Genomic DNA, 57,671 nt, shown 5'->3' with positions numbered 1-57,671 from the left:
CACCTCGTCCCCGGCCTGCAGGAAGCTCCACAGCACCGCGGTGATCGCCCCCATGCCCGAGGCGGTGGCGACGGCGGCCTCCGCCCCTTCCAGGCTGGCCATGCGGCGCTCCAGCAGATCGGTCGTCGGGTTGGAGATCCGCGAATAGAAGTGACCGGCCCGCTGCCCGGCGAACATCTCGCCGCCGGCCTCGGCGCTCTCGAACGCGAAGGTCGAGGTCAGGTGCACCGGCGGCGTCAGCGCGCCCTGCTCGTCGGCCGGATCGTAGCCCGCGTGAATCGCCCGCGTGGAAAAGCCGCCGTTGTCGCTACGCATGTGTCACTCCCTATTTGAGATGACAGTGGCGCAGGCCCGGACGTGATAGATTGCGAAGTCTGCTACACAGGGCTCCAGTTTTGGCAGATTCTGCTCAAGGAGCGCCCGTGGACGCTAAAGACCGCCAGATCATCCGCGAGCTGCAGAGGGACGGCCGGCTGACCAACCAGGAGCTGGCCGAGCGGGTGAACCTGTCGCCCTCGCCCTGCCTGCGCCGGGTGCGCAATCTGGAAACCGCCGGCGTGATCACTGGCTACACCGCGCTCGTCGACCAGAAGGCCTATGGCCTGCCGATCACCGTCTTCGTGCGGGTGCGCCTGAACAGCCCCAGCCAGGACCTGATCACCGGCTTCGAGGCGGCGGTGGCGCGTATCGACCAGATCCAGGACTGCTTCCTGCTGGCGGGGAGCGACGACTACCTGCTGCGCGTTATCGTCGACAGTCTGGAAGGCTACGAGGACTTCATGCGGCGCAGGCTGCACGCTATCCCCGGCATCGCCTCGATCGACACCAGTTTTGCCTATGGCGTGGTCAAGCAGACCCGAGTTTTTCCGGTCGCGGGCTGACCGTGACGTCACTGGGGTATTGCTCACGCGAAATTCAATCGAAGCCTGACCGTCTCGCCGAGTACAAACGCGACCGATGATCGATGAAGCGCCGCCCCAGTCCGTAGCGCCCATGGCTGCTTCGCCCAGCGTGACCACCGCGCTGAAGCACGCCCCCTTGGGCATCGCCATCTTCGACAGCCAGATGCGCTATCTGGCCGCCTCGCGCCAATACCTGACCGACCAGCGCCTGCCGGCCGACATGCCGCTGATCGGCCGCCTGCACTATGAGGCCTTTCCCGAGGTGCCGCAGAAGTGGCGCGACCTGCATACGCGGGTGCTGACCGAAGGTGTCGAGCTGCGCCACGAGGGCGACCCCTATATCGACCGCGACGGCCGCACCGAATGGATCCGCTGGTCCATGGCTCCCTGGCGCGATGATGGCGGCGAGATCGGCGGTCTGGTGCTCTACACCGAGGTCGTCACCGCCAATATCGAGGCCCGCCAGAAGCTGGAGGCCGCCGAGGCCCGCTATCGCGCCGTCTTCGACCAGGCCGCCATGGGCGTGGCCCGCCTGACCCCCACCGGCGAGATCCTGGAGGCCAATGACGCCTTCTGCACCCTGCTGGGCCGCGACCGCGACGCCCTGCTGGGCGTGTCGCTGCCCAACCTGGTCCACCCCGACTTTCTGGACCGCACCCTGCTGTCCAGCGAGGCGCTGCTGGCGGGCGAGGTCGAGACCTGCGCGGCCGAGCGTCGCTTCGTCATCCCGGGCGGCGACCTGTGGATCCACCTGACCGCCTCGATGGTGCGGGTCGACGACGAGCCGGCCTATATCCTGGCGATCATCTCCGACATCAGCGCCCGCAAGCAGGCCGAGACCGCCCAGGAGCAGCACCAGAGCCAGCTGCGCCTGCTGATCAACGAGCTGAACCACCGGGTGAAGAACACCCTGGCCACCGTCCAGTCGATGGCGGCCCAGACCCTGCGCAACGAGCCCGACCCGGTGGTGGCCTTCGAGAAGTTCGAGGCCCGCCTGATGGGCCTGTCGCGCGTGCACGACATTCTCACGCGTGAAAGCTGGCACGGCGCGCAACTGCACGAGGTGGTCGAGCGCGCCCTGCGGCCCTTCGACGAGGCCGGCACGCGCGTCAGCATCCAGGGCCCGCCGGTGCGCCTGCAGCCGGGCGGCGCCCTGACCATGGCGCTGATCCTGCACGAGCTGGCCACCAACGCTCTGAAGTACGGCGCCCTGTCCAATCCCGACGGCCATGTGGACCTATCCTGGACCTACGATCCGGCCACGCGGATGCTGGAAGGGCGCTGGGTCGAGAGCAACGGTCCGACGGTGTCCGAACCCACCCGCAAGGGCTTTGGCTCGCGCCTGATCGAGCGCAGCCTGCGCGGCGAGTTGAAGGGCGCGGCGGTGATGGACTATCGCCCGGAGGGCCTATGCTGCACGCTCAGCGCGCGTTTGCCCGAGGCTCCACCGGAAAACTCTGACGGGAACCCGACACTTCCACCCACTTAAGGTCCCTAATAGGAAACTTAGTCGACCACCGTATGGCGGGCCGGCTCCGCTTGTGTCGTCCTAGGAAGGCAGATCCTTCGGCTCATCCCACCAGCCGAAGCGCCTTTGCCGGCCGGGGTGTCGTGAATCCCGGCCGGCCACTTTCCTCTCCTGTTCGCTCCCCGGTAGGCTGGCGCCATGACGCTCGCCCGACTCACGCGCCGCTCCGCCCTGACCGCCCTCGCCGCCGCCGGCCTCGCGCCGAGCCTGGCCGCCGCCCAATCAAAAGGAGGGAGGGCCGAGGACTGGAAGGCCCTCGCCGCCGACGTCCGGTCCGAGTTCCAGTGGGCCTGGCAGGGCTATGTCGCCAAGGCCTGGGGCAAGGACGAGATCAATCCGGTCAGCGGCACCTCGCGCTCGTTCTTCATCGAGGGCCATGACCTGGGACTGTCGCTGGTCGAGGCGCTGGATACGCTGTGGATCATGGGGCTGGACGCCGAGTTCCAGGCCGGGGTCGACTGGGTGAAGTCCAGCCTCAGCTTCGACGTCGACGGCGAAGCCCAGGTCTTCGAGACCAATATCCGTCTGGTCGGCGGCCTGATCTCGGCGCACCTGGCCTGCGGCGATCCCGTACTGCTGGCGAAAGCCAAGGACCTGGCCGACCGCCTGATGAAGGCCTTCGACGCCTCGCCGCACGGCCTGCCCTGGCGCTATGTGAACCTGAAGACCGGCGCGGTTCGTGATCCCGAAACCAATCTGGCCGAGATCGGCACCTACATCACCGAATTCGGGGTGCTGAGCCAGCTGACGGGCGATGACCGCTACTTCAAGGCCGCCAAGCGGGCCATGAAACACGCCCTGGACCGCCGCTCGAAGATCGGTCTGATGGCCGCCAATATCGATGCGCGCATCGGCGAGTACATCAGCCGCAACGCCAGCATCGACGTCTATGCCGACAGTTTCTACGAGTACCTGTGGGACGCTTGGGAGCTGTTCGGCGACCAGGACTGCAAACGCTGGGCGCAGGAATGCATCGCCGCTCAGCTGACCCACCAGGCCAAGCGTTATGACGATCGCCTGTGGTTCCCGATGGTCGATTTCGAGACCGGCGCAGTGACCTCCACGGCCCAGAGCGAACTGGCCGCCTACTATGCCGGCCTGCTGGGCCAGATCGGCGCCAAGGCTCAGGGCGACGACTACCTGGCCACCTTCACCTACATGCAGGCGACGTTCGGGATCATTCCGGAGTCGATCGACGTCACGACCGCCCAGCCGCGCCGCAAGCACACCGGCCTGCGCCCGGAATATCCCGACGCCTGCCTGAACCTGTGGCTGGTCGACCGCGACGAGCGCTACCGCGCCCTGGCCGCCATCCACTATCGCCAGATGAAGGCCACCAGCCGCGCGCCCTACGGCTACACGGCGCTGAAGGACATCACGACCAGGCCGATGACCCAGGGCGACAACTGCCCGGGCTATTGGTGGTCCGAACAGATGAAGTACTACTACCTGCTGTTCTCCGACACGCCGCGCATCGACTACGCTAAGCTGCAGCTCAGCACCGAGGCCAATGTGCTGCGGGGTTTCCGGAAGGTTTAAAACCGCGCCGCCGGACATCTTGTCGCACCCGAGGGCTTGGGGCGGTCGCCTCCCCGCGACGTCATCTCACTGAGTCCGAACTGCCGCACGCCTGTTGCGTGAATCTGCGATGCAGCACTCGGCTCGGGGGATTGGATCATGCGACTTCCCACGTTCGCGACTGCGCTGGCGCTGACGGCCTTGACCGGCTCGGCCCACGCCGCCGACCTTCGGGATCGCCTCTATGATCCGGCCGGCGGCGTCATGGTGGTGGCCCACCGCGCCTGCCACGCCGCGGCTCCCTCGCGCGGTCTGATGACCGCCGTCCCCGAAAACTCCCTGGCCGCGCTGGAGCGCTGCATCGCCCTGGGCGTCGACGTCGTCGAGATCGACGTACGCCGCACCCAGGACGGCGCCCTCGTGCTGATGCACGACGCCAAGGTCGACCGCACCACCACCGGCAAGGGCAAGGTCTCGGACCTGACCCTGGGCGAACTGCAGGACCTGCGCCTCGAGGTCGACGGCGCCGCGACGGGGGCCTCGCCCCCGACCCTGAGCGCTTTCCTGCGCATGGCGCGCGGCCGCATCCTGGTCAATCTCGACATCAAGGAAGACGGCGCGACGGTCGCCCAGGTCGCCCGCCTGGTGCACGATGTCGGGGCCGACGACTGGGTGCTGTTCAAGGCCCGCGCCGATCTGGGCGCCACGCCGATCGCCGACCAGCCGCTGTACAGGAACCTGGCCTTCATGCCGATCGTCGGCGGCAAGGGCGCCCCGCGCGCCGAGCAGCTGGGCGCGATCACCACCGCCCAGGCCTCAGGCCTCCAGGCGATCCCGGCCGTCGAGCTGGACGCGCTGAAGAAGGACGGCTTCGCCGCCGTACGCGACGCCGCCCACGCCGCCCACGTCCGGGTCTGGACAAACAGCCTGGCCGGCAAGGGTGTCAGAGGGGTCCCCGACACCGCAGGCGACAGCCACGCCCTGACCGATCCCGACAAGGCCTGGGGCGGCCTGATCGCCGAGGGCGTCAATGTCGTCCAGACCGACCATCCTGCGGCGCTGCTCGACTACCTGAACCAGCACGACCTGCGCGGCCGGGCGTCGACCTCTATCGCGGTCGCAAACGCTGGATCGCCTGCTCCAGTCTTGATCGGCGCTTCGTCCAGGTCTCGCTGAGGACGGTCGTCTCGGCCTCGAGGTCGCGGCGGCGACGTTCCAGGTCCGCTTCGGCGTCGCGCTGCTCGGCCTCGGCGGCTTCGAGGGCTTGCTCAGCCTCGGCGAGCTTGCGCTTGCGCTCGGCCTCGGCCTCGGCCTTGTCGGCTTTCCTGGGATTGGTCTTGGGCAGCTTGGGCAGCTTGGCCACCTCCGCCGGCAGCCCGCCTTCCGCCCGGCGGATCACCGCTCCGGGCGCGGCCAGGGCCGCCTTGGCGTCCGGCGTGTCGAACACCTCCTCGGCGACGCCTTCCTTGAAGAGATCGCGATCCGTCTCCCAGGCCGCCAGCGCCTTGGCGCGCGACGTTGCCGCCACGGTGTAGCGGTGAAAGCCGTCCGACCACGTGAAGATCTTGGGTGCGCGCGCCATGACGCGACAACGGCCACCGCCGCAGCGCTGTTCCAAGCTGTTAAAATCTAAGGAGAAGTAGTCCGTCCTGGTGGCGGGGGGCGGGATCGAACCGCCGACCTGTGGGTTATGAATCCACCGCTCTAACCATCTGAGCTACCCAGCCATCGCCAGGACGGACGGGGGTCATACCTCCGAGTGCGCTTCGCATCAAGGCCTTAGTCGGCGCGCGTTTGGCGGCGAAACCGCACACACTTTCGCCTAACGCGCTTTGGATGTCATTCCGTCCAGGGCGGCTTCCAGACGCCGCGCCAGCTCGCCAGGGCCGTATTCGTCCAGCACCAGCTGGCGCGCGGCCTCGCCGTAGCGCTTGGCCGCCTCGCGGTCGCTGATCAGCTCGCCCAGGGCCTCGGCCAGGCGGTCGGGATCATCGTCCGGGACCAGGCGGCCGTTGGCGCCGTCCTTGAGGATCTCGTTGGGGCCGTCGATCTCGGTGGCGACCACGGGCAAGCCGACCGACATGGCCTCCAGCAGGGTCAGCGGGAACCCCTCCTGGTGCGACGGGAAGGCGAACAGGTCACCGGTGGCCAGGAAGCCGGCGACGTCGTCGGTCCAGCCCTTCAGCTGCACGCAGGGGTCCAGGTCCAGCTCGCGGATCAGGGCCTCCAGGTCGCCGCGCTCCTCGCCCTCGCCGGCGATCTCGCAGGTGACGTCGAAGTCCCAGGCGCGCAGCTTGCCGATCGCGCGGATCAGGACGTCGAAGCCCTTCTTCTGGTGCAAGCGGCCGGCGGCGACGATCTTGACCGGGACGCTTTCGCCCTTCGAGAACGGCTTGGCGCGAGCGGTGGGCGTCTTGACCGAATTGGGGATGAACCAGACGTGGTCCTCGGGCGCGCCGCGTTCCATGGCCAGACGCGCCAGGTGCCGGCCCACGCACAGATAGTGGACGCCGGGCGCGACCTCGAACGAGGGTTTGTGCAGGCAGACGGCCTGGATGGCGCTGGCGGGCGCGACCTTGCCGAACACCCGCGCCGGGCGCTGGCCATGGCTGAGGATCAGGTCGGGCGCCGCTGCACGCACCACGCCCTTGGCGGCGGCCAGGGTCAGCGGATCCCAGTCGGTGAAGGCGTCCATCGCGACGAAGGCCGGCTTACGCGACGCCCCGCGCCGCGCCACCGCCCCGCCCTTGCGGACCACGCCCGCGCAGCGGCCGCCGTGCTTGGCCGCCCACGCCTCCAGGATCGGCTGATAGTCCAGAAACACCTGCTCCAGACCGCCCAAGCCCTTGCCCAGCATGGCGTGCAGGATGTTGGTCAAGGCGGGCTCCGGGGAGGCGTTCACGGGCCGGGACCATCGTGGGGTCCGGCCGTGGTGTCAACGCGGGAGCGGGGCGGGTAGATGCTCCCCCGCGATGCGGGGGAGCTGTCGCGGAGCGACTGAGGGGGCGAGTGCTGCTCAGGCCGAGCTAGCCCCCTCCGGCCCTCTGGGGCCACCTCCCCCGCATCGCGGGGGAGGATCACTTCCCCAGCAGCACCTTCACCGCCGCGTCCAGCTGCGCGTCGCCCGCCTCGCCGAGCGGCCGGTCGACATCCACGTCCACGGGGCGCGGGTTCAGCTCCATGTTCTGCCCGCGCAGGTCCTCGATGCGGATGAACGGCAGGCGCACGGTCGAGCCGTCGATCAGCTGGCGGCCGCCAGTGAAGATGATCCAGCCGGCGGTCGGCTTGCCCACCACCTTGCCCAGGCCCAGCGCGCGGTAGCCCTCGGTGAAGTCCTCGGCGTCCGACAGCGACGACTCGTTGGTCACCAGCACCGTCGGCAGGCCGAGCGCCCGCTGGCCAAGGTTCTGGCGGCTAGGCACCGGGAAGCGGTCACGGGCGGTCATCATCAGGTAGTTGCGGCGGGCGAACACATCCAGCGCGTGGCCGTTAACGTAGCCGCCGTTGTTGTTGCGCACGTCGATGACCACGCCCTGCTTGCCCTGGTTCTGGGCGTCCAGGTCGATATAGAGCTGCGCCAGCGAGGCGTCGGACATGTCGGCGATGTGGACATAGCCCAGCTGGCCGCCGCTGACCTTGTCGACATAGGCCCGGCGATCATTGACCCACTGGCGATAGAGCAGGCCCGTCGCCGTCGTGGTCGAGACCGGCCGCACCACCGCGTCGCGGCGGCTCTTGCCGGCGGTGTCGAGCACCGTCAGCACGGTGCGCTTGCCCGCCGCGCCGCGCAGCAGCTTGTCCAGATTGACGCCGGTCGACAGCTGCTCGCCATTGACCGCCAGCAGCGTCTCGCCCGGCCGGATCGAGCCTTCCAGCGCCGCCGGACCCAAGGCGATCACCTCGCTGACGACCAGGCCCTTGCCGGCCTCATAGGCCACGCGATCGAAGCGCAGGCCCAGATTGGCGGCGCGCACCACCGGTGCGGCCGGATCGGCGGCCTTGTTGATGCCCGAGTGCGAGGCGTTCAGCTCGCCGATCATCAGGTTGATGTTGCGGCGCAGCTCGTCGCCCGTGCGCGAGCCGGCGATGTAAGGCGCCCACTGCTGGCGTAGCGCTTCCCAGTTCGCGCCATGGAACTTCGGATCATAGAAGCCGCGGTTCAGCACGCCCCAGGCCTGCTCGAACACCACGGTCTTCTCGACGTCGAAGTCGACATCCAGCTCGGCATTGGCCGCCAGGGGCTTGGGCTTGGGCGTATCGACCGGGGTCGAGACGATCGAACCGCCCTCCAGGAACCAGACCTCCTTGCTGTCGGGCGAGAAGGCGATCTCGCCCTTGGGCTTGCGGGTCGAGGTCAGCTGCACCGGGACCGCCGGCTCCTTCGCCAGTTCATCCAGATTGTAGGTGTAGAAGTTGGTCTGGCCGGCCTGGCGGGCGCGGAAGACCAGGGTCTTGCCGTCGGGGCTGATCAGCGGATCGCCGACGTCCATGCCCAGCGGCAGGTAGGCGGCGCGCTCGCGGATGCCCTCGAAGACGATACGGGTCGGCTCGACCTTCTTCTTCGGCGCGGCTGGCTTGGCGTCCGTGACCGGTTTCGCCGGCGTGTCGGTCTTGGCCGGTTCGGCCTTGGGCTCGGCCGGCTTGTCGGGCGCATCGGCCGGCTTGAAGAGGTCGCGGAAGGCGTCCTCCTTGAACTTCGGCACATTGGGCAGCAGGTCGACGCGCAGGATCTTGGCGTCCTCGCTGCGCTGGCCCATGTCGACCAGCAGGTACTTGCCGTCCGGCGACCAGGCGACCTTGCCGACATTGCCGTTGGCCAGGAAGGTCACCGGCCGCGCCGCGCCGCCGTCCAGCGACACGACATTAACGTTGTCGAACGCCTTGCGGTCGCTGACCGTGAAGGCGATCCAGCGGCTGTCGGGCGACCAGGTCAGCGGCGTGTCGTCGAAGCCACCCAGCGGTCCCTGGAAAAGCACCCGGTCGGTGGCGACCTTGCCGGCCGGGTCGAAGGTCATCACCCGGACCTCCTTGCCGTCGCGCACATAGGCCAGGACCTTGCCGTCCGGCGACCAGGTCGGGACGGTGTTGCGCGCCGCCCCGGTGGTCAGGGCCGTCTCCTGGTTCGTCGCGAAGTCCCAGGCATAGATGTTGGCCGCCCGGTCGCGCTCGGAGACATAGACCAGACGCTTGCTGTCGGGCGACCAGGTCGGGTCGCGCTCCAGGATCGGGGTGCGGGTCACGCGCTGGGCCGCGCCGCCCTCCTTGGTCGAGACCGCGAAGACCTCGCCATGGGCGATGATCGCGGCCTTCTTGCCGTCCGGCGACAGGGCCAGGCTGTCGAAGCTGGTCTCGTTCTTGTGGACCTCGCCGGCCGCGGCGGGCGCGCCGCGCAGGGCGATCGCGACCTTGGTCGCCTGGCCGGTCGTGGTGTCCAGCCTCCAGATGGCGAAGTCGCGTTCGAAGACGATGGTCTTGCCGTCATAGCCGATGGTCGGAAACAGCACACGGCCGTCGGTGAAGCGGGTCACCTGCTGCGGGGCCCCGCCGATCGGGAGACGCCACAGGTTCTCGGTCCCGCTCTGGTCGCTCATGTACCAGAGCGCCTGGCCGTCCGGAGTCCACATCGGCCAGTTGTGCTTGGACGCGGCGGGGAGAAGCTTCTGATAGCCTGCGCCGTCAACATTGCCTTCGAGGGTCTTGAGCCACAGCTCGCTCTCGTCGATGTGCGAGTGGCCGTTGCGCCAGAACTGGGCGCTGGACATGCCCTTGGCGGCCAGGGCGACCGAGCGGCCGTCCGGCGACGGGGCGCTCTGGAACTCGTTGAGGTAGCGCTCGCGGCTGACTTCCAGCGGCGTGCCGCCGCTGGCGGCCACGCGATAGACGTCGCCCAGCCGCGCCACATCGTTCACGCCCGAGGTGAAGTAGATCCACTGACCGTCCCGCGACCAGCCGTCCAGCGCCTCGGCGCTGTCGCCGAACGTCAGGCGGCGCAGCTCGCCGGTCGCCAAGGTCAGGACATAGATGTTGGCCACGCCCGAGCGGGTCGAGACGAAGGCCAGCGACTTGCCGTCGGGCGAATACAGCGGCCGGGACTCGGTGGCCTCGTCGGTGACCAGCAGCCGTGCCTGACCGCCGGCGGCGGGCACGGTCCAAAGGTCGCCGCCCGAGGCGAAGGCGATCTCGGCGCCGTCCGGCGACAGCGCCGGCTCGGCGAAGGACGGCAAGGCGTCGGCGGCCATGGCGGAAGACGCGCTCAATGCGAGCGCCGACACAGCGCCCAGCAGCGCCTTCAGTTTGAAATCCATGGGACGCCCCTCGCCCTAGAAACTCCGGAAGCTTAAATTGCTAGCACGCGCGGGAGCGCGGCCAAGGCTTAGCCACATGAACGATTTGTCATGCGGCCATCCCCCAATCCGATCTTCCCGGCGAAAACCGGGACCCAGGTTCATCCTGAGAGGTTTGGGTGTCCGCACCACACCGCGGCGCCAGACTTTCAAGCGCTCGGGTTCGATCTGGACCCCGGCTTTCGCCGGGGAGACGGGATGAGGGCTAGCCCAGCAGGCGGCTCGCGACCTCCTCGCCAATCGCAAGGCTGCTGGTCAGGCCTGGGCTCTCGATGCCGAACAGCGCCATCAGCCCTTCGAAGCCGTGGTCCTCGACGCCGCGCAGCTGGAAGTCGGGCTGGGGCTCGTCGGGGCCATGGAGCTTGGGCCGCACGCCGGCATAGTCCGGGACCAGCTTGTCGTCGGGCAGGTCCGGCCAGAACTTGCGGATATAGGCGGCGAAGGCCTCGGCGCGGGCCGGGTCGACCGAATAGTCGGGCGCCGGCACATATTCCAGGTCCGGTCCGAACACCGCCTGGCCGCCCAGGTCGTTGCGGTAGTGGGTGCCCAGGGCCCCGTGGATCGGCGGCGGATAGATCAGCCGCTGGAACGGCGCCTTGCCGGCCAGGCGGAAATAGACGCCCTTGCCATAGTGGGCCTTGGGGATGTGATCGGTCGGATAGCCCTCGATCCGCCCCGCGACGTCCTGGGACGAGAGACCCGGCGCGGTGACCAGCAGGCGGCAGGTCAGGCTGGTCGGATCCGCGCCGCCCGCCCGCACGGTGAAGCCGCCGCCCGGCAGGGCTTCTGCGCCCTCGAACGGCGTCGACAGCACCACCGCCCCGCCGGCCGCCTCGATCTCGCCCTGCAGGGCCAGCATGTAGTCGTGGCTGGCGAAGACGCCGCTCTGCGGCGACAGCAGGGCCGCGTGGGCGTTCAGGCCGGGCTCCATCGCTCGGGCCTGCGCGCCGGTCAGCTTCTCCATGCCCTCGACGTCGTTGGCCAGGGCCTGGTCCCAGATGGCGTCCAGGCGCGGGATCTCGTCGTCGGACGTGGCCACCACCAGCTTGCCGCAGCGCTTGTAGGCGATGCCGTGCAGGTCGAGGAACGTGTAGAGCCGCCGCCGCCCCTGCACGCACAGCTTGGCCTTCAGCGACCCGGTCGGATAGTAGAGCCCGCCGTGGATCACCTCGGAATTGCGCGACGACACGCCCTGGCCGATGTGCCCCTCGGCCTCCAGCACAGCGACGATCAGGCCGCGCTGAGACAGGGCGTAGCCGCAAGCGAGGCCGACAGCCCCGGCGCCGACGACGACGGCGTCGAAATCGAATTCAGTGGTCATGTGATGTTCTTCGGCAGGCGCGCGCCATGGATGACGCGCTCGATGAAAACGTCGTCGCCTGAAACGCGATAGAGAATGACATAGGGCCTGAAAGAAAGTCCCCGTACGCCCTCGCCATAGACAGGGTAGAGCGGCCCCATATCCGACGCCTCGCGCAGGCTCTGAACGCGATCGACGATCCCATCGACGAACCGACGGGCGGCGCGAGGACGATCCTTAGCGATCCAGTCGCCGATATCGATGAGATCAAGCTCCGCGCGACGCGAAAAGCGAAGTCGCTTCAATCCCTGATCTCGCCGTAGCGCTGGCGCAGGCGAGCGAACACGACCTCGGCGTCTTCGTAGTCATTCTCGGCGACTGATTTCTCGATGGATTGCCGGATTTCCACGACGTCGTCCGACCGATCATACTCGGCCTCCAGGTCATCCAGCAGCGCCTCGAGCTTGTCCGCCCCGCCGACTATCTCCGCCGCCCGCCGATAGTTCAGTTCGGCCAGCTCCGCCGCGATCCCCTCGTCCAGAGACGCGAACTCGCCGCGTTCGACCCGCGCCTGCAGGTCGGCGGCGTCTTCAGCGGTGAGGCGGACCGTGACGGTGACCGGCTTGTTCATGCCGCGAAGCCTATCACGAACCACCCGCCACGCTAGCGCGTTGGCTTCTCATGACCAGGCCCGCCCGCCCCGAGAAGGAGGAACTCCTGCGCGCCATCGGACCGATGCAGCTGACGCTGTACGCGGCCGGCAGCATGATGGGCGCGGGCATCTATGGCTTGATCGGCAAAGCGGCCGGACAGGTGGGGTCGGCGGTCTGGGCCTCGTTCCTGGTGGCGCTGGTCGCGGCGTTGCTGACGGGACTGTCCTACGCTTCGCTGGCCTCGCGGTATCCCAAGGCGGGCGGCGCGGCCTATGTCACCCAGAGGGCGTTTCGCAAGGGCCTGCTGACCCACGTCATCGGCCTGGCCACGGCCTGTTCGGGCCTGACCTCGATTGCCGCCGGAGCCTGGGTGATCGGCGAGAACCTCTCGACTTTCAAGGCGCTGGCGGCCGTGCCGCCGGTGGTCATCGCCTTGGCCTATGTGCTGCTGATGGCCGGCATCGTGTTCCGGGGTATCCGCGAGTCGATCTGGGCCAACCTGGTCTGCACCTTCATCGAGGCCGGCGGCCTGTTGCTGGTGATCCTGGTCGGCGCGCGGTTCTGGGGCCAGGCCGACCTGTTCGACATCCCCGCCCCAACCGATGGCGCGGCGACCGGCCTCGTGCCCCTGCTGATCGTGCAGGGCGCGGCCCTGACCTTCTTCGCCTTCGTCGGCTTCGAGGACACCATCAATGTCGGCGAGGAAGTCAAGAATCCGCGCGCCACCCTGCCGGTCGGGATCATTGTCGCCATGGGCCTGACCGCCCTGCTGTATGTCGGGGTGGCGATCACCGCCGTCTCGGTCATCCCCTGGCGCGAGCTCGCCGACGCCAAGGCCCCGCTGGCGACCGTCATGAACCAGGCCGCGCCGTGGCTGCCGGGCTGGACCTTCGTGATCATCACCGTCTTCGCCGTCGCCAATAGCGCGCTGGTGAACTACGTCACCGCCTCGCGCCTGCTGTACGGCATGGCCCGCGACGGCCGCCTGCCCAGCCCGTTATCCAAGGTCCACGCCGCCCGCCGCACCCCGCACGTGGCCATCGGCGTCCTGCTGGCCATCGTCGCGGCCCTGGTGCTGATGGGCAATGTCACCCAGCTGGGCGAGGCCACGGCCCTGCTGCTGCTGGCCGTGTTCAGCGTGGTCAACATCGCCTTGCTGGTGCTGCGCAAACGCCCCGGCGAGCCACGCGGCGCCTTCGAGCCGCCGGCCGTGGTTCCGATCCTGGGCGCGGCGGTATGCGTAAGCCTGATCGCCGTGCGCGTGGCCACCGGCGACCTGGCCGCGCCGCTGACGGCGGGCGGACTGATCGCGGTGACGCTGGTGCTCTACGCGGTCATGCACCGCCCAAGCCCCCTTGCCAAACTGGGCCACCACCGCTCACCCTGAGATTGAAGCTCTCGAGGAATGACATGAAGTTGTGGATCGGACCCGCGTTGGCCATCGTGCTGACGGCGACGGCAGCGAGCGCCCAGACGCCGCCGGCGGAGGGCGCCGTCACGAGACCGGAATGGGTACGCAAGCCGAGCGCACAGGATATCGCCGACGTCGTCGGCCGCACGGTCAACAGCTATGACAGGATCCCCGTCGGTTGGGCGGTGATGAGCTGCCAAGTCACCGCCGCTGGAAAACTCGACGCCTGTCGCGTGATTGTCGAGGCGCCCGACCCAGGCAAGATCGGCAAGGCCGCTCTGCAGCTCTCGAGTTTCTTTTTGCTAAAACCCGCCATGAAGGACGGCCAGCCGATCGACGGCGGCGACATCGTGGTTCCGATCGTTGTGGCCGCGCCAGGCTTCATGCCGCGCCCCACCTATGCGCCTGGTCGGCCCAGCTTCATCCTGACGCCGCTGACCAGCCAGAAGCCTGTGAGCATCCGCATGCCCTGCCCATTCGACCCCGACAAGGCTGCCGTCTGCGAGGCGCGAGACATCTCCTGGACGGATGAGCCCAATCTACACGAGACCGCCCCACTGATCCTGGCAGCCCAGCAGGAGACTGGCTCCTCGACCGCATTCTGCGAATTCACCGCCGCCGGCCTGCTCGAGAAATGCCGGATCGAAGGCAAGACCAGCCCGGCCGCCGTCAAGGTCATCAACCAGACCCTGGCCCAGTTCAAGGGGCCCACCTTGGCGGGCGGCGGGCCGTTGGCGGCGCCCGCCGTCGTGGCCCTGGTCTATGACTGGAAGGCCATGACCAAGACCGCGCGCGCGCTCGTGGCGAACGACAAGCGCGCGCCCTAGCTACCGCACCACTGCTCCCACAGCTTGGCCTCGGCCGCCTTGGCGGTGACCACCGAGGCGTCCTTGACGTGGCCGTAGCCGCGGATCTGCTGCGGGATCTCGGCGATCTTGACCGCCAGCGGCAGGCTCTCGGCCGAGAGGCCGGCGGCCAGGCGATCAAGGGTGACTTCGTAGCTGGCCATCAGACCGCGCTCCATCTTGCGCTCCTCGGTATGGCCGAAGATGTCCAAGGCGCCGCCGCGCAGGCCCTTCATCTTCGCCATCATCGGGAAGGCGACATCGAGCATCCAGCCGCCGAAGGCGATCTTCTTGGGCTTGCCGTCCGGGCCCTTGGGCGCCAGCAGCGGCGGCGACAGCCAGACCTTGGCCTGGCCGCCCTTGAAGGTCCCGGCCAGCTCGGCCGCGAACCGGCCGTCGGTATAGAGCCGCGCGACCTCGTACTCGTCCTTGTAGGCCATCAGCTTGTAGAGGTTGACGGCCGCCGCGCGGGTCAGGGCCTCACCGCCAAGAGCGGCTTCGGCCGCGCGGACCTTGGCCACCTTGTCGGCATAGCGCTGGGCGTAGGCGGCGTTCTGGTAGGCCGTCAGCTCGCGGATGCGGTGGGCGATCAGCTCGTCCAGCGGCATGACCTCGGGCGTGGCGACCTTGTCCTCTTTCACTTCGATCGCGGTCGGGTCGTGCGCCACGCGGCGGCCCAGCTCGAAGGCCTGCAGGTTGGCCTCGGCGTCGACGCCGTTCAGCTTGATGGCGCGATAGAGCGCGCGGCTCGACAGCGGGATCACCCCGCGCTGCCAGGCGAAGCCGACCATGATCATGTTGGCGTAGATGGCGTCGCCGAACTCGGTTTCCGCCAGGCGCTGCGCCGGGCAGGCGTCGAAGGTCTGGGTCGCGCCCTTCACGCGACGCGCCATGGCCCCGCTGTCGAAACGCACGTCGCGGCTGGTGACGAACTCGGCGGTGGGGGCAAAGTCGCTGTTGCCGAAGGCCCGCGTGCGGTCCTTGGCGTACAGCGACAGGCCTTCCGGCGAAGCGGCCACCAGCAGGTCGCAGGCGATCAGCACGTCGGTGCTGGCCGCGGCGACGCGGCCGCCGACGATGCTGTCCTCGGTTTCGCCGATCTTGACGTGGCTGAACACCGAGCCGCCCTTTTGGGCCAAGCCAGTCATGTCCACGACGCTGCCGGCGCGGCCGTCGATATGGGCGGCCATGGCCAGGATCGAGGCCACGGTGGTGACGCCGGTACCGCCCACGCCCGTGAACAGGATCTTGCGCACGCCGGTCAGCGGCTCGAACTCGGGCAGCGGCGTCGACTCGGCGGTCAGGGCCGCCGGCAGCTTCTTGACTTGCGCGTTCTCGGCCCCCTCCAGGGTGATGAACGACGGGCAGAAGCCTTCGACGCAAGAATAGTCCTGGTTACAGGACGACTGGTTGATCTTGCGCTTGCGGCCAAACTCGGTGGCCAGGGGCTCGACCGAGACGCAGTTGGACTTCACCGAGCAGTCGCCGCAGCCTTCGCAGACCAGCGGGTTGATGAAGACGCGCTTGGTCGCCTTAGGCATGCTGCCGCGCTTGCGGCGGCGGCGCTTTTCGGTGGCGCAGGTCTGGTCGTACAGCAGCACCGTGGTCCCGGGCGTGTCGCGCAGCATCTCCTGCACGCGCATCAGGTCCGAGCGCGGGAAGATCTCGACGCCGGGGGCCAGGTCGGTGACGCCCTGATAGCGCTCCAGCTCGTCGACGACGATGACCGTCTTGGCCACGCCCTCGGCCGCCAGCTGGCGGGTGATCTGGGCGGGGGTGAAGCCGCTCTCGGCGCGCTGGCCGCCGGTCATGGCGACGGCGTCATTATAGAGCAGCTTGTAGGTGATGTTGGTCTTGGCCGCGACCGCGCCCCGGATGGCCAGCGAACCGGAGTGGTTGTAGGTGCCGTCGCCCAGGTTCTGGAAGACGTGCTTTTCGCTGGTGAACGGCGCCGCGCCCACCCAGGTCAGGCCCTCGCCGCCCATGTGGGTGTTGAGGTCGGTCATCGGGTCGTTGAACCCGGCCATATAGTGGCAGCCGATGCCGGCCAGGGCGCGCGAGCCCTCGGGCAGCTTGGTCGAGCTGTTGTGCGGGCAGCCCGAGCAGAAGAACGGCTTGCGGGCCTGGTCGGCGGCCAGGCTGACGGCGGCGACGCCGGCGGCCGAGACACGGTTCAGATAGGCGCGGGCCCGCTCCATGTGCGGGCCGTCCGGCAGGCGGTCGTAGATGGCGAGGGCGATTTCGGCCACCGACAGCGAGCCCAGCTCCGACAGCAGCGGCCCGCCCTTCTCGTCGGTCTTGCCGATGACGCGCGGACGCGCCTGGGCGGGCAGATCATAAAGCGCGGCCCGAGCCTGGGGCTCGATCAGGGCGCGCTTGTGCTCGATGACCATCAGGGTCTCGAGACCGGCGGCGAAGGCGCGCAGGCCCAGCGGCTCCAGCGGCCACGGCATGCCCACCTTATAGATGGAGACGCCCAGGTCGGCGGCTTCCTGCAGGGTCATGCCCATGGCCGTGAAGGCCTCCAGCACATCCTTGTAGGCCTGGCCCTGGCAGACGATGCCCAAGCGGGCCTTGCCGACACGCACGTGCGAGGCGCCCAGCACCACGCGGTCGATGTTGTTGGCGCGGGCGAAAGCGAGGGCGGCCGGGATCTTGTGGAGCCGCATGCGCCGCTCCTTCTCCATCGGCTGGTCCTTCAGGCGGATGCCCAGGCCGCCCGGCGGGAAGGCAAAGTCGGGGATCACCACCTTGTGGCGGTCCAGCGAGACGTCGATGGTGACGCCGCTATCCATGGTGTCGGCCAGGGCGATCATGCCCGTCCACAGGCCCGAGAAGCGCGACATGGAAATGCCCAGCAGGCCGTAGTCGAGAACCTCCTGCACGTCGGCCGGCGACAGCACCGGCATCTCGAAGTCCTGGAAGGCGAATTCCGATTGCGACGGCAGGGTCGAGCTCTTGCAGCCGTGGTCATCGCCGGCCACCGCCAGCACGCCGCCGGTCGGGAAGACGCCGGCGAAATTGGCATGCTTGAAGACGTCGCCGGTGCGGTCGACGCCGGGCGCCTTGCCGTACCACATGCCGAACACGCCATCATAAAGCGCGCCGGGGAAGAGATTGGCCTGCTGGCTGCCCCAAACGGCGGTGGCGGCCAGGTCCTCGTTGAGGCCTTCCTGGAAGACCACGTCGTGGCCAGTCAGCAGCGTCTTGATGCGCGCGGCCTGCTGGTCGAGGCCGCCCAGGGGCGAGCCGCGGTAGCCCGAGAGGTAGCCGCCGGTGTTCAGCCCCGCGAGGCGATCCAGGCGCTTTCGATCGAGCAGGACCCGCAGGAGCGCCTGCACGCCGGTGATGAACGCGCGACCATCTTCGAGCAGATATTTGTCGTCGAGCGTGACTTCCGAGTGCCGCATAGCAAAAATTTTCCTCCTGGGTCTTCCCGCCCGTTACGCAATATCTTATAGAAGCGCGGAAATTGTTTGCCCAAGGCGTGCCCGACTCGCGGTCGTTTTGCGCAAGAAGTGAGCGTCAACGCCCGCTGGGGGGAGGAATTTCTTGTCCGAACAACTCGACGCCGTGGATGCCAAGATCCTCGATCTGATCCAACACGACGCCGGACTGTCCGTCGCGGAGATCGCCGAACGAGTCGGTTTGTCGTCCAGCCCGTGCTGGCGCCGGATCAAAAGGCTGGAAGACGCCGGCGTCATCCAGCGCCGCGTCACGATCCTGGACCGCGAAAAGCTGGGTCTGGGCTTCGAAGTCTATTGCACCGTGAAGCTGTCCCTTCCGACCAAGGAAAATCTGGACACGTTCGAACAGGCGGTCGGCAAGTGGGCCGAGGTCGTGCAGTGCGCCACCGTGACCGGCGCCGCCGACTACGAGATGCGCATCGTCACCCGCGACATGCGCGCCTTCGACGAATTCCTGCGCGACAAACTGCTGTCGCTGGGCCTGGTGTCGAACATCGAGAGCCGCATCGTGATCCGCGGCGTCAAGAACTCGACGGCCGTGCCGCTGGGCCTGATCAGCCCGTATGTGAGCCCGCTGGGGTAACACCCACACACCGAGCATCCCCGCGAAAGCGGGGATCCAAGCTGACGTTCAAGGCTTGGCGGGGCAGCGCATTATCGTCCGGCTCGGCTTGGGTCCCCGCTTTCGCGGGGATGAACGGATTTAGGATTTCCGACATCGAGGGGAGGCCGTCATGGCCACATCGAGCACTGGGAGTGCGTCGACGCGACGCGTGCTGGCCGCCAGCCTGATCGGCACGGCGGTCGAGTTCTACGACTTCTATATCTATGCGACCGCCGCTTCGCTGGTGTTCGGGCCGCTGTTCTTCCCGGCCTCCTCGCCGTCCGTGCAGCTCTTGGCCTCGTATGCCAGCCTCAGCGTCGCCTTCATCGCCCGGCCGCTGGGCTCGATCGTGTTCGGCCACTTCGGCGATCGCATCGGCCGCAAGTCGACCCTGGTCGCCTCGCTGATCATCATGGGCGGCTCGACCCTGCTGGTGGCCTTCCTGCCGACCTACCACCAGGCCGGGTGGATCGCGCCGTTCATGCTGTGCCTGCTGCGCTTTGGTCAAGGCTTCGGCCTGGGCGGCGAGTGGGGCGGGGCTGCGCTGCTGGCCGTCGAGAACGCCCCGCCCGGCTGGCGCGCGCGGTTCGGCATGTTTCCCCAGCTGGGCGCCCCGGTCGGCTTCATCGCCGCCAATGGCCTGTTCCTGATCCTCGGCGCCGTGCTAACGCCCGAGCAGTTCCAGGCCTGGGGCTGGCGCCTGCCGTTCCTGGGCAGCATCCTGCTGGTCGGGGTCGGCCTGTGGATCCGCCTGAAGCTGACCGAGACCCCCGCCTTCCAGGCCGCCGCGCACGAGGCCCCGCCGGCCCACGTGCCGGTCGCCGAGCTGTTTCGCACCCATCCGCGCGAAGTCATCGGCGGCACCTTCGCCGTCGTCGCATGCTTCGCCCTCTTCTACCTGACCACCGCCTTCTCGCTGGGTTATGGCGTCACGGCGCTGGGCTATGGCCGCCAGGTGTTCCTGAGCGTGCTGCTGGTGACGATCCTGTTCATGGCCGCCGGCATCGTCTGGGCCGGCTACTGGTCGGACGCGACCAGCCCCCGCCGCGTGCTGATGGCAGGCTCGGCCCTGACCCTGGTCGCCGGCGCGGCTCTGGCTCCCATGATGGGTTCGGGCTCGCTATGGGTGATCGGCGCCTTTCTGTCGCTGGCCCTGGTGGTCATGGGCCTGGTCTACGGACCGCTGGGCGCCTGGCTGCCCAGCCTGTTCCCGGCGAGGGTGCGCTACACCGGCTCGTCGATCGCCTTCAATGTCGGCGGCGTCATCGGCGGCGGCATGACCCCGGCCATCGCCCAGTTCCTGGCCGGCCATGGAGGCCTCAAGCTGGTCGGCGTCTATCTGGGCGCCGCCGGCCTGATCAGCCTTCTGGCCCTGCTGCCCCTGAAGCGCACTGACGCGCTATAGAGGTCAAAAACGCGAACCTTGCATTGAAGGCTTTGCACAAGACGACGCGGGTCGGTCCCGGCTAAGTTCCGCTCATCTCTTCCCGGAGCCGCCCCATGATCGACCTCGTCATCGAAGCCCGCCGCCACGATATTGGAAACTTCGAGGTCGGCCGCGTGCTGCCCTTCCACGCCCGGCGGATGGTCGGCCCGTTCACCTTCCTGGACCACATGGGGCCGGCCGAGTTCGCGCCGGGCTTCCCCAAGAGCGCCGACGTCCGCCCGCACCCGCATATCGGCCTGTCCACCCTGTCGTACCTGTTCCAGGGCGAGATCACCCACCGCGACAGCGTCGGCTCGCTGGCCGTGATCAAGCCGGGCGAAGTCAACTGGATGACCGCCGGCTCGGGCATCACCCACTCCGAGCGCTTCGAGACCCTGCGCCGCCAGGGCGGCCGCATGGACGGCATGCAGGCCTGGATCGCCCTGCCCAAAGAATATGAAGAGACCGCCCCCAGCTTCAGCCACCACGAAGGCTCGGCCGAGTTGCCGTCCTACGAGAGCGGCGGACTGAAGGCACGGCTGATCGCCGGCGAGGCGTTCGGCGCCAAGGCCAGCGTGCCGGTGTTCTCGCCGCTGTTCTATGTCCACTGGGAGCTGGAGCCGGGCACGACCGCGGCCCTGCCGGCTGAATATTCCGAGCGCGCGGCCTATGTCGCCGACGGCCGGGTCGAGGTCGACGGCCGCGAACTCTCGGCCTTGCAGATGGCCGTCTTCGCGCCGGGCGAGACCGTGGTGTTCAAGGCCCTGGAGCGCTCGACTGTCATGCTGCTGGGCGGCGAACCGATCGGCCCGCGCTTCATGGAGTGGAACTTCGTCTCCTCGTCCAAGGACCGCATCGAGCAGGCCAAGGCCGACTGGAAGGCCGGCCGCATGAAGCTGCCCGACCTGGACCACGACGAGTTCATCCCCCTGCCGGAAGCCAAGCCGGCGCCTCCGCCGCAGCCGCTCTAAGGCAACCGAACCTCCGCATTGGGATTATCTCCCCTACCCGGCGCCAAGGCCGGATATGGGAGAAGACGCTCATGCGTATCGTGACGATCGCGGCCGTGGCCGCCCTGGGCCTGACGGTGATGGCCTGCGAGAACAAGGCCGAGAAGGCTCAGGAGGCGGCGACCCAGAGCAGCGCCGCCGCCGCCGACGCCCAGAACGCGGCCGCCGCCGCGACGGACGCGGCCAATGCCAGCGCCGACGCCGCGACCACGGCGACGACCGAGCAGGCCAAGGAAGCCGCCGGCGACGCGGCCGCTGCTGCTGGCGATGCGGCCGAAAAGGCCGGCGACGCCGCGCAGAAGGCTGGCGACAAGGCCAAGGACGCCGCGCACTAGTTTTCTAAGCCCCCTCTCCCCTTGCGGGAGAGGGTGGCCCGCGCAGCGGGTCGGGTGAGGGGTCTCGCAGGCATTTCCGATAGGCCTTTCAACCCCTCATCCGTCAGCTCCGCTGACACCTTCTCCCGCAAGGGGAGAAGGATTCTCCTACCCATCAATATCCCACCCTAGCGCCACGCGGCCGCTCAGCACGGTCTGCGGCTTTTCCTGCAGCGGGTGGTAACGCGCGCCCTGCACGTCGCGGAAGGCGCGCTCCAGGCCGGCCTGGCGATAGAAGGCCTGACCGCCCGCCGCCTCCATGGCCAACTCGACCGTCTCGATCGCCGAGCGGCCCACCAGGGTTCGCAGGGTCATGGCCAGGCTGGTGGCCTCAGCGCCGGGTTTGCCGGTTTCGGCCAGGTCGATCATCCGCGTCATCGCCAGGTCCAGCGCCGCGTGGGCGTTCTCCATCTCGCCGACCAGGCTGGCGGTCAGGACGTCGGGCGTCTTCTTCTTCACCAGTTCCAGGGTCCGGGCCCGCGCGCCGTCGGCGACGCCGGCATAGGCCGAGTAGATCAGCGGGAACGCGATCATGCTGATGATATGGAACAGCATATGCCACGGGCCGGCCGGGCGCCGACCTGAGATCGCCGTATCAGGCACGAAGACCTCGGTCAGCTCCACGTCGTTCGAGCCGGTGCCGCGCATGCCGAGCACCCGCCAGGTGTCGCGGATCGCCACGCCCGGCGCCTTCAGCGACACACCGAAGTGCAACACGGTCGGCCCTGCCTCCGGGTCGTCATAGACGGCGCTGGTCATCAAGAGGTCGCCGGCCGGCGAGCCGCTGGAGAACGCCTTGCGGGCGGTGATGGCGAAGCCGCCCTCGACCTTGACCGCCGTCCCGCCACTGGCCAGCCAGTCCGAGCCGCCGCTGGAGACCAGCACCAGATCCTCGGCGACCAAGCGCTTGAGCAGGCCTTCGGTCGGCGCGCCCTGATGCTTCCAGCGCCAGGCGGCGACGGCCACCAAGTGGCTGTGCATGGCGAAGGCCAGGGCCGTGGAGCCACACGAGGCGCCCAGCCGGCGGATGACCTGGCCGATCTCGGTGAACGTAGCCCCGCCGCCGCCGAACTCAACGGGGACCAGCGCTTTGAAGAAACCTTCAGCCTTTAGAAGCGCGTATGCCTCGACGACGAAGCTGTCCTCGGCGTCGTGTTCGGCCGCGCGCTGGGCGATCTGGGCGCCGATCTTGTCGGCGCGGGCCAGCCAATCGGCGGCCGGCGGCGCGGTAGTGTTTTCGGGTGCGAGCAACATGTCGTAACTTCCGTCTGGGGCGGACGATCAACAAAGGTCCGCGTGATGCGAAACCTTGTGTCGCGATCACGCTGTACCTGCCTAGTTCAGCAACTGAACCGACCCGGTACAGGAACTGAACTAGCGACCTACTCAGACGACAGTCTACACGCCGCCGGGCTTTGATGGGGAGAGGGAATGGCGCAAGGCAGCTACAGGCAGTTCTGCCCGGTCGCGATGGCGGCCGAGATCCTGTGCACGCGCTGGACCGTGGTCCTGCTGCGCGAGATGGTCGCCGGCTCGACGCGCTTCAACGAGCTGCGGCGCGGCGTGCCGCGGATGTCGCCGGCCCTGCTATCGCAACGGCTCAAGGACCTTGAGGCCTCGGGCATCGTTCGCCGTGACGCCCTGCCCGGCGAGCCGGACGTGTTCGAGTACCGACTGACCCAGGCCGGCAAGGACCTGGAGAGCCTGATCGACGCCTTCGGCCGCTGGGGCCAGCGCTGGGTCAGCACGGACCTCTCCCTGCAGCAGCTGGATGCCTCGCTGCTGATGTGGGACATGCGCCGCAACCTGGACCCGCGCCCGATGTCGCGGCCCAAGAGCGTGATCCACTTCCGCTATCCCGAGCAGGCCCCGGCCGACCGCTCGTGGTGGCTGCTGGTCGAGCCCGAAACGCCGGTCGACCTGTGCTCGGTCGATCCGGGCTTCGACGTCGACCTTTATGTCTCGACCGACCTGCGGACGATGACCGCCATCTGGATGGGCCACGACACAGTGCGCCAGGCGCTGGGCGAGGAGCGCATGCTTCTGACGGGCGACAAGGTCCTGGCCTCCGACATGCAGGCTTGGCTGGGCCTCAGCCCCTTCGCCAAGACCGCCAGCATGGTCGGCGCCTGACAGCTACTTGTAACGCCGCTGCTCCCTGGCCCCGTGGCGGACGTAGTGCTTGCGCGGGTCGATGCCGGAGGCGGCGACGTCGGGGTTCAGGTCCAGATAGCGCTGCGGATCGAAGTCCTTCGGCGCCTTGGCCGGGAACAGGCTCGACCAGCGATCCGCCGTCACCGGCGCCGGGGTAATCGCGCCGCGCTTGGGGACCTCCGCGATCGGGCGGTCGACATATGTGTTCGGCGCCAGCTTGCCCGTGGTGACGTCGACGATGTCGCGCAAATCGAGATTGCCGGCCAGCGGGTCCGAGAAGGCCGGCGTGTAGTAGGCGCAGTCGTCGAAATAGTAGTGGGTGACCTGCGACCAGCGGGTGCGGGCCGGGTCGTTCTGGCGGCTGCCGCCGTGCAGCAGGTTGGCCGCCCAGATCAGGGCCTGGCCCTTCTTCGGCCGGAAGTACTCCGGCTTCGTGCCCGTCGCGTCGATCAGCGCCCGCCAGGCTTCCTCGAACGGCGGTTGGGCGAACTCGGCCGTCTCCGTGCCCGCCACCTTGCCGATCGCGTCGTTGTAGAGGATCGGCCACTTGTGCGAGCCGGGATAATAAACGAGCGGGCCGGCGTCCTCGTGGATGTCCTCCAGGGCCAGCCACACGCCGCACATGAAGCGCTCGGGCACGCTGGAGAAGTGGATCGAGTCCGAATGGACGTGCTGCTGCGTCCCGACCGGGAAGTTCAGGGTCTGGAACGGAAAGGCGCGGCGGCCATACAGCTTGGACAGCAGCTCCAGCACCGCCTCATTGGCGGCGATGGCGCGGACGTCTTCGTTCGTGCGCCAGGCGTCCTGCACCCGCAGGCCGTCGTTGGCGGTCCAACCCTCGGCGCGCCAGCGGTCGAAATCGTATTGCGGGGTGAGATCCGTCTTGATGCGCTCGATGCGCGCGGCGAGGTCCTCGTCCGGGAAGTCGAAGACCGCGAAGCCCTTCTCGTTCAGCTGGATGGCGACGTCGCGCTCGCTGTTGGACAGGCCCATCTGGTCCAGCGAGGCCGAAAACAGCATCGACTCCACCAGCGGCACGCCGGGCAGAAGCTTCTGGGAAAGGGTCATGGGCAAGGTCCCCGAGCACGCTGGAACTGCTGCGGGCTTAACCGGCGCCACGCGGCATGACCAGAGCTTTCGGCCGATCCCCGGTTGATCAACGGCCGCCCCCGCGCGCATAAAACGCCATGACCGACACCAGCTTCGCCCAATTCGTCCGCGGCCTTCCGAAGGCCGAGCTGCACATGCATATCGAGGGCAGCCTCGAGCCCGAGCTGATGTTCGAGCTGGCCCAGCGCAACGGGATCACCCTGCCCTTCGCCTCGGTCGACGAGATCCGCGCCGCCTACGATTTCTCGAACCTGCAGGACTTCCTGGACATCTATTACCAGGGCGCGGGCGTGCTGATCACCGAAGCGGACTTCAAGGACCTGGCCCTGGCCTATTTCAAGCGCCTGGCCGAGGACGGCGGCACGCATGCCGAGATCTTCTTCGACCCCCAGACCCATACCGATCGCGGCATCGCCTTCGACGTCGTCATGAAGGGCCTGCTGGCCGGCATGAAGGAAGCCGAGGAGACCCTGGGCGTCACCTCCAAGCTGATCCTCTGCTTCCTGCGCCACCTGTCGGAGGAGAGCGCCTTCGAGACGCTGGAACAGGCCAAGCCCTGGCTGTCGGACCTGGCCGGCGTCGGCCTGGACAGCTCGGAAGTCGGCCACCCGCCGGCCAAGTTCGCCCGTGTCATGCAGGCTTCGCGCGATCTGGGCCTCAAGGTCGTGGCCCATGCCGGCGAGGAAGGCCCGCCGGCCTATGTCTGGGAAGCCATCGACCTAGTGAAGGTCGACCGCATCGACCACGGCAACCGCGCCCTGGAGGACGAGGCCCTGACGCAGCGCCTCGTGAAGGACGGCACCACTCTGACCGTCTGCCCGCTGTCGAACCTGAAGCTGTGCGGCGTGCCCAGCCTGGACGTCCATCCGCTGAAGAAGATGTTGCAGCTGGGTCTGAAGGCGACCGTGAACTCCGACGACCCAGCCTATTTCGGCGGCTACCTGCTGGAAAACTACCTGGCCACCGCCGGCGCCGTCGGCCTGACCCGCGAAGAGATCGTCACCCTGGCCAAGAACAGCTTCACCGGCTCGTTCCTGACCGAGGCCGAGAAGGCCGATCGGGTCGCCCAGGTCGAGGCCTACGCGGCCGCGCACTAGTGACGGTCGTCGCCGCCAGCGCCTATGTCGACGGCAAGGCCGTCCGCGCGCTTAGCCTGGATGATCCAGACAGCCTGGCCCCGCGCGAGGGCGAGTTCGTCTGGATCGGCCTGGTCGAGCCCAGCGAGGCCGAGCTGCGCGTGCTGCAGCAGGCCTTCCACCTGCACCCGCTGGCGGTCGAGGACGCGCTGAACGCCCGCCAGACGCCCAAGGTCGACGTCTATGGCGAGCACCTGTTCGTCGTCGCCAAGACCGCGCATTTCGACAACGACCACATCCAGTACGGCGAGACCGACTTCTTCGTCGGCCGTCGGCACCTGATCACCGTGCGCCACGGCTCGGCCCGCGCCCACACCGAGCTGCGCGCCCAGCTGGAGGCCTCGCCCGGCCTGCTGGCCAAGGGCGTGGACTATGTGCTGCACGCGGTGCTGGACTTCATCGTCGACGGCTACATGCCGATCGTCGACACCATCGAGGAAGAGCTTCAGCTCTTCGAGCGCCGGACCCTGGACGCTTTCCTGACCCGCGCCGAGATCGCCCGGATCTTCAATCTTCGCCGGGCGCTGATGAAGTTCAAGAAGCTGCTGGGGCCGATGACCCAGGTGGTCAGCGCGCTGGAGCACCACGAGCTGCCCTGCATCGACAACGACGTCCGCGCCTATTTCCGCGACGTGCGCGACCACATCCAGCGCACCGAGATCCTGGTCGACGGCCTGCGCGAAGTGCTGACCTCGGTCTTCGAGATCAGCAGCCTGCTGGAGCAACAGCGCCAGGGCGTCATCACCCGCCAGCTGGCCGCCTGGGCCGCCATCCTGGCCGTGCCGACGGCCGTGGCCGGCATCTACGGCATGAACTTCGAGCACATGCCCGAGCTGAAGTGGACCTACGGCTATCCCGCCGTCATCGCCGGGATCGTGGTGATCTGCGGCCTGCTGTACCGGCGGTTCAAGAAGGCCGGGTGGCTGTGAATTCCCCTCCCTCATAGAGAGAGGGAGGGGCCCGCGCGAAGCGTGGGAGGGTGAGAGGTTACGGCGTCAACCAAAGTGCCGGCACGCCGTCGAACCTCGTAACCTCTCACCCCAACCCTCTCTCTAAGAGAGAGGGAGCACCTCCAGCACCTCTCGATGCCGGGCGGCGTCGATGCCGTCGCGTTGTTCCTGGGCTAGGCGGCTCTTATCTGTTTCCAGCAGGGCCAGGGTCGGGCGCTCGTCCGGGGTCTGGAACTGGATCAGGACGCGGGTGCCCAGGGTGGTGCCGGGATAGGGCGCCAGGCGGTTGGCCAGTTTGGCCGGATGGGGCGGCTCCTCGCGGCCGTCTTCTTCGTAGAGTTCGAGGTAGCGCTCGAAGACCTCGGCCTCGACCTCGGCCCAGGCGCCCCAACCGAAATAGTCGTCCTGGCCCTTTAGCGGCACCGGCAGGATGCAGCGGATGAAGAAACGATCGCCCCACTGGCACAGGTCGTCATTGTAGCGGACCTGCTCGGCCTGCTCTTCCTCGGACAGCGCGAACACCTCGTCCGGCAGCTCGAAGCCCCAGTCGAGGGAGAGTGGTTCTTGGTCGGCCATCGTCATCCTCGGAATCTCCGGCGAATGACTAGGCCATCATGCGGCTCTAGGCCACCGCGTCGCGCAGGGCGTCGCACAGGCGGTCCAGGCCCTCGATGTCGAGGTTGGGATCGAGCGTGATGACCACGGTCGAGGCCGCCAGGTGGTCGGCGATCGGGGTGTCGTCGGTGGCGAGGGCGCGATCGCGGACCGAGCAGCTGGCCTGGATGCCGGCGGCCTGGAGCTTCCAGGCCACGGCGCCGGCGTCGTCGGTGGGGAGGGACAGGGCGCAGGTCTGCGAGATCCAGCTCATGCCCCAGCCCGGCTGGAAACCGACGCCGCTGTCCAGCAGCAGGACGCGTAGTTGCTGGGCGGTGCCGCACAGGCGCTGGCGCAGGCCCGGCCAGGCGGCCAGGCCGTCGTCGCCGGAGAAAGCTTCCGCCTCGATGTCGTTGACGATCGTGGCGTCCTCGCAGGCGATGAACACGCCCTCGCCGCTCGGCAAGCCGACCAGCACGGGAACCGGCGCTTCCATCACCACGTCGAAGGCGCCGGCGGTGTCGACCAGGATTGGCAGGCCGGTCTCGGCGCGGAAGGCGGCCCAGGCGCGCATGTCGGGCGCGCGGCCATGGGCGGCGGCGGGCACGATGGCTTCCAGCGGACCGGGCGCGTCGGGCAGGCGCGCGCGCAGGTGGGCGGTGTCGAACATGGCGCTGAACGGGTCGACATCGACCAGCCAGGCCTTGAGGCCCGCCGCCGCAACGCCGGCCAGGGTTTCGGGATCGGCCAGGGCCGAGACGACACAGACGCCGCCTTCCCGCACGCCCAGCGCCTTCAGCGCGGCGGCGGTGGCTTCGACACGGTCGGCGAAGGAACGAAGCGCCACGGGACGAGCGAAGCGGGCGGCCAGGCGCTGGTCGAGGTCGGAGCTGTGGCCCGCGACACCCAGGGCGGCGGCGACGGCGTCGAAATCGATCGGCGCACCGGAAGCGCGGACAAACGCCTTCTGCTGAAGGGCGTTGAGCTGAGCGGCGACGGGCTTCGGGAGCATTTCAGACGCAATCCACGACGAACCGGGCGACCGCAATGGCCGCACCATATGGTTAAGCAACCGTATTCATCGATTCCGCCCGGCCTAATGTGGCGCGCGGTCGCGGCAAAAAAGTTCAGTGACTAGGCGAAACTTGCCATGAGTCCCGCAGTTCGCGCTTCAGAACCTTGCCGATATGGCTTCTTGGCAGGCTTTCGACGACACGGACGTCCGCCAGCCGCTGGGTCTTGCCGACCTGGCCGTTCACGAACGCCTTGATCTCGGTCGAATCCGCCGCACCTCGAATCGCCACGAAGGCCACCGGCGTCTCGCCCCACTCGGCCGAGGGCACGCCCACCACCGCTGCCTCGACCACCGCCGGATGCTGGACCAGCACCGCCTCCAGATCGGACGGATAGATGTTGAAGCCGCCGCTGATGATCATGTCCTTCTTGCGATCCATCAGGGTGAGGAAACCCTCGTCGTCGAAGCGGCCGACATCCCCCGTTCGAATGAAGGTCCAGCCTTCGGGCGAGGTCCAGATCGCCTCGGCGGTCTTGTCCGGGCGGCCGTGGTAGCCGTTCATGGTCGCGGCCGAGCGACCGACGATCTCGCCGACCACGCCAGGGCCGACCTGGACGCCGTCCTCGTCGATCAGGCGGATGTCGTGGCCCGGCGCGGGCTGGCCGACCGTGTGCAGCTTGTCGGGATGCTCGTGGGCAATGAGGATGCAGGTGCCGCCGCCCTCGGTCATGCCGAAATACTCGACCAGGCCGCCGGGCCAGCGCTGCAGCACCTGGGCCTTCAGTTCCGGCGCGAACGGGGCGCTGGTGCAGAACTTCAGGTGCGTCGAGGACAGGTCGTAATCGCCGAAGTCGGGGCGCTCCATCAGGCGGCGGTACTGCACCGGCACCAGCATGGTGTGGGTCATGCGGTGCTGCTGGGCCAGCGCCAGATACTTGCCGGCGTCGAACTTCTTCATCAGCACGACCGTGCCGCCGCCGGCGAGCGTGGGGAAGAAGCAGACCAGCGTGGTGTTGGAATAGAGCGGGGTCGACAGCACGCTGACGGCGTTGGGCCCGTAGCCGACCGCGTCGCCCCGGAAGACGTGCTTCCAGCGCATGCCGTGCGACTGGACGATGCCCTTGGGCGTGCCGGTCGTGCCGCTGGAATAGATGATGTTGAAGGGGGCTTCGGGGGCGATGGTCACCGGCGTCGGGCGCGCGTCCAGCGGGGCCAGCCAGGCGTCGAAGTCTTCGGTGTCGAGGCGGACGTGCTGGACCGGGATCGGCGCGGGCTTCTGCGCCTCCTCCACCCCGGCGTCGAGGAAGAACAGCCTGGCCCCGCAGTCGGCGACCATCACCGCGATCGACTCCGGCGTCGACGACGGGGCGATCGGGGCGACGGCCACGCCGGCCCGGAGGCCGCCCAGGAACAGCGCCGCATACGGGATCGACGACAGGGCGCAGACGGCGATCGCCTCGCCGGGCTGGACGCCGTCACGCTGCAAGGCGGCGGCGACGCGGTCGACCAGGGCGTCGAACTCGGCGTAGCTGACCTGCTCTCCTGTCTCCATGATCACGGCCGGATGGTTGGGGCCTTCCTGGGCGCGGATCCGCAGGATGTCGCCCATGGTCCCGTAGTCGGCGGCGAGCATGGCGGCGATGGTGGTCATGGGCTTTCCCTACGTAAACTGATCCCCAAACTCCGCTCATCCCCGCGAAAGCGGGGACCCAAGCCGAGTCGGCGGATTGATCTTCGGCCGCGCCTCAAACTGAGCTTCAGCTTGGGTCCCCGCTTTCGCGGGGATGAGCGGATTGGAGGGCCCCCCTCCCCCATCAAGGGGGAGAGGAAGTTCTACGCGTCCTTGAACCCCTTGCCCTCGGCCACCAGCCGCTCCAGCAGCGCCGAAGGCTTGAAATCCTCCCCCAGGGTCTCGTGGAACTCGCGCATCTTGGCCAGGATCTTGTCCAGGCCGACCAGCTCGCCCCAGAACATCGGGCCGCCGCGATAGACCGGCCAGCCGTAGCCGTTGATCCACACGATATCGATGTCCGAAGCCCGGATAGCCTTGCCCTCTTCCAGGATCTTCGCGCCCTCGTTGACCATCGGATAGAGGCAGCGCTCCAGGATCTCCTGGTCGCTGATCTCGCGGCGCTGGATCTGGCGCTTCTCGGCGAAGTCGCGGATCACCTGCTCGACCTCGGCGCTGGGCTTGGCGTTGCGGCTTTCGTCGTAGTCGTAGAAGCCCTTGCCGTTCTTCTGACCGCGGCGGTCCATCTCGCAGAGGACTTCGCGCACGCTCGAGGACGAGGTCTTGGCCGGGTCCCAGCCGATGTCGAGGCCGGCCAGATCGCTCATGGCGAACGGGCCCATCGGCAGGCCGAAGTCGTACAGCACCCGGTCGACGTCCCAAGGCATGGCGCCTTCCAGGATCAGCTTCTGGGCCTCGCGCTGGCGCTGGGCCAGCATGCGGTTGCCGACGAAGCCGTGGCAGTTGCCGACCAGCACCGCGACCTTGCCGATCTTCTTGCCGATCTGCATCGAGGTGGCGATCACCGACTTGTCGGTCTTGGTCCCGCGCACGATTTCCAAGAGGCGCATGACATTGGCCGGCGAGAAGAAGTGCAGGCCGATCACGCTCTCGGGCCGGCTGGTCGAGGCGGCGATCACATCGATGTCCAGGTACGAGGTGTTCGACGCCAGGATCGCGCCAGGCTTGGCGATCTGATCCAGCTTGCCGAAGACCTCCTTCTTGATCTCCATCAGCTCGAACACCGCCTCGATGATCAGGTCGCAGTCGGCCAGGTCTTCCAGGTTCATCGACGGCGTCAGCAGGCCCATGCGCTTTTCGACGTCGTCCTGGGTCAGGCGGCCCTTCTTGGCGGTGTTCTCGTAGTTCTTGCGGATGATGCCGACGCCGCGCTCCAGGTTCTCTTGCTTAGCCTCAATGATCGTCACCGGGATGCCGGCGTTGAGGAAGTTCATCGAGATGCCGCCGCCCATGGTGCCGGCGCCGATGACGCCGACCTTCTTGACCGGGATCAGCGGTGTGTCGTCCGGCACGTCCGGGATCTTGGCGGCCTGGCGTTCGGCGAAGAACACATAGCGCTGGGCGGCCGACTGCGTGCCAGTCATTAGCTCCATGAACAGGCGCCGTTCTTCCTTCAGGCCCTCGTCGAAGGGCAGGTTCACCGCCGCCTCGATGCACTTGATGTTGTTCTCCGGGGCCATGAAGCCGCGGAACTTCTTGGCGTTGGCCCTGCGGAAATTCTCGAAGATCTCGGGATGACCACGGGCGGCCTCGACCTTGTCGTTCAGCTCGCGGACCTTGTTCAGCGGACGGCCCTCGGCCAGCACCACGCGGGCGAAGGCGATGGCCCCGTCGCGCAGCGCGCCTTCCTCGACCAGCGAGTCGAAGAGGCCCATGGCCAGAGCCGCCTTGGCCGGCACATGCTGGCCGCTGGTCACCATCTCCAGCGCCTTCTCGACGCCGACGATGCGCGGCAGGCGCTGGGTGCCGCCAGCGCCGGGCAAGAGGCCGATGTTCACTTCCGGCAGGCCCGCCTTGGCCGAGGGCACGGCGACGCGGTAATGCGCCACCAGCGCCACCTCCAGGCCGCCGCCCAGCACGGTGCCGTGGATCGCCGCGACGACCGGTTTCGGCGAATTCTCGATGACGTTCTGGACGTCCTGCAGGGACGGGCCGGTCATGGCCTTGCCGAACTCGGTGATGTCGGCGCCGGCGATGAAGGTCTTGCCCTCGCAGATCAACACGATGGCCTGGACGGCCGGATCGGCGATGGCCGCGTCGAATGCGCCCTTCAGTCCCTCGCGCACGGCCGCCGACAGCGCGTTGACCGGCGGCGAGTTCAGCGTGACGACGCCGATGTCGCCTTCGACGGAAAGATCGGTGACGGCGTTGATCGCGGCCATGGCGTTTCGACCCCTGCTTTTCGTTTGAACGATTGTTTGAAGCCAGCCTGCACGCCCAGGCGAAGATGTCCAGACTTCCGTGTCGGCGCCTGTTTCGCGGGCAAGTCGTGTTGACGACTTCAAACGCATACTACAAATTCGAAATCAGAGTTTCAGCCGAGGTCATCCGTGGACGCGGATGCGACGCCCCGCACGGCCGGACGCCGCATTTGCCTGAATTCCAGAGAGAATGATCCGTGCTGGGGAGGGCGTTCGCGGGAAGTCATGGGCTTGGGACGCGACTTGCACGCGTCCTGACGTTTCGAAGTCGGTGGATTCCGCGAGCGTGACGTATTGCTCGCAATGCGTCGGACTTTGGTAAAGCGCAACTCGGCGCGGGAGGGCATCCCGCGCCGTTTCTTTGCGCCTTAGGCCGCGCTTTCCGTGAACGCCGAATAGACCAGCGTCCGCAGCTCGCGACGGATCGGGTACGAGGTCGACGGCATCAGCTGGGTCATGAACACCACCGCCAGGTCCTCGACCGGATCGATCCAGAACGCCGTCGAGGCCATCCCGCCCCAGAAATATTCGCCCAGCGAGCCCAGGTTCTTGGTCCGCGCCTGATCGATGGTCACGGCGAAGCCAAGCCCGAAGCCCAGCCCCTCGAACACCGCCTCGCTGAACAGCGACTTGGACAAGTGCACCAGCTCCTTGCCGCCGGGCAGATGGTTCATGGTCATCAGCTTGATGGTCTTGGGACTGAGCAGGCGCACGCCGTCCAGCTGGCCGCCGTTCAGCAGCATGCGGCAGAAGCGCATGTAGTCGTCGGCGGTCGAAACCAGGCCGCCGCCACCCGACTTGACCATCGGATCGCTGAGGAAGCGGCTCTTTTCGGGGTCGTCCTGCAACACCACCTTGCCCGACGGCGTCAGGGCGTAGCAGGCCGTGAAGCGGCCGCGCTGGCTCTCCGGAACGAAGAAGCCGGTGTCGACCATCTTCAGCGGATCGAAGATGCGGGTCTTCAGGAAGACGTCGAACGGCATGCCCGAGATCGTCTCGACCAGATAGCCCAGCACGTCGGTGGAGACCGAATAGTTCCAGGCCTCGCCCGGCGAGAACTCCAGCGGCACGGTCCCCAGGGCGTCGACATAGCCTTGCAGTCCGCCCTCGCTGTCGATGCCGTCCAGCTTCAGCTTGCGGTAGGCCGCGTCGACATTGGTGCGCTGCTGGAAGCCGTACGTCAGGCCCGAGGTGTGGCGCAGCAGGTCCAGCATCCGCATCGGCTCGGCCGTGCGTTTCGTCTGGAACGCGCCCTGCACGCCGGCGACGAATACGCCCTGATCGCGCCAGGCCGGGATGAAGCGGTGCACCGGATCGTCCAGCGACACCAGCCCCTCCTCGACCAGCATCATGAAGGCGATGCTGGTGACCGGCTTGGTCATCGAATAGATCCGGAACAGGCCGTCGGCCTTCAGCGGCTTGCCGCGCTCGACATCGGCGCTGCCCAGCACGGACGTGTAGGCCAACTGACCGCGTCGCCAGACCTGGGTCAGTGCGCAGGGCAGTTTACCTGTGTCGATATACTTTCCCTTGAGGAAGGTCTCGATGCGGTTAAGTCGGTCGGACGACAGTCCAACGGCTTCCGGCGTGCTCAACGTCCTGCTCTCCCCTTGGTGACGACTTTCGTTGGCCTGGATCAGGACTCGCGTTCGGACGTTATGCCGCAACGTAAACTTTACCCGATCCTGCGATACCGATTGAAAACGAGGGAAACGGGATGGGCAAGCACTTGGATACCGAGGCTGCCTCCAGAATCGAAGCCGCGGCCGCCGACTGGTTCTTCCAGAGCAGCCTCGACATGTTCGTCGTCCTTCAGGACGACGCGATCATTCGCGTCAATCCAGCCTGGACCGGCCTGACCGGCTGGACGCCCGAGGACACCCTGGGCCGCCCGATCCGCGACTTCTTCCATCTGCACGACACCGAGGTGATCTATGCGATCGCCGACGCCCTGCGCACGGTCGGCCACGCCCGGTCCGAGCACCGCCTGGCCCGCAAGGGCGGCGGCTGGCTGTGGGTGCGCTCGCAGTCCAAGATGCTGGAGGGCGGCGGGCTGCTGATCGTCTTCCAGGACTTCAGCGAGGACCGCGCCCGCGAGATCGCCCGCCAGCAGGGCGAGCGGTCCAACGAACTGCTGCGCACCGCCGCCGGCGTCTATGTCTGGCGCTTCAATCCGCGCAAGGGCGTCTACGTCTTCGATCAGGACATCCCCACGCCCAGCTCGCCCCAGGGCGGGGTGCGGACCATGACCGTCGGCGAGATGACGATGTCGATCCACCCCAACGACCGCGAGCGCGTCTGGGAAGCCTTCTCCCGCGCCTTGCGGCGTGGTGAGCATGTCGAGATCGACTATCGCTACCTGGATCCGGCCAACAACGAATGGACCCACATGCACTGCGCCTGGCGCGGAGTGCGCGGCTCCAGTCCCGACGCCTGGGACGTGATCGGCATCAGCCAGAACGTCACCGAGCTGGTCGAGGCCCGCGACGCCGCCCTGGGCGCGGCCGAGGCCAAGAGCCAGTTCCTGGCAAACATGAGCCACGAAATCCGCACGCCGATGAACGGGGTGCTGGGCGTGCTGCACCTGTTGAAGAACGAAAGCCTGACCGACGACGGCCGCCGTCTGCTGAACGAGGCCCTGGGCTGCGGCGAGATGCTGTCGGAGCTGCTGAACGACATCATCGACTTCTCGAAGATCGAGGCCGGCAAGCTGGAGCTGGCCACCGAACCGGTCGAGCCCGCCGACCTGCTGGCCGGGGTGGCCGACATGCTGCGACCGCAGGCCGAGGCCAAGGGCCTGTATCTGCGAGTGGAGGCGCCTAGCGATCTGGGCTGGGTGGCCACCGACCCGCTGCGGCTGCGCCAAGCCTTGTTCAACCTCTTGGGCAACGCCGTGAAGTTCACCCTGGAGGGCGGCGTTGTCGCGCGGCTCTCCGGGAGCCGAGAGGATGACCGCGCCCGGCTGCGGTTCGAGATCCAGGACACCGGCGTCGGCATCGACGAGGAGGCCGGCAAGCAGCTGTTCGAGCGCTTCAGCCAGGGCGACGGCTCGACCACGCGACGCTTCGGCGGCTCGGGCCTGGGCTTGGCCATCTGCCGTCGCCTGGCCGAGATGATGGGCGGCCAGGTCGGCTTCTCCAGCGAACTGGGTAAGGGTTCGACCTTCTGGCTGGAGGTCGAGGCCGAAGCCTGCGCGGCGCCGACCAGTGAAGCCGACGAGCCCGACGCCCAGCTGTTCGCCGGCCTGCGTGTGCTGCTGGTCGAGGACAACGCCACCAACCGCCTGATCGCCGGCCGGATGCTCGAAGCCCTGGGCGCGCGCATCGACACGGCCGAGGACGGCGTCCAGGGCGTGGCCGCCGCCGCGCGCGGGGGCTTTGATCTGATCCTGATGGACATCCAGATGCCCGGCATGGACGGCGTCGAGGCCACCCACCGCATCCGCGCCTTCAAGGGCCTGGCCGGCCAGGTTCCGATCCTGGCCATGACCGCCAACGCCATGGCCCACCAGCAGGCCGCCTACCTGGCCGCCGGCATGGACGGCGCCATCGCCAAGCCCCTCTCCCCCGCCGCCCTGACCCAGGCCATCGCCCGGGCCCTGACAGCGGAACGGTCGGGGACGCGGAAAGCGTCGTAGAACTTCAAACTCAAACCAAGCTCGTCATCCCGGGCGGCAAAGCCGACCCGGGACCCAGGGGCCGGCGTAGTGCGGTTGCCCTGGGTCCCGGCTCTCCGCTGCGCTACGGCCGGGATGACGAGCTTTTTTGTTCTGAAGGTGGAATTTACTTCGCCATCACCTCCAGCCGGCCCGCGTCGACCGCACGAACCGCCTGCTTCAGCTCATCCACGCTGCCCGCAGAACCATCGGCCTCGATCGCGAAACGATCGCCGACCACCACCGAGTATTTTCCGGAGTTGCTCTGGCGATTCCACTGCTCGGTGGTCAGGCGGCCATCGACCGTGGCGGTCTTCTCGTACTCGTCGGCCGTCTCACGGGTGGCGTGACCGCCCATGCCGGCGGCCAGCGCCGTAAGGCCCGCCACGGGACCGAGGTCGGTGATGGTCAGGCGGAACGAGCCGCCGTTCTCCTTCTCGTACTGGCCGGTCGCCACCACGATCTGCGCCTGATCCGTGCCGCTCGAGGTGGTCTCGACGCTGGCGCGGGTGAAGCCGGCGGCGCTCGCGGGCAGCAGGGCCTTCAGCGCCTCGGGCGAGGCGGCCTTGCCGGGGTTCTTCGACAGCTCTTCGGCGCGCTTGGCGACGGCCTCCATGCGGCCCAGATCGACCTTGTTCCCGTTGATCTCGACCGTGCCCGACACCTTGTCGGCATGGCTCATGGCGCTGAGCCCCGACAAGCCGGCCGCGCCGCTGATCGCGGTGGTGATCACGCCGATGACGAAGGCGACCACGATGGCCACGATGATCGTGACGACGGCATAGCCGGTGGCCTTCTCAGGCGGAGCCTTCATTACCCGCGGCAGGCCCAGATACAGCAGGTAGCAGCCGTACAGGCTGCCCAGCAGCGCCACGATGCCCAGCATCGGCAGGATCTGGAACACGCCCGCCACCCAGCCGGCGGTGCCCGAATAGGCCGCGACCTTGAAGGCCTGCACGCGGTTCTTCTCGGCCCCGAAGCTGGGCGCCAGGCCGTCGATGACCAGGCCCAGCACCGCCGTCATGATCAGCGAGCCGACATAGCCGACCACCGCCAGCGAGATCGCCGCGCCCAAACCCGGCTTGAACGACAGACCGGGCACGCCGATGCCGAACACCTGTCCGCCGATCAGCCCCGCCACGGCCGGAATAGCCGCCAGGATGCAGACATATCCCGTAAACAGGCCGCCGATGCTGGCGGGCTCCCGCTCAATCCGCTCCCACTCCGTGGCGGGAGAGATGAGGATGGCCTTGACCCTCGCGACCAGACCGGTCCCCGCCGATCCGCCTTCAACTACCGACATTTTCGCGAACGCTCCCTTGATGAGGAATCCAGCGCCCGCCCCGATGGGCCCATCTAGGCACAGTTCGCGCGGAGGTCGAAACAAGGTTTTCCGACATCGCCCGCCGCTCAGAAAATGGGTTGGGCTGCAACATTCCTGACAAACCCCGGCTGTAGGGGGCGCCTATTGTCCCGAGACGGACGGAGCCGCCCTTTAAGACGGCCCTGCCCGCGCCTAAATTGGACCCGATCGTCCAACGACTGGCGCAACCGGCGAAGGACGGGTTTCTTGGGGTTGGTTACGATGGATGACGGTCGGATCGCGGGGGCTGCGACAGCGCGCTACGCCCGCAAGAAGGAGACGATCCTGGCGGCCGCCACGGCGATCCTCAATCGCCAGGGCGTGCGTGGCATGACGCTCGCCGACGTCGCGGCCAAGGTCGGCCTGAACACCACCAGCGTCACCTACTACTACCGCAAGAAGGACGACCTGGCCGCCGCCTGCTTCATGCGGGGGCTGGAGCGTTTCGAGGCCATGGTCGGCGAGGCCGCCGCCGAGACGACCCCGGCCGCGCGGATCCTGAAGTTCCTGGACCTGTATCTGGACCTCAACCGCCGGGTTCGCCTGGGCGAGGCCACGCCCCTGACCAGCTTCGCCGAGATCAAGGCGCTGAAGGAGCCCCTGCGCGGGTCCGTCGTCAGCGCCTTCAACGACCTTTTCCGCCGGGTGCGCAGCTTCTTCGACGACCCGAGCCTGGCCCACCTGGACAAGCGCCAGCGCAACGCCCGCGCCCATCTCCTGATGGAGCAGGTGTTCTGGTCGGGCACCTGGCTGCGCCGCTACGATGTCGAGGACTATGGCCGCGTGCGCGACCGCCTGGGCGACATCCTGCTGAACGGCCTGCCCGCCGGCGGCCGCCCATGGGCGCCGCAAGCCCTGCCCGACCCGACGCCGCTGTCGCCCGAGGGCCTGGAGTGGCGCGAGACCTTCCTGGTCGCCGCCACCCGCCTGATCAACCAGCGCGGCTATCGCGGCGCCTCGGTCGAGGACATCTCGGCGGCGCTGAACGTGACCAAGGGCTCGTTCTATCACCATCACGAGGACAAGGACGCCCTGGTGTCGGAGTGCTTCGAGCGCACCTTCACGGTCACCCGCCGCTCGCAGCTGGACGCCAAGGCGCTCGACGCCGACAGCTGGACCCAACTGACCTCGACCGCCGCCGGCCTGGCCAGCTACCAGCTGTCCGAGCACGGGCCGCTGCTGCGGGCCTCGTCGATGGGCGCCCTGCCCGACACCCTGCGCCACGACATGGCCGACGGCTACGCGCGTGGCTGGCAGCGGTTTGGCTCGATCATCTCGGACGGCATCGCCGACGGCTCGATCCGCCCGATCGATCCCGCCATCGCCGCCCACATGATCAACTCGATGCTGAACGCCGCCGCCTCGCTGGGTGCGTGGGTGCCCGGCCTGGAGCGTGACGAGGCCGCCGAGCTGTTCGCCAAGCCCCTGCTGACGGGCGTGTTGAACTAGGTTCGCGCCAAAGGTTGCGACCTATTAACCATAGGGTGGCCCTGCCCCAGGGGCGGCTGGTATCGTCAAGCGTCTGATTCGCTTCGAGTTCCGTCCGCGCTATGACGACGATCAACCCGTATTCGCCGACCTACGCGCCTGGCCTGACCGCCGGGCAGACGGCGACGCAGCGCGCCAACCAGTCGACCGGCTATGGCCAGACGCGCGACCAGAGCCCGACGATCAACACCCCGGCGGTCAATGTCACCCTGTCGGCGGCCGCCCAGGCGGCGCTGAAGGCGCAGACCGACTCCCGGACGACTGACGCCGTCGTCGCCGACGCCCGCGCCCAGATCACCGCCCAGTTGAAGGCCGCCAAGACCTCCAGCGCGCTCAAGGACGGCAATCCGGCCATCGATCTGACCGCCATGGATCGGCGTACGCTCTACGCCGTGGCCAGCAACCAGGGCGGCCAGTTTCCGCTGGACCAGCAGGTCGTCGCGGCCCTGGCTTTGAAGGGTCAGCACGACACCGCCCTGGCCGGCCCCGCCGCCCAGGCGCGACTGACCGGTGACTATGCCAGCCTGTACCAGACCGCCCTCGACCAGCTGGACGCCGCCGGCCCCGAGGAGAAGGCCTCGACCGCCTGGACCACCGAGCGCGCCGCCCTGGTCGAAGGCCGCAAGCAGGCCATCGCCCGTCCGGGCCTGGCCCCCGCCGGTATCGAGAACGACAGCGTCGCCGCCTATATGAAGGACACCGGCAGCGCCGTGGCCGGGGCCAAGACCCGCGACTTCGGCAAGGTCGCCGGCGACGTCCGCACCGCGCTGGACAAGCAGTACGAGCTGGCCTTCGCCCCCGAGGCGGCCAAGGACTCCAGCAGCGGCGAGATCGACTTCCGCCGCTTCGACGACCGCTCGCTGTCGGCCATCGCCCTGAACAAGGACGAGCAGTTCTCGAGCCACGAGATCGCCCAGGCCAAGACCGAGATCCGCCAGCGCGACAGCGACGCCATCAAGGCCAGCTACCAGTCCACCGGCGAGGCCGAGGGCGACTTCGGCAAGGCCATGATCACCCGCTATGCCGGTATGACCACCGAGGAGCGCCAGGCCTCCGGCTGGACCCCGGCGGTCTACGGCAAGATGGTCGAGCTGCAGACCTCACGCGACAAGCTGGCCCAGATGTTCAACGCGGATGGTTCGCTGGCCGGGCCGCCTAGCATGCTGGATTACCTGTAGGCCAGTCGGCGCCCTCCGCCAAAGCCGAGGGCGCCATCTTCACTAGTAGCGAACCGACAGCTCGACGCCGTAGGTGCGCGGGGCGTTGAGGTTGCCGTAGTCACCCAAGGTGGCGCGGTTGGCCGGGTCGCGGCGGTAGACGAAGTCGGCGTCCAGCAGGTTGCGCGACCACAGCGACAGCGCCATGCGCGGGCCGCCTTCCTTCAGCTGCATATCGGCCAGGCCGACGCGGGCGTTCATGATGAAGGACTTGTCGGCCTTCACGTCGGTCTGGTCGAAGGTCTGGGTGGCGTCCGAATAGTTGGCGTCGACGTGGGCCTGGAAGGTCGCACCCCACAGCGGCGCCTCGTAGTCGGCCGAGACGCTGCCGGCATTCTTCGGCGTGAAGACGATGAACACCGGCTGCAGCTGACCGTTGAAGGGGTTGCGGGTCGGGGGCACCTCGGTGTCGGTATAGGCATAGGCCGCCGACAGGGTCAGGCCTTCCGTCACGCGCCACTGGCCTTCGGCCTCGATGCCACGGATTTTGGTCGTGCCCGGGGCGTTGATGGTCTCCAGCGTGTTCCGGGTCGACGAGCCCGTCACCGTCACCAGGCTGAAGTCGATCTGGCTGCCCTGGCGGTCCATGGCGTAGGCGGCCAGGTTCAGGCGCACGCGGCGATCGAACAGGTCGGTCTTGGCGCCGATCTCGTAGGCCTTGACCTCTTCCGGACCGAAGGCGCGGTAGGTCAGCGAGCGCGAGCTGGCGCCGCCGGCGCGATAGCCGGTCGAGTACTTGGCGTAGACGTGGACGTTCTCGCTGGCGTCATAGGCCAGGGTGACCATCGGGTCGAAGCGGTCGTTCTTCTGGGCGAAGGTCAGGTTCGTGCGGACGTTGTTGACGATGTAGAGCTCACCGCTCTTGTCGTCCCAGGTGAAGCGGCCGCCGACCGTCAGGTGCAGCTTGTCGTCCAGCAGGGCCGGCGTGTAGGTCGCCTGGCCGTAGACGGCGTAGCTCTCGGCCGTGGCGCGCGAGGCGCGGTCGATCGAGCGCGTGCCGCGGATGGTCGGGGCCGGATCCAGGATGGTGTAGCCCGTGCCGTCGGCGTTCCAGCGGTTGGTGCTGGGGGTGGCGGCATCGTCGCTGGCGTCTTCGGTGAAGTAGTAGAGGCCCGCGACGTAGTCGAGGCGATCCAGCGAGCCGACCGCCTGGAACTCCTGGCTGAACTGGTGCTGCCACAGGCCCGCCAGGCTGTAGCGGCTGAAGTTGGTGTTGGGCGAATAGGCCGGGATGCGGTGGGCGCCGCCGGCATTGTCCCACTGGTCGACGTCGACCTCGCGATAGGCGGTGATCGAGCGCAGTTCCAGCTTGTCGTTGGCGACCCACTTCAGGTTCAGCGAGACGCCGTTGGTGTCGTCGACGCTCCACTGCTGCGGCACGCCGATGTCGGCCATCTTCATGCGCTTGTCGCTGGCGATGACGATCGACGGCAGCGGACGGATCTGGCCCGAGGGCAGCGTGCCGGTCGCCGGACCGACGGTCAGACCCAGCGGGTTGTAGCCCAGCAGCTGGCTGTAGAACGGCGTGTTCTTGTCCTGGCCGATGTCGCCGATCAGGTCGGCGGTGAAGTTCTGGGTCGGACGCCAGCGGACCTGGGCGCGCAGGCCGCGGCGGTCAAAGGCGTTCCAGCCGATCGCGCCCGGCAGCGGGTTCTTGGTGGTGGCGTCCTGGCGCTGGACGGCGGCGTCGATCTTGAACGCGAAGTCGCCGACGGCCGGCAGGTTCAGGTGCATCTCGGCGGCGTGGGAGCCGTAGTTGCCCACGCCGGCCTTCAGGCGCAGGTCGAACTCGCCGGTCGCCTGGCGGGTGACCATGTTCAGGGCGCCGCCTTCGGTGTTGCGGCCAAACAGCGTGCCTTGCGGGCCTTTCAAGACCTCGATGCGCTCGATGTCCAGCAGCGCCGCGCCCAGGCCGTGCTGGCGGCCCAGATAGACGCCGTCGATATAGACGCCGACGCCCTGCTCGCGGGCGGGCTGGTTGGCGTCCAGCGGGACGATGCCGCGAATGCCGATGGTCAGGGCCGACTGGCGGGCTTCGAAGGTGGCGACGCGCAGGCCTGGAATGGCGCCGTCGTTCAGGTCCATCAGGCTCTGCACCCGGCGCGCTTCCAGCGCCTTGTTGTCCATCAGCGAGATGGCGATCGGGGTTTCCTGCAGCTTGGTCTCGCGGCGGGTAGCGGTGACCAGGACGTCGCTGAGGGCGGTGTTGTCGTCGGCGGGATCGGCGGCGGCGGCGACTTCAGCCGGAGCGGTCTCGGCGGCCAGGGCGGCGACCGGGGCGGCCAGCAGGGCGGCGCCGGCGAACAGGAAGGTGCGCAGCGTGAGAGAGGTCTTCATTTTTATCCCCTTGAGATGGGGGCGAGACCTAGCCGGGGCGCATGTAGACAAATTTACATTTTGTGAAAGCTTTCAAAGGGTTCTGGAGACACCCAGACGCCAGAGCGTCATGGTTTTGTCATGATCCGTGCGCGAACCTTTGCGGGGTTGGTTTTGTGAAAGATTAGACGCAGCCCAGCCCCGAAGGCCTGCGCCAAAGAGCTGTTGAATCAACTGTATTTCGCCGACCACAGCCCTCGCTACTCCCACAATTCTCGTCATCCCGGCCGCAGCGCAGCGGAGAGCCGGGACCCAGGGGCCTCCGCATTGCGCTTGGCCCCTGGGTCCCGGATCGGCCCTTCGGGCCGTCCGGGATGACGAGGGATGGGATAGCTAGACGAACATCCGGTGCTCGGCCCGCAGCGCCTTGGCCAAAGCATCCACATCCTGCGGCGTGCTGTAGAACCCAGGGGTCACCCGGATCACCGGCCCTTTGGTGACCCCCGTGCGCCAAACGGTGTGAACGCGGTGGCGCTCGAACAGCACCTTCTGCACCAGCTTGGCCTTGTCGTCGGTGTCCATGCCCTTGAGGCGGAAACTGGTGATGGCGCAATAGCGGGCGGGATCATTCGGCACGGCGATCTCGACATTGGGAAGGTCGGCCACCCCGTTCACCCAGCGATCGCGCAGGGCCCGCATGTGCTTTTCCTTGGCCGCCCCGCCCACGGCGAAGTGGAAGTCCACCGCCGTCGGGATGGTCGCCACGCCGGGGAAGTTCACCGTGCCCGGCGGCACACGGGCGTTGATGTCGTCGGCCGGCACGGTGCTGCCGAAGGCGATGTCGATGTCGGCCAGGCGGCTCTGGCGGATGTACATCGCGCCCGTGCCCAGCGGGGCCGAGGTCCATTTGTGCACCGACCAGCCGACGAAGTCCGCGCCCAGGTCCTCGACCTGGAAATCCAGCAGGGCCACGCCGTGGGCGGCGTCGACGATGGTGTCCACGCCTCGCGCTCGCGCCATCGCAACGATCTCGCGCACCGGCGTCACCAGGCCCGTGCGGTTGGAGATCTGGGTAACCAGAAGCAGCTTGGCCTCCGGCGTCTTCTTCAGCACGTCCTCATAGGCGGCCAGGATGTTGGCGGTGGTCGCCGGTTCGGGCATGGCGAACTTCACGACCTTGGCGCCCCGGTGCGAGCCCAGCCAGCTCATAGCCGCGATCATGGCGTCGTAGTCGAGATCGCAGTGGATCACCGCGTCGCCTGGCTTCAGCGGCTTGTAGTTGCAGATCAGCATCTGCAGGGCGTCGGCCCCGCTGCGGGTGACGGCGATCTCCTCGGGCGCGCAGCCCATCTGGCGGGCGATGGCGGCCTGGGCGGCCTTGAAGGTCGTGGTCCAGCCCTCGCCGCCCGGCAGCACGTTGCGGGCCCAGACGGCGTTGGCGCTGTTCACCGCCGCGACCTGCCGCTCGTATTCGTCGGCGACCACGCGCGGCATCATGCTCCAGTAGCCGGCCTCCAGATTATGGACGTCCGGCACGACGTCGTAGTGCTTGGGCAGGTCGGCGACCGGGATCGAATTTGGCCGCAACACCAGCGGCTGGGCCATCACCGGCGCGGCCGCCAGGGCGGGAGCGCCAAAGGCCGCGGACTTCAGCAGCAGGCGACGGGTCGGCGTGGAGGCCATCGGGATCTCGCGAAGAGTTATAATATAACAATCGAGATCGTACGGCGGCCGGCTTGGCAAGGGCTTTGAGGCGCGGAGCGCGCTCGGCCCCGGCTCGGCCTAGCTGTTGGGCATGATGATTTCGACCTTGCCGCCCTTCCAGCGCATCAGCGGCGAGGTCTGGCCCGACAGGGCTAGGGCGAAGTCGGTCAGCAACACCGCGTCGGTCGGGATCTTGTCATAGAAGCGCCAGGTGGTGTGGACGTCGCCCTCGAGAACGACCAGGGCAAAACCCCGGATCGGCGGCGGACCCGTATGCCCCGGGGCCATGGCGGCGGCGAGGTCGGGCACAGGGGTCAGGTAGCCGATCGGATCCTTCTTGGACGCCGAGGCGGCGACGCGAGCCACGATCGCCTCGTTGCTGTCGCCACGCAGCGTGTAAGTCTTGGATCCCGCCTGAAGCGTTCCGCGCTCGCAGCCCTTGGCGGCGCGTTTGAGCTGTTCGGGCAGGTTCTGTTTGATCAGCAGGCCGGTCCACAGGCTCTGCCCGGCTAGGATCGACGGACCAGTGGGGTCGGTCAGGGCGACGCTCTTGGCGTCGGCGGCGCCCTCCACGCACGACGCGGCCAGGGCGGGAGACGCGATCGCCAGGCCGGCGATCAGGAACAGGACGCGGAACATGAATTAACCTCAGGTTGCGCCGCGTACGCTAGAGGCCGGACGACGCGCTTGCCATCCCTTTTCGCAAGAAGACGGCGCGCCCTCGAAGGAGGACGCGCCGCAAGTTCCCACAACACTCCGAGGAACGGTGCGAACTAGAACTTCTTGCGCAGGCCCACCTTGTAGGTGCGGCCCAGCGGATCGCCGGTGAACGGGTCATAGCCCAGGTCCAGACGGGCGTAGGACGGGTCCTTGTCGAACAGGTTGGTGATGGCCAGGGTCAGGGTGGTGTCCCAGGGCAAAAGCGCGCGATAGGCCAGGTTCGTCAGGACCTGCTTGTCGATCTTCTTGCCGGCGGCGACCGTCACGCCCGCGCCCGTGGTGTCCTTGTAGGCGTTGGCGGCGAATGGCGCGGTGCGCTGGTCGGTGTAGCTGCCGATATAGTGGACCGACAGGCGCAGGTTATGGATGCCCGAATTCCACTCGGCGAAGACATCGCCCTTCCACTTGGGGATCGGCACGACGGTGGTCTGGTAGTTGAGCAGGCCCACGGCGTCGAAGGCCTTCTCGACCGTGATGCCTTCCACGACGGTGGCGCCGACCTTGTATTTCTGGATGTAGGTCGCGTTACCGCCGAAGGTCAGGTCGCCGCCGATCACTTCCTTGAACCGGTACTCGGCCGAGAAGTCGAAGCCGGCGTTCTTTACCGGCGCGCCGTTGATGTAGTTGGTCCGTAGGCGAGCAATGCTGGTGGTCGGAGTCCCGCACGCGCCGTTGAAGGTGAAGCGCGAGACCAGGCCCGCATAGGCCGGATCGGCGCAATTGTTCGCCCCGGCCGCGCCGTTCGGATACAGCGAGGCGACCATGCCCGCGACCGGCTCGGCGACGATCGGGTCTTTGAAGTCGAAATAGAAGTAGTCGATGCTGGCCTTGAACTCGCCGGCGTTGAACAGCGTGCCGAAGTTGTAGGTCTTGGCCTTCTCCGGCTTCAAGTTCGGGTTGCCGAAGATGTCGACGGCGCGGAACACGCCCAGGATGCCCTGCAGCGAGGTCACCGAGGTGGTGGTGGTCAGCGGATCCGGCGGCCCGCGGAAGGTCGAGCCGGCCGAGGCGCGGAACGCCAGCCACGGCATGGCCTGCCAGCGCAGCGAGGCCTTGGGGTTGAAGGTCGAGCCGACCGCGCCGCCGTACTTTTCATAACGCGCCGCGAACTGGGCCTGGAGGTCGTCGGTGATCGGCACGCTGAGCTCGCCGAAGCCGGCCATCACGTCGCTCTGATTATCGGCCTCGTTGCCGACGCCCAGGAACATGAAGGGCCCATTGCGCTGCGAGCCGGTGCAGTTGGTCACCCCGAAGTCGGGCGTGTTCACGCACGGATTGATCGCGGCGTTGCTGATGTCGTTGTAGTCGGCCTTGAAGTAGCTGCGGCGGTACTGGACGCCGGCGGCCCAGGCGACGTCGCCGCCCGGCAGGGTGATGTTGGTCTTGCCGTTCAGCACGGCCTCGCCGACGAACAGGCGCGAGGACTGCTTGGTCGACAGCTTCTTGAAGAACCAGTCGACGACGTCCTTGTTGTTGGCCAGGGCGGAATTGTAGCCCGGATTGGTCACGCCGGTGATGGCGTTGGACGGGATCGCGCTGGCGAAGGGGTTGTAATACATGCACTGGCCGACGCCCGGCGTGCCCTGGATGCCAGGCAAGGCTGGGTTGCTGTCGCACAGCGGGCCGCCCAGGCCTTGCAGGGCCAGCGCGAAGCGGTTGACCAGGGTGTCGTAGCCAGTGCGGATGCCGACTTCCTGCGAATAGGTCAGGGCGACGTCCCAGCCGATGCCGTTCTCGAATTCACCTGAGAGGTCCGCCGAGACCCGGAAGGCGTCGAAAGAGCGCGCGCCGATCGAGGGGCCGTAGCCGAACTTCGGATTGCCGCCGATGCCGAACGGCCGGTTGGCGGCGTTCAGCGCGCCGCCGGCGAAGATCGCGCCGGGAACGGTCGATGTGGCGCCGGTGGCCAGGTTGGTCAACTGCACGGTCGGGTTAGCCGCCATGAAGGCGATCAGACCGGGGTTCGTGGCTGGCACGAAATAGCGCCCGGCCAGGGCCGCGATCGGCGCCACTTCCGCCGTCGGTACCGCCAAGGCGGCATAGGACGGCGAGGTGTTCCAGTCGGGCACATCGGTGTGGGCGTACAGCACCTCGGCGTGGAACTTGGTCTTGGCCGAGAGATCCGTATTGACCTCGGCATAGGCCTGAACCGCGTTGGACTTTTCGACCAGGTTGTCGAACGGCGTGTAGTGCCAGTAGCAGACCGGCGTCAGGCCGCTGAAGCCGGGATAGCCGCCCAAGCCCGCGCAGGCCGGGTCGCGCATGCCGCTGGTCGTGCTGGCCAGGGGGATGAAGGTCGACGGATTGCCGGCGGCCGACCAGCCGGCTTCCGGGTTCGACAGGTAAGGCTGGTTGGCCCACTCGCGGTCGGCGACCGACAGCTTGGAGCGGTGCTGCCAGCCCAGGCTGGCCAGGACATTGCCGTTGTCCCAGGTCTTGCCCCAGGTCAGGCTGCCGCCGTAGTCGCCCTTCGAGCCGTCGATGTGGCGGTAGTCGGCGGCCGCTTCCAGGCCCTCGAAGTTCTTCTTGGTGATGAAGTTGACGACGCCGGCGATGGCGTCCGAGCCATAGGTGGCGGCCGCGCCGTCCTTCAGCACTTCCAGGCGGCCGATCGCGGCGGCGGGAATGATGTTGGTGTCGACGATGCCCGCCCCGGCCGCGCCGAACGGGTTGATCGCCAGGCGGCGGCCGTTCAGCAGCACCAGGGTGCGCTGCGAGCCCAGGCCCCGCAGGTTGACCGAGCCCGAACCTTCCGAGCCCTGCGCCCGGCTGTCGAACTGGTTGGTGTCGCCCAGCACACCGTTCGAGATCGACAGCGCCTTCAGGAGCTCGACGGTGGAGGGCGAGCCGCGCTTCTGCAGTTCTTCTGCGCCGATCACGTCGACCGGCAGGGCCGCGTCCTCGGGCGTGCCGCGGATGAACGAGCCGGTGACGACGACCTCCTCGACCTCGACCGGGGCGTCGTTGCGCTGTTGGGCCCAGGCCCCGCCCCCGGCTAGCGACATGGCCAGCGCGAGGCAGGAGCCTCCGCGCAGGAAGCTGGTTCGTTTCATTGATTTCCCTCCCTCGATTATTTTTTGAACTGGCGGCCCGTCATGGAGCGACCAGGGGTGTTCAGCGGGGTGGCGATCTCCCGAATCCACACGTCCGCACGCGCACGGCCGGGCCGGCGCGCCGTGAGGAGCGTTCGTTTTCGAAACTTGGCGATGCGCCTTCTGGAGCCGACAAACCTGGGTTCCCCTGAGGTCGGACGCGTGAAAAGCCACGCATACAGCCTGGGTTTTGCAACCGAGGCGGATGCCGATCACAAAGATCGAACATCTGTTTCGATGATGCGGTATGTTTTGCAGCGCCGTCAACCGCCGCAACGCAAGGGCAACAAAGCCTGCGTCAGCCCGCCGCACTGCTGACAGGTATGGGATCAGCGATCAGTTATGACGCGTGCGTCGCAACATAAGCTTCGCTAAAGCGTTGGACGGGGGGTTTTCCTGCGGGGGCAGGACCCCTAAGTGGGAAACCGGTGGTCGCCAAACTCGCCATGCGCGGGAAATAATTGGGTTGGGATTTCTATGCGTTTCGCCAAGACCGGCGCCCTCAGGCGTCCAGGCCGGCCTTCTGGCTTGTCCCCTGCCCTGCTGATTGGCGCGGCCGCCCTCACAGGCGTCAGCCTGTCGGCCTGCACCACGCCCGCGCGCCAGGTCGATGTGAAGCTGCCGACCACCTACGAGGCGCCCGCCGGCTCGCCCCTGGCGTCCCAAGCGCTGGACCAATGGTGGACCGCCTTCAACGACCCGGTCTTGAACGATCTGATCGCGACGGCGCTGGAAAAGGCCCCCGACGCCCGCATGGCCGCCGCCAAGCTGGAAGAGGCCCGCGCCGTCCGCTCCAGCCAGATCCGGCAGATCTACATTCCCCAGACGCCGCTGACCGGCTCGGCCAAGCGCACCGACACCGACATCCTCGACCAGAGCGGCACCGGCGGCTTCACCCTGGGCGGGGTGACCAAGACCTACGCCGCCAATTTCGACGTCTCGTGGGAGCTGGACCTGATCGGCCGTCGCGGCGCCGCCCGCCGGGTGGTCGACAACGACCTGGCCGCCGCCCGCTTCAACTATGAAGGCGCCCGCGCCGCCTTGGCCGCCAATGTCGCCCAGAGCTATTTCGAAGCGCGCGGCTACGCCGTGCAGCTGGAAGACGCCCGCGCCAACGCCACAATCGCCGACAAACTGTTCAAGGTCTCGGACGAGAAGGGTCGCCGGGGCCTGTCGGCCACCTCCGAAGGCGACCGCACCGCCGCCGACCTCGCCCAGGCCCAGGCCCAGGTCGCCCAGGTCGAGGCCCAGCTGCAGGCCGCCCGCCGCAGCCTGCTGATCCTGGTCGGCAAGGGCGTGGATCCGCTGGCCAGCCTGCCGGTCGAGCCGGTGCTGGCCAGGGCCCCGCCGGTCCCGGCCGCCGCGCCCGCCGAGCTGCTGGCCCGCCGCCCCGACGTGCGCGAAGCCGCCGCCCGCCTGGCCTCGGCCTCGGGCAATCTGAACATCAGCGAGCTGGCCCTGTTCCCCACCCTGACCCTGACGCCGGGGATCGGGATCCAGAAGCAGATCAGCCCCAGCTTCCTGGCCCCCGGCTCGACCCAATCGACCACCAGCTCGGCTTGGTCGATCGGCGCGGACCTGTCGATCCCGATCCTGAACATCCCTAGGCTCATGGCCGACATCAAGGCCGAGAACGCCCGCGTCGAGCAGGCCGCCGTGACCTACGAGAAGACCGTCCAGACGGCTTTCGGCGAGACCGAGAATGCCCTGGTCCAGCAGGCCGCCGACGAGCGCCGCGTGACCCTGCTGGCCGCCGGTGAGCGTCGCGCCGCCAACGCCTACGAGGCTAGCCGCAAGGGCTACGCCGCGGGCCTCACCGACCTGACCACGGCGCTTCAGGCCGAACAGTCCTGGCGCAACGCCCGCACGGCCCTGACCGGGGCCCAGACCCAGGCGCTGCAACGCGCCGTCCAGACCTACAAGGCGCTCGGCGGCGGCTGGTCGCCGCAAGCCGTTCCCAACAAGCCCTCCGCGCAATGAGACCCGCTCCGATGACGACCCGTTACCTGATCGCCACCGCCCTGGTCTGCAGCGCCGTGGGCCTGACCGCCTGTGGCGGCAAGAAGGACGCCGACAAGAAGTCCGCCGCTCCGGCCGCTGCGCAAGCCCGCACCGTCAGCGTCGGCAGCATCGAAACCCGGCCGCTGGGCGGCGGGGTCGAGGCGTCCGGCCTGCTGGTCTCGCGTGAAGAGGCCGCCGTCGGCTCGGAGCTGACCGGCTACCGCGTCGCGCGCCTCTATGCCGACGAAGGCGACTGGGTCCGCGCCGGCCAGCCGCTGGTCCAGCTGGACGACACCCTGCTGCGAGCCCAGGTCGAGCAGCAGGCGGCCGTCACCGCTCAGTCCCAGGCCGAGGCCAAGCGTGTCGCCGGCCTGGATGGTCAGGGCATCCTGTCCCAGGAGCAGATCGAGACCCGCCGCTACCAAGCGAAAGCCCAGGAAGCCGCGCTGAAGGAGCTGCGCACCCGCGCCTCGCGCATGACCATCACCTCGCCGGTCAGCGGCCGGGTGCTGTCGCGCGGCGTGCAGCCGGGCCAGATCGCCGGCGGCGGCACCAACCCGTGGTTCACCATCGCCCGCGACGGCCTGGTCGAGCTGGACGCCGAGGTCAATGAAGCCGACCTGTCGGGCATCCGCGAAGGCCAGGCCGCACAGGTGTCCCTGCCCGGCGGCCAGGCGATCTCGGGCGTCGTGCGCCTGATCAGCCCGCGCGTCGACAGCGCCAACCGCCTGGGCAAGGTGCGCGTGCGCCTGCCCGTGCGTCCGGACCTGCGTCCCGGCGGCTTCGGTCGCGCGACCTTCGGCGCATCGGGCGCGCCGGTCACCGCCATTCCGGAATCGGCGATCCGCTATGAGGCCGACGGCCTGTCGGTGATGACCGTCGACAGCAACAACCGCGCCCACCAGGTGGCCATCAAGGTCGGCCAGAAGGGCGGCGGCTGGGCTCAGCTGGTCCAGGGTCCGCCCGCCGGTACCCGCGTCGTGCTGGGCGGCGCCTCGTTCGTGGCCGACGGCGACACCATCCGTCCCGCGACCAACCAGGCCGCCCGCTGATGGCTAGCGAGCACAAGCCTGAAAGCCACAAGACTGGCGAACTGAAGATCTCCGCCTGGGCGATCAAGAACCCGATCCCCGTCGCGGTGCTGTTCCTGGCCCTGATGATCGCCGGCTTCGGCTGCTATCTGACGCTGCCGATCAAGCAGTTCCCGAACGTCGAATTCCCCGCCGTGACCGTGACGGTCACCCAGAGCGGCGCCGCCCCCGGCGAGATGGAGACCCAGGTCACCCGCCCGATCGAGGACGCGGTGGCCGGCATCTCCAACGTCAAGACCATCCGCTCTTCGGTGGTCCAAGGCGCCTCGACCACGACGATCGAGTTCAATCTCGGCGAAGACCTGCAAAAGGTCACCGACGAGGTGCGCTCCAAGGTCGACCAAACCCGCTCGATCCTGCCGCGCGAAGTGGACGAGCCGATCGTCCAGCGCCTGGAGATCACCAGCGCCCCGATCATCACCTACGCCGTCTCGGCCCCAAACATGAGCTCCACGGAGCTCTCATGGTTCATCGACGACACCGTCACCCGCGCCCTGCAGGGCGAAAAGGGCGTGGCCCAGGTGGCGCGCGTCGGCGGGGTGGATCGCGAGATCAACGTCGTCATCAATCCCGACCGCATGGCCAGCTTTGGCGTCACCGCGCCGCAGCTGAACCAGGCCCTGGCCAATTTCAGCGTCGACGCCCCCGGCGGCCGCGCCAATATCGGCGGCCGCGAGCAGACCCTGCGTGTTCTCGGCGCGGCGACCACGGTCGAGCAGCTGCGCCAGATCACCATCCCGATCGGCGGCAATCGTTATGTGAAGCTGACCGACGTGGCCGAGGTGGGCCAGGGCTCGGAAGAGCAGCGGGGCTTTGCCCGCCTGGACGGCAAGAACGTCGTCGCCTTCCAGGTGATGAAGACCCGCGATAGCAGCGACGTCGCCGTCGAGGACAACGTCAAGAAGGCCGTCGACGCCCTGGAGGCCAAGCAGCCGGGCGTGAAGTTCGTGAAGATCTTCTCGACCGTCGACGAGACCCGCGCCAGCTTCGCCGCCACCGAGCACACCCTGCTGGAAGGTATGCTGCTGGCCTCGCTGGTGGTGTTCCTGTTCCTGCGGGAGTGGCGCGCCACCCTGATCACCGCCATCGCCATGCCGGTGTCGCTGGTGCCCACCTTCGCCTTCATGGCGGTGATGGGCTTCTCGCTGAACGTCGTGACCCTGCTGGCCCTGACCCTGGTCATCGGCATCCTGGTCGACGACGCCGTGGTCGAGATCGAGAACATCGAAAAACGTGTCGCCCGGGGCCAGCGGCCCTACCAGGCGGCGATGGAAGGGGCGGACGCCATCGGCCTGGCGGTCGTGGCCACCACCTTCACCATCGTGGCGGTGTTCGTGCCCGTCTCGTACATGCCCGGCACGCCCGGCCAGTTCTTCAAGGAGTTCGGCCTGACCGTCGCCGTGGCGGTGCTGTTCTCGCTGGTTGTGGCCCGCCTGCTGACGCCGCTGCTGGCCGCCTATTTCCTCAAGCCCGCCAAGCACCCGCACCCGCGCAAGGAGTTCAAGGGCTTCTATCGCAACGTGCTGGACTGGTCGCTGGACCACCGGATCCTGTCCTGCATCATCGGCGGCCTGATCTTCGTCGGCTCGATCATGCTGGCCGGCTTCCTGCCCACGGCGTTCCAGCCGGCCGGCAACGCCAACTACTATTATCTGAAGGTTCAAGGCCCGCCCGGCGCGACCACGGCCGACATGGAGCGCACCGTCCAGGCGGTGACCACGCTCTTCCGCAAGCGTCCGGAAACCGCTCACGTCTTCGCCCAGGTCGGGTCGAACATCGGCAGCGGCTGGGGCGGCCAGAGCGGGACCGACATCCGCGACGCCACCATCACCATCGTGCTGAACGGCGACCGCGACCTGACCGTCACCGAGATCAAGCAGGTGGTCCGCGACGGCCTGCGCGGGATCCCGGACGCCCGGGTCAACCTGCTGGGCGACTGGGGCACCTCGGACGTCCAGACCATCCTGACGGCCGAGGACGGCCCCTTGCTCGAGCGCACGGCCGCCCAGGTCGAGCGTGAGATGCGGAGCCTGTCCACCGTCGCCGATCCGCGTCCCTCCAGCCCGCCCAGCGGTCCGGAGATCGTTATTCGCCCGCGCGCCGACGAGGCCGCCCGCCTGGGCGTCAGCGCTGCCGACATTGCCGCCATCGCCCGCGTGGCCACGGTGGGCGACATCGACGCCAATGTCGCCAAGATGACCCAGGGCGAGCGCCGGATCCCGATCCGCGTGCGCCTGCCGGCCGAGACCCGCGCCGACCTCCAGGCCCTGGGCGCCCTGCGCGTGCCGACCGCCAGCGGCGGTACGACGCGATTGGACAGCGTGGCCGATCTCTACTTCCAGGCCGGCCCGGCCAAGATCGACCGCTTCGCGCGCAAGCGTCAGCTGACCATCGAGGCCGACCTCAACAACGGCGCGCAGCTCGGCCAGGCCATGACCGACGTCGGCAACCTGCCGACCATGAAGAAGCTGCCCGCCGGCGTCGCACCGGCCACGGCCGGCGACCAGGAGGCCTTCGTCGAGCTGTTCACCGGCTTCGCGGTCGCCCTGCTGTCGGCGGTGGGCCTGGTGTTCGGCGTGCTGGTGCTGCTGTTCCGCAGCTTCTTCAAGCCGATCACCATCCTGTCGGCCCTGCCCCTGGCGATCGGCGGCGCGTTCTTCGCCCTGCTGGTCACCGGCCAGTCGCTGTCGATGCCGTCGCTGATCGGCTTCCTGATGCTGATGGGCCTGGCGGCCAAGAACTCGATCCTGCTGGTCGAGTACGCCATCGAGCAGGAACGGGACGGCATGAGCCAGCGCGAGGCGATCATCGACGCCTGTCACGAGCGGGCCCGCCCGATCGTCATGACCACCCTGGCTATGATGGCCGGCATGCTGCCCACGGCCATGGGCATCGGCACCGGCTCGGAGTTCCGCCAGCCGATGGCCGTGGCCGTGATCGGCGGCCTGATCACCTCGACCGTGCTGTCGCTGGTGCTGGTGCCTGTGGTCTACGAGATCGTCGACGACATCGAGATGTGGCTGAAGCCGAAGCTGGGCCGCCTGGCCACGCCGCGCGAGGCGCAAGGCCAGGCCGTCCCGGTGGACCGCCTCTAAGGGCGACTTGGCCGTGCTCATCAGGCCCTTCCACCCCGGCGACGAAGACGCCGTCGTCGGGGTGATCCTGCCCATTCAGAGGGAAGAGTTCGGCTTTTCCATCACCGCCGCCGACCAGCCCGACCTCGCCGACATTCCGACCTGGTACCAGACCGGCGCGGGCCAGTTCTGGCTCGCGGAGCTGAACGGTGAAGCGGTGGGCACGATCGCCCTGAAGGACATCGGCAACGGCGCCGTGGCGCTGCGGAAGATGTTCGTGAAGCCGGTCGCGCGGGGGGCGATCGGAGCAGCTCAGGCGCTGCTCGACACGGCGCTGGACCATGCTCGGGCTCACGGCGTGTCGACGATCTGGCTGGGCACGACCGAGAAGTTCAAGGCCGCCCACCGGTTCTACGAGAAGAATAGCTTTGCCCTGGTCGACGCCGACGACCTGCCGGAAACCTTCCCCCGCATGGCCGTGGACACGCGTTTCTACCGACTGGGACTCTAGTCCCGCTTCGGCGCGTAGCTGAGCCGGCACACGGTCCAGTCCCCCTCCCGCGCCATCTCGAACTTGCCACCCAGCTGCTGGGCCATGGCGCGGACGATGCGCAGGCCCAGGCTCTTGGACTGGGCCGGGTCGAAGCCTGGCGGCGGGCTGGCGCCGTCATTGGCCACCGTCAGAAGATGCGTCAGGCCGGACTGGTCCAGGACCACTCGCACCTCCCCTTCCCCAGCCTCACCGAAGCCATGTTCCAGGGCGTTGTTGAAGCTCTCCAGCATGACCAGGGTCACGGGCGTGGCCTGGTCGGGGTGCAGGGGCTGCTCGCCGCCGTCGATCGTCAGCCGCACCCGCGCGCCGGCCGCTGCGGCGGCGCTGGCCAGCAGGGCTTCGGCGAAGACGCGGAACGGCACCGGCTCGCCCGTCCGGTTATGCAGCTCGCGCTGGATGCGGGCGATGACCTCGATGCGCTCGCCGGCCTGGGACAGAGCGTGGCGGGCGTCGGCGTCGGTGATCCCCTGCCCTTGCAGCCGCAGCAGGGCGCCGGCGACCTGCAGGTTGTTGCTCACCCGGTGATGCAGTTCGCGATAGAGCAGGTCGCGGCTCTCGGCCAGGTCCCGCAGGCGGGCGCGCTCGTCCTCCAGCTGGTCCAGGGCCTTGCGCATGCCGTCGATGAAGAAGATGTCGACCGCCACCACGAAGGCGTAGAAGGCGAGGGCCACCAGCACCGTCATGTCGAAGCTGAAGCCCATGAACGGCGGGATGAAGAAGTACCAGGCGGCACCCCCGCTCAGGGTCGCGCACAGCACCCCGGGCCCCATGCCGCCCAGATAGACGGCGACGACAATCGCCGGGAAGAAGGTCACATAAGGAAAGCCCGGCGGGAACACCGCGTTCAGGCCAAAGCGCAGCAGCACCGCGAAGGCCGCCAGCGCGATGGCGAGGCCGTAACGGGCGAACGCGTTGTCCCTGATCCTGCGGCGCAAATCCAAGCGCGTGTCTCCCCGTCCCTGCCTCGGTGCTCGCGCGTTCCCGCCACGCCGTCAAGCCGGCAGCCGACATAGCGAAGTTACACATCCTTATGTTGCAGAGCGCTGCGACCGGCACGAAGCTTGGGCGTCGCTCTGGAGACCGCATGTATGAAGCTTTCGATCCTGGCGTTGGGCGCCCTGCTGGCCGCGCCTGGCCTTGCCCAGGCCGACACGGCCGCTGACCGTCGGCAGGCCGTGGAGAATGGCCTGGCGCCCGCCGTGGTGGTTGAAGGCCAGGGCGCTGGCGGTCGCCGACTGCTCGACGAGATGCGCGATCTCAAGGTGCCGGGCGTCGCCATCGCCGTGGTGCGCGGCGGCAAGCTGGACTGGGCTCAAGGCTATGGAGTCGTCAGCCAGGGCGGCAAGGCCGTCGACGCCGACACGCTGTTTCAGGCCGGTTCGGTCAGCAAGCCGATCGCGGCCGTCGCCGCCCTGGCCCTGGTCCAGGATGGGACCCTGGCGCTGGACGCGCCGATCAATACAAGCCTGAAGCACTGGACCTTGCCGGAGAACGACTTCACCCGCGCGGCGCCCGTCACCCTGCGGCGACTGTTGTCGCACACGGCCGGGACGACAGTGCACGGCTTCGCCGGGTATGCGGTCGGCGCGGCCGTGCCGAGTGTTCCCCAGATCTTGGACGGCGCGGCGCCCGCCAACAGCGCCGCCGTCCGCGTCGACCAACCGGTGGGGGTCAGCTACCGCTATTCCGGCGGCGGCTACACCATCGCCCAGCTGGCCATGATCGACACGGCCGGCAAGCCCTTCCCCGCCATCGCCCGCGCCAAGCTGTTCACGCCGCTGGGCATGGCCCGCAGCACCTACGACCAGCCCCTGCCCGCCGGGACCTCGAATGTGGCGCTGGCCCATGACGAAACGGGCCAGCCGATCGCGGGAAGCTTCCACGTCTATCCTGAGATGGCCGCCGCCGGCCTTTGGACCAGCGCCAACGACCTGGCCCGTTTCGCCGTCGAGGTGCAGGACGCCGCCAACGGCCGGGGCAAGGTGTTGTCGGAGAAGACCGCCCGCGAGATGCTGACGCCGCAGCCCGGCGGCTGGGGCCTGGGCTTCAAGGTCACCGGCCAGGGCAAGGACCTGGCGTTTTTCCACGACGGCTCGAACGCCGGCTACAAGGCCACTCTGATCGGCCATCCCGAGACCGGCGACGGCGCGGTGATCCTGACCAATGGCGACCAGGGCTACCAGCTGGGCCAGGAAATCCTGCGCGGCATCGCGGTCGCCTATGGCTGGAGCGACAACCGCCCGATCGTCCGCAAGGCCTTCGCCCTGCCGCTGGACTCCCAGCGCCGGTTTGGCGGGACGTTCGAGATCAAGGGGCTGGGGACCTTCGATATCCGCGAGGCGGAAGGCGCCATGCTGGTCGAGCTGCGCAAGGGCCAGGCCTTCCGCCTGATCCCGTCCGCGGACCGGTCCTTCTTCATCACCGAGCAGAACATCGTGGTGACGTTCGAGGACCCGGACCACGGCGCAGCGGAGGCGGACGGCCAGCGGTTCGTGTTCGAGCGGGTGAAGGCCCCATAGCAAAAGGCCCCGGAGATTGCTCTCCGGGGCCTTCGCTTAGATCAGTTCAGCGTGTGCTGAGATCGATCGACTACTCGATGATCTTCGCAACGACGCCGGCGCCGACGGTGCGGCCGCCTTCACGGATGGCGAAGCGCAGGCCTTGGTCCATGGCGATCGGGGTGATCAGCTCGACGTCCAGCTCGGCGTTGTCGCCCGGCATGATCATTTCCACGCCTTCCTTCAGCTTGATGATGCCGGTGACATCGGTCGTGCGGAAGTAGAATTGCGGACGGTAGTTGGTGAAGAACGGGGTGTGACGGCCGCCTTCTTCCTTGCTCAGAACATAGATCTCAGCAGTGAAGTGGGTGTGCGGCTTGATCGTGCCGGGCTTGGCCAGCACTTGGCCGCGCTCGACGTCTTCACGCTTGGTGCCGCGCAGCAGCACGCCCACGTTGTCGCCGGCTTGACCTTGGTCCAGCAGCTTGCGGAACATTTCGACGCCCGTGCAGGTCGTCTTCTGGACCGGACGGATGCCGACGATTTCGACTTCTTCGCCGACCTTCACGATGCCCTTTTCGATACGGCCCGTGACCACGGTGCCGCG

General features: G+C 67.9%; 41 protein-coding genes, 1 tRNA gene and 4 pseudogenes (2 of these 46 cut by a window edge). 21 read left to right on the top strand and 25 right to left on the bottom strand.

The features are described 5' to 3' along the window. Positions 1-315 carry the start of a methionine gamma-lyase gene (locus J7528_RS01600; protein WP_291870662.1) on the bottom strand. The gene continues 888 nt to the left of window position 1, outside the view, so only the first 315 of its 1,203 coding nucleotides appear in the window; the start codon lies at positions 313-315; its stop codon lies beyond the left edge, outside the window. A gap of 107 nt (positions 316-422) precedes the next feature. On the opposite strand from J7528_RS01600, the gene J7528_RS01595 reads away from it, so the two are divergent. The 4 genes from J7528_RS01595 to J7528_RS01580 all read left to right on the top strand — a co-directional run bounded on the left by J7528_RS01595 (position 423) and on the right by J7528_RS01580 (position 5,124). Further along, the gene (locus J7528_RS01595; RefSeq protein WP_291870660.1) at positions 423-881 is read left to right on the top strand and encodes an Lrp/AsnC family transcriptional regulator; all 459 of its coding nucleotides are present in this window, start codon (positions 423-425) and stop codon (positions 879-881) included. Positions 882-993: 112 nt separating this feature from the next. Continuing rightward, the gene (locus J7528_RS01590; RefSeq protein ID WP_291870658.1) at positions 994-2,391 is read left to right on the top strand and encodes an HWE histidine kinase domain-containing protein; all 1,398 of its coding nucleotides are present in this window, start codon (positions 994-996) and stop codon (positions 2,389-2,391) included. 177 nt (positions 2,392-2,568) lie between these two features. After that, positions 2,569-3,969, top strand: a complete 1,401-nt coding sequence (locus tag J7528_RS01585) for a glycoside hydrolase family 47 protein (protein WP_291870656.1) — start codon at positions 2,569-2,571, stop codon at positions 3,967-3,969. A 138-nt stretch (positions 3,970-4,107) separates the two neighbouring features. Beyond that, positions 4,108-5,124 carry a glycerophosphodiester phosphodiesterase family protein gene (locus J7528_RS01580; RefSeq protein WP_291870654.1) on the top strand — a complete coding sequence of 339 codons (1,017 nt, stop codon included), beginning with the start codon at positions 4,108-4,110 and terminating at the stop codon, positions 5,122-5,124. Here the strand turns inward: J7528_RS01580 and J7528_RS01575 are convergent. The 7 genes from J7528_RS01575 to J7528_RS01545 form a co-directional block, all read right to left on the bottom strand. Next, entirely contained in the window at positions 5,057-5,530 is a 474-nt protein-coding gene (locus tag J7528_RS01575; protein ID WP_291870652.1) for a hypothetical protein, read from the bottom strand. The two genes, J7528_RS01580 and J7528_RS01575, sit on opposite strands and share 68 nt — an antisense overlap. 68 nt (positions 5,531-5,598) lie before the next feature. Continuing rightward, positions 5,599-5,675, bottom strand: a tRNA-Met gene (locus J7528_RS01570). Positions 5,676-5,770: 95 nt separating this feature from the next. Beyond that, on the bottom strand, positions 5,771-6,826 hold the full coding sequence (locus J7528_RS01565; protein ID WP_291870650.1) for a glycosyltransferase: 1,056 nt from the start codon (positions 6,824-6,826) through the stop codon (positions 5,771-5,773). 199 nt (positions 6,827-7,025) lie between these two features. Beyond that, on the bottom strand, positions 7,026-10,253 hold the full coding sequence (locus tag J7528_RS01560) for a S41 family peptidase (RefSeq protein WP_291870648.1): 3,228 nt from the start codon (positions 10,251-10,253) through the stop codon (positions 7,026-7,028). 244 nt (positions 10,254-10,497) lie between these two features. After that, the gene (locus tag J7528_RS01555) at positions 10,498-11,613 is read right to left on the bottom strand and encodes an NAD(P)/FAD-dependent oxidoreductase (RefSeq protein WP_291870646.1); all 1,116 of its coding nucleotides are present in this window, start codon (positions 11,611-11,613) and stop codon (positions 10,498-10,500) included. Continuing rightward, on the bottom strand, positions 11,610-11,897 hold the full coding sequence (locus J7528_RS01550; RefSeq protein ID WP_291870644.1) for a type II toxin-antitoxin system RelE/ParE family toxin: 288 nt from the start codon (positions 11,895-11,897) through the stop codon (positions 11,610-11,612). The genes J7528_RS01555 and J7528_RS01550 overlap by 4 nt, the downstream gene beginning before the upstream one ends. Next, on the bottom strand, positions 11,894-12,223 hold the full coding sequence (locus tag J7528_RS01545; protein ID WP_291870641.1) for a hypothetical protein: 330 nt from the start codon (positions 12,221-12,223) through the stop codon (positions 11,894-11,896). Before J7528_RS01545 ends, J7528_RS01550 begins: the two co-directional genes overlap by 4 nt. Positions 12,224-12,273: 50 nt before the next feature. Here J7528_RS01545 and J7528_RS01540 point away from each other — a divergent pair, with 50 nt between their 5' ends. Both J7528_RS01540 and J7528_RS01535 read left to right on the top strand, forming a co-directional pair. Beyond that, complete coding sequence (locus J7528_RS01540; RefSeq protein WP_291870639.1) at positions 12,274-13,632, top strand: amino acid permease; 1,359 nt, start codon at positions 12,274-12,276, stop codon at positions 13,630-13,632. A 47-nt stretch (positions 13,633-13,679) separates the two neighbouring features. Beyond that, positions 13,680-14,483 carry a hypothetical protein gene (locus J7528_RS01535; RefSeq protein WP_291870637.1) on the top strand — a complete coding sequence of 268 codons (804 nt, stop codon included), beginning with the start codon at positions 13,680-13,682 and terminating at the stop codon, positions 14,481-14,483. On the opposite strand, the gene J7528_RS01530 is transcribed toward J7528_RS01535, so the two are convergent. Next, positions 14,480-17,911, bottom strand: a complete 3,432-nt coding sequence (locus J7528_RS01530) for an indolepyruvate ferredoxin oxidoreductase family protein (protein WP_291870635.1) — start codon at positions 17,909-17,911, stop codon at positions 14,480-14,482. The two genes, J7528_RS01535 and J7528_RS01530, sit on opposite strands and share 4 nt — an antisense overlap. 142 nt (positions 17,912-18,053) lie before the next feature. Here J7528_RS01530 and J7528_RS01525 point away from each other — a divergent pair, with 142 nt between their 5' ends. The 4 genes from J7528_RS01525 (at position 18,054) to J7528_RS01510 (ending at position 21,343) form a co-directional block, all read left to right on the top strand. Beyond that, complete coding sequence (locus tag J7528_RS01525) at positions 18,054-18,551, top strand: Lrp/AsnC family transcriptional regulator (RefSeq protein WP_047409974.1); 498 nt, start codon at positions 18,054-18,056, stop codon at positions 18,549-18,551. Positions 18,552-18,702: 151 nt separating this feature from the next. Beyond that, positions 18,703-19,977 carry an MFS transporter gene (locus J7528_RS01520; protein ID WP_291870630.1) on the top strand — a complete coding sequence of 425 codons (1,275 nt, stop codon included), beginning with the start codon at positions 18,703-18,705 and terminating at the stop codon, positions 19,975-19,977. A gap of 95 nt (positions 19,978-20,072) precedes the next feature. Then, positions 20,073-20,969 carry a pirin family protein gene (locus tag J7528_RS01515; RefSeq protein WP_291870628.1) on the top strand — a complete coding sequence of 299 codons (897 nt, stop codon included), beginning with the start codon at positions 20,073-20,075 and terminating at the stop codon, positions 20,967-20,969. Between the two features lie 71 nt (positions 20,970-21,040). After that, on the top strand, positions 21,041-21,343 hold the full coding sequence (locus J7528_RS01510; RefSeq protein WP_291870626.1) for a hypothetical protein: 303 nt from the start codon (positions 21,041-21,043) through the stop codon (positions 21,341-21,343). Positions 21,344-21,490: 147 nt separating this feature from the next. On the opposite strand, the gene J7528_RS01505 is transcribed toward J7528_RS01510, so the two are convergent. Further along, a complete protein-coding gene (locus J7528_RS01505; RefSeq protein WP_291870625.1) occupies positions 21,491-22,636 on the bottom strand; it encodes an acyl-CoA dehydrogenase family protein in 1,146 nt (381 codons plus the stop codon). A gap of 177 nt (positions 22,637-22,813) precedes the next feature. On the opposite strand from J7528_RS01505, the gene J7528_RS01500 reads away from it, so the two are divergent. Continuing rightward, complete coding sequence (locus J7528_RS01500) at positions 22,814-23,515, top strand: helix-turn-helix domain-containing protein (RefSeq protein WP_291870623.1); 702 nt, start codon at positions 22,814-22,816, stop codon at positions 23,513-23,515. Between the two features lie 3 nt (positions 23,516-23,518). On the opposite strand, the gene J7528_RS01495 is transcribed toward J7528_RS01500, so the two are convergent. After that, positions 23,519-24,604, bottom strand: coding sequence for a phytanoyl-CoA dioxygenase family protein (locus J7528_RS01495; RefSeq protein WP_291870621.1), 1,086 nt, complete (start codon positions 24,602-24,604; stop codon positions 23,519-23,521). A gap of 119 nt (positions 24,605-24,723) precedes the next feature. Between J7528_RS01495 and J7528_RS01490 the strand changes: the two genes are divergently transcribed. Continuing rightward, positions 24,724-25,743: an adenosine deaminase gene (locus J7528_RS01490; protein WP_291870619.1), complete on the top strand. Its 1,020-nt coding sequence runs from the start codon at positions 24,724-24,726 to the stop codon at positions 25,741-25,743. Beyond that, positions 25,743-26,711 (top strand): magnesium/cobalt transporter CorA, encoded by a 969-nt coding sequence (gene corA, locus J7528_RS01485; protein WP_291870617.1) that lies wholly within the window; start codon positions 25,743-25,745, stop codon positions 26,709-26,711. Before J7528_RS01490 ends, corA begins: the two co-directional genes overlap by 1 nt. A 123-nt stretch (positions 26,712-26,834) precedes the next feature. Here corA and J7528_RS01480 read toward each other — a convergent pair whose 3' ends face one another. The 5 genes from J7528_RS01480 to J7528_RS01460 form a co-directional block, all read right to left on the bottom strand. Further along, the gene (locus tag J7528_RS01480) at positions 26,835-27,308 is read right to left on the bottom strand and encodes a DUF2199 domain-containing protein (protein ID WP_291870615.1); all 474 of its coding nucleotides are present in this window, start codon (positions 27,306-27,308) and stop codon (positions 26,835-26,837) included. 46 nt (positions 27,309-27,354) lie between these two features. Then, positions 27,355-28,338 carry a DegT/DnrJ/EryC1/StrS family aminotransferase gene (locus J7528_RS01475; protein WP_291870613.1) on the bottom strand — a complete coding sequence of 328 codons (984 nt, stop codon included), beginning with the start codon at positions 28,336-28,338 and terminating at the stop codon, positions 27,355-27,357. A 115-nt stretch (positions 28,339-28,453) separates the two neighbouring features. Beyond that, positions 28,454-29,992, bottom strand: coding sequence for a class I adenylate-forming enzyme family protein (locus tag J7528_RS01470; RefSeq protein ID WP_291870611.1), 1,539 nt, complete (start codon positions 29,990-29,992; stop codon positions 28,454-28,456). A gap of 182 nt (positions 29,993-30,174) precedes the next feature. Continuing rightward, the gene (locus J7528_RS01465) at positions 30,175-32,253 is read right to left on the bottom strand and encodes a 3-hydroxyacyl-CoA dehydrogenase NAD-binding domain-containing protein (RefSeq protein ID WP_291870609.1); all 2,079 of its coding nucleotides are present in this window, start codon (positions 32,251-32,253) and stop codon (positions 30,175-30,177) included. A gap of 407 nt (positions 32,254-32,660) precedes the next feature. Further along, positions 32,661-33,887, bottom strand: a complete 1,227-nt coding sequence (locus J7528_RS01460; protein WP_291870607.1) for a serine hydrolase domain-containing protein — start codon at positions 33,885-33,887, stop codon at positions 32,661-32,663. A gap of 122 nt (positions 33,888-34,009) precedes the next feature. Here J7528_RS01460 and J7528_RS01455 point away from each other — a divergent pair, with 122 nt between their 5' ends. Next, positions 34,010-35,929 carry an ATP-binding protein gene (locus J7528_RS01455; protein ID WP_291870605.1) on the top strand — a complete coding sequence of 640 codons (1,920 nt, stop codon included), beginning with the start codon at positions 34,010-34,012 and terminating at the stop codon, positions 35,927-35,929. Between the two features lie 8 nt (positions 35,930-35,937). Here the strand turns inward: J7528_RS01455 and J7528_RS01450 are convergent. Both J7528_RS01450 and J7528_RS01445 read right to left on the bottom strand, forming a co-directional pair. Next, positions 35,938-36,058: pseudogene (locus J7528_RS01450) on the bottom strand (hypothetical protein); the annotation flags it as partial. A 16-nt stretch (positions 36,059-36,074) separates the two neighbouring features. Continuing rightward, positions 36,075-37,250 carry a Yip1 family protein gene (locus J7528_RS01445; RefSeq protein ID WP_291870604.1) on the bottom strand — a complete coding sequence of 392 codons (1,176 nt, stop codon included), beginning with the start codon at positions 37,248-37,250 and terminating at the stop codon, positions 36,075-36,077. A gap of 273 nt (positions 37,251-37,523) precedes the next feature. Between J7528_RS01445 and J7528_RS01440 the strand changes: the two genes are divergently transcribed. Next, positions 37,524-38,759 (top strand): TetR/AcrR family transcriptional regulator, encoded by a 1,236-nt coding sequence (locus J7528_RS01440; protein WP_291871296.1) that lies wholly within the window; start codon positions 37,524-37,526, stop codon positions 38,757-38,759. A 101-nt stretch (positions 38,760-38,860) separates the two neighbouring features. After that, positions 38,861-39,976: a hypothetical protein gene (locus tag J7528_RS01435; RefSeq protein WP_291870603.1), complete on the top strand. Its 1,116-nt coding sequence runs from the start codon at positions 38,861-38,863 to the stop codon at positions 39,974-39,976. Positions 39,977-40,018: 42 nt separating this feature from the next. Here the strand turns inward: J7528_RS01435 and J7528_RS01430 are convergent, their stop codons facing one another. The 5 genes and pseudogenes from J7528_RS01430 to J7528_RS01410 all read right to left on the bottom strand — a co-directional run bounded on the left by J7528_RS01430 (position 40,019) and on the right by J7528_RS01410 (position 48,180). After that, positions 40,019-42,352, bottom strand: coding sequence for a TonB-dependent receptor (locus tag J7528_RS01430; protein WP_291870601.1), 2,334 nt, complete (start codon positions 42,350-42,352; stop codon positions 40,019-40,021). Between the two features lie 279 nt (positions 42,353-42,631). Beyond that, a pseudogene (locus J7528_RS01425) lies at positions 42,632-42,709 on the bottom strand (hypothetical protein); the annotation flags it as partial. Between the two features lie 15 nt (positions 42,710-42,724). After that, a pseudogene (locus tag J7528_RS01420) lies at positions 42,725-44,002 on the bottom strand (aminotransferase class V-fold PLP-dependent enzyme); the annotation flags it as partial. A gap of 111 nt (positions 44,003-44,113) precedes the next feature. Next, a complete protein-coding gene (locus J7528_RS01415) occupies positions 44,114-44,674 on the bottom strand; it encodes a hypothetical protein (protein WP_291870599.1) in 561 nt (186 codons plus the stop codon). A gap of 134 nt (positions 44,675-44,808) precedes the next feature. Then, a complete protein-coding gene (locus tag J7528_RS01410) occupies positions 44,809-48,180 on the bottom strand; it encodes a TonB-dependent receptor (protein WP_291871294.1) in 3,372 nt (1,123 codons plus the stop codon). A gap of 144 nt (positions 48,181-48,324) precedes the next feature. Here J7528_RS01410 and J7528_RS01405 point away from each other — a divergent pair, with 144 nt between their 5' ends. From J7528_RS01405 to J7528_RS01390, 4 genes are read left to right on the top strand one after another with little or no spacing between them, the layout of a single operon-like run. Then, entirely contained in the window at positions 48,325-49,827 is a 1,503-nt protein-coding gene (locus tag J7528_RS01405; RefSeq protein ID WP_291870597.1) for a TolC family protein, read from the top strand. Beyond that, positions 49,824-50,900, top strand: coding sequence for an efflux RND transporter periplasmic adaptor subunit (locus J7528_RS01400; RefSeq protein WP_291870595.1), 1,077 nt, complete (start codon positions 49,824-49,826; stop codon positions 50,898-50,900). Before J7528_RS01405 ends, J7528_RS01400 begins: the two co-directional genes overlap by 4 nt. Next, a complete protein-coding gene (locus J7528_RS01395; RefSeq protein ID WP_291870593.1) occupies positions 50,900-54,034 on the top strand; it encodes an efflux RND transporter permease subunit in 3,135 nt (1,044 codons plus the stop codon). The genes J7528_RS01400 and J7528_RS01395 overlap by 1 nt, the downstream gene beginning before the upstream one ends. A gap of 13 nt (positions 54,035-54,047) precedes the next feature. Next, a complete protein-coding gene (locus J7528_RS01390) occupies positions 54,048-54,524 on the top strand; it encodes a GNAT family N-acetyltransferase (RefSeq protein ID WP_291870591.1) in 477 nt (158 codons plus the stop codon). Here J7528_RS01390 and J7528_RS01385 read toward each other — a convergent pair. Further along, the gene (locus tag J7528_RS01385; protein WP_291870589.1) at positions 54,521-55,507 is read right to left on the bottom strand and encodes a histidine kinase dimerization/phosphoacceptor domain -containing protein; all 987 of its coding nucleotides are present in this window, start codon (positions 55,505-55,507) and stop codon (positions 54,521-54,523) included. The genes J7528_RS01390 and J7528_RS01385 overlap by 4 nt on opposite strands. A 147-nt stretch (positions 55,508-55,654) precedes the next feature. Here J7528_RS01385 and J7528_RS01380 point away from each other — a divergent pair, with 147 nt between their 5' ends. Next, complete coding sequence (locus tag J7528_RS01380) at positions 55,655-57,085, top strand: serine hydrolase domain-containing protein (RefSeq protein WP_291870587.1); 1,431 nt, start codon at positions 55,655-55,657, stop codon at positions 57,083-57,085. A 70-nt stretch (positions 57,086-57,155) separates the two neighbouring features. Here J7528_RS01380 and J7528_RS01375 read toward each other — a convergent pair. Then, positions 57,156-57,671 (bottom strand): annotated as a pseudogene (locus J7528_RS01375) (EF-Tu/IF-2/RF-3 family GTPase) (it continues 200 nt past the right edge of the window).

Origin of the sequence: Caulobacter sp. (assembly GCF_017744445.1) — a bacterium.
Classification (GTDB): domain Bacteria; phylum Pseudomonadota; class Alphaproteobacteria; order Caulobacterales; family Caulobacteraceae; genus Caulobacter.
The sequence above is the reverse complement of the archived record's forward strand: the minus strand, read 5'-3'. Positions and strand labels throughout refer to the sequence as shown.

Coding starts and splice junctions, on each gene's coding strand:
- J7528_RS01575 (WP_291870652.1), bottom strand. CDS start 5,530: ATGGCGCGCGCACCCAAGATCTTCACGTGGTCGGACGGCTTTCACCGC.
- J7528_RS01470 (WP_291870611.1), bottom strand. CDS start 29,992: ATGACCACCATCGCCGCCATGCTCGCCGCCGACTACGGGACCATGGGC.
- J7528_RS01540 (WP_291870639.1), top strand. CDS start 12,274: ATGACCAGGCCCGCCCGCCCCGAGAAGGAGGAACTCCTGCGCGCCATC.
- J7528_RS01465 (WP_291870609.1), bottom strand. CDS start 32,253: ATGGCCGCGATCAACGCCGTCACCGATCTTTCCGTCGAAGGCGACATC.
- J7528_RS01520 (WP_291870630.1), top strand. CDS start 18,703: ATGGCCACATCGAGCACTGGGAGTGCGTCGACGCGACGCGTGCTGGCC.
- J7528_RS01545 (WP_291870641.1), bottom strand. CDS start 12,223: ATGAACAAGCCGGTCACCGTCACGGTCCGCCTCACCGCTGAAGACGCC.
- J7528_RS01530 (WP_291870635.1), bottom strand. CDS start 17,911: ATGCGGCACTCGGAAGTCACGCTCGACGACAAATATCTGCTCGAAGAT.
- J7528_RS01510 (WP_291870626.1), top strand. CDS start 21,041: ATGCGTATCGTGACGATCGCGGCCGTGGCCGCCCTGGGCCTGACGGTG.
- J7528_RS01555 (WP_291870646.1), bottom strand. CDS start 11,613: ATGACCACTGAATTCGATTTCGACGCCGTCGTCGTCGGCGCCGGGGCT.
- J7528_RS01560 (WP_291870648.1), bottom strand. CDS start 10,253: ATGGATTTCAAACTGAAGGCGCTGCTGGGCGCTGTGTCGGCGCTCGCA.
- J7528_RS01495 (WP_291870621.1), bottom strand. CDS start 24,604: ATGACCCTTTCCCAGAAGCTTCTGCCCGGCGTGCCGCTGGTGGAGTCG.
- J7528_RS01580 (WP_291870654.1), top strand. CDS start 4,108: ATGCGACTTCCCACGTTCGCGACTGCGCTGGCGCTGACGGCCTTGACC.
- J7528_RS01490 (WP_291870619.1), top strand. CDS start 24,724: ATGACCGACACCAGCTTCGCCCAATTCGTCCGCGGCCTTCCGAAGGCC.
- J7528_RS01400 (WP_291870595.1), top strand. CDS start 49,824: ATGAGACCCGCTCCGATGACGACCCGTTACCTGATCGCCACCGCCCTG.
- J7528_RS01430 (WP_291870601.1), bottom strand. CDS start 42,352: ATGAAGACCTCTCTCACGCTGCGCACCTTCCTGTTCGCCGGCGCCGCC.
- J7528_RS01585 (WP_291870656.1), top strand. CDS start 2,569: ATGACGCTCGCCCGACTCACGCGCCGCTCCGCCCTGACCGCCCTCGCC.
- J7528_RS01475 (WP_291870613.1), bottom strand. CDS start 28,338: ATGCTCCCGAAGCCCGTCGCCGCTCAGCTCAACGCCCTTCAGCAGAAG.
- J7528_RS01455 (WP_291870605.1), top strand. CDS start 34,010: ATGGGCAAGCACTTGGATACCGAGGCTGCCTCCAGAATCGAAGCCGCG.
- J7528_RS01395 (WP_291870593.1), top strand. CDS start 50,900: ATGGCTAGCGAGCACAAGCCTGAAAGCCACAAGACTGGCGAACTGAAG.
- J7528_RS01515 (WP_291870628.1), top strand. CDS start 20,073: ATGATCGACCTCGTCATCGAAGCCCGCCGCCACGATATTGGAAACTTC.
- J7528_RS01435 (WP_291870603.1), top strand. CDS start 38,861: ATGACGACGATCAACCCGTATTCGCCGACCTACGCGCCTGGCCTGACC.
- J7528_RS01405 (WP_291870597.1), top strand. CDS start 48,325: ATGCGTTTCGCCAAGACCGGCGCCCTCAGGCGTCCAGGCCGGCCTTCT.
- J7528_RS01445 (WP_291870604.1), bottom strand. CDS start 37,250: ATGTCGGTAGTTGAAGGCGGATCGGCGGGGACCGGTCTGGTCGCGAGG.
- J7528_RS01480 (WP_291870615.1), bottom strand. CDS start 27,308: ATGGCCGACCAAGAACCACTCTCCCTCGACTGGGGCTTCGAGCTGCCG.
- J7528_RS01500 (WP_291870623.1), top strand. CDS start 22,814: ATGGCGCAAGGCAGCTACAGGCAGTTCTGCCCGGTCGCGATGGCGGCC.
- J7528_RS01415 (WP_291870599.1), bottom strand. CDS start 44,674: ATGTTCCGCGTCCTGTTCCTGATCGCCGGCCTGGCGATCGCGTCTCCC.
- J7528_RS01380 (WP_291870587.1), top strand. CDS start 55,655: ATGAAGCTTTCGATCCTGGCGTTGGGCGCCCTGCTGGCCGCGCCTGGC.
- J7528_RS01590 (WP_291870658.1), top strand. CDS start 994: ATGGCTGCTTCGCCCAGCGTGACCACCGCGCTGAAGCACGCCCCCTTG.
- J7528_RS01505 (WP_291870625.1), bottom strand. CDS start 22,636: ATGTTGCTCGCACCCGAAAACACTACCGCGCCGCCGGCCGCCGATTGG.